At 46.4% G+C, this 57,671-nt stretch carries 52 protein-coding genes and 1 other annotated feature (1 of these 53 cut by a window edge); of the genes, 40 read left to right on the top strand and 12 right to left on the bottom strand.

The genetic code is table 11. The features are described from left to right. Positions 1 to 280, bottom strand: partial view of an LCP family protein gene (locus ACFO5U_RS07520; RefSeq protein ID WP_377278057.1) — the start only. 767 nt of this gene lie to the left of the window's left edge; only the first 280 of its 1,047 coding nucleotides appear in the window; it begins with the start codon at positions 278 to 280; its stop codon lies beyond the left edge, outside the window. Positions 281 to 444: 164 nt separating this feature from the next. After that, positions 445 to 1,080, bottom strand: a complete 636-nt coding sequence (locus ACFO5U_RS07515; RefSeq protein ID WP_377278055.1) for a YigZ family protein — start codon at positions 1,078 to 1,080, stop codon at positions 445 to 447. Positions 1,081 to 1,235: 155 nt separating this feature from the next. Between ACFO5U_RS07515 and ACFO5U_RS07510 the strand changes: the two genes are divergently transcribed. Next, positions 1,236 to 2,381 (top strand): sensor histidine kinase, encoded by a 1,146-nt coding sequence (locus ACFO5U_RS07510; RefSeq protein ID WP_377278053.1) that lies wholly within the window; start codon positions 1,236 to 1,238, stop codon positions 2,379 to 2,381. A gap of 28 nt (positions 2,382 to 2,409) precedes the next feature. Next, positions 2,410 to 3,084, top strand: coding sequence for a response regulator (locus ACFO5U_RS07505; protein WP_377278052.1), 675 nt, complete (start codon positions 2,410 to 2,412; stop codon positions 3,082 to 3,084). 48 nt (positions 3,085 to 3,132) lie between these two features. Here the strand turns inward: ACFO5U_RS07505 and ACFO5U_RS07500 are convergent, their stop codons facing one another. Continuing rightward, complete coding sequence (locus tag ACFO5U_RS07500) at positions 3,133 to 3,741, bottom strand: 3'-5' exonuclease (RefSeq protein ID WP_377278050.1); 609 nt, start codon at positions 3,739 to 3,741, stop codon at positions 3,133 to 3,135. 133 nt (positions 3,742 to 3,874) lie between these two features. Here ACFO5U_RS07500 and ACFO5U_RS07495 point away from each other — a divergent pair, with 133 nt between their 5' ends. From ACFO5U_RS07495 to ACFO5U_RS07480, 4 genes are all read left to right on the top strand, one after another. After that, the gene (locus ACFO5U_RS07495; RefSeq protein ID WP_377278049.1) at positions 3,875 to 4,435 is read left to right on the top strand and encodes a DUF4440 domain-containing protein; all 561 of its coding nucleotides are present in this window, start codon (positions 3,875 to 3,877) and stop codon (positions 4,433 to 4,435) included. Between the two features lie 171 nt (positions 4,436 to 4,606). Beyond that, positions 4,607 to 5,437, top strand: coding sequence for a DegV family protein (locus ACFO5U_RS07490; RefSeq protein WP_377278047.1), 831 nt, complete (start codon positions 4,607 to 4,609; stop codon positions 5,435 to 5,437). 40 nt (positions 5,438 to 5,477) lie between these two features. After that, positions 5,478 to 6,806: an ATP-dependent helicase ComFA gene (locus ACFO5U_RS07485; RefSeq protein ID WP_377278045.1), complete on the top strand. Its 1,329-nt coding sequence runs from the start codon at positions 5,478 to 5,480 to the stop codon at positions 6,804 to 6,806. Continuing rightward, positions 6,803 to 7,462, top strand: a complete 660-nt coding sequence (locus tag ACFO5U_RS07480; protein ID WP_377278043.1) for a ComF family protein — start codon at positions 6,803 to 6,805, stop codon at positions 7,460 to 7,462. Before ACFO5U_RS07485 ends, ACFO5U_RS07480 begins: the two co-directional genes overlap by 4 nt. Positions 7,463 to 7,506: 44 nt before the next feature. On the opposite strand, the gene ACFO5U_RS07475 is transcribed toward ACFO5U_RS07480, so the two are convergent. Beyond that, the gene (locus ACFO5U_RS07475; protein ID WP_377278041.1) at positions 7,507 to 8,214 is read right to left on the bottom strand and encodes an SDR family NAD(P)-dependent oxidoreductase; all 708 of its coding nucleotides are present in this window, start codon (positions 8,212 to 8,214) and stop codon (positions 7,507 to 7,509) included. Positions 8,215 to 8,340: 126 nt separating this feature from the next. On the opposite strand from ACFO5U_RS07475, the gene hpf reads away from it, so the two are divergent. The 12 genes from hpf (at position 8,341) to ACFO5U_RS07415 (ending at position 21,283) form a co-directional block, all read left to right on the top strand. After that, the gene (hpf, locus tag ACFO5U_RS07470) at positions 8,341 to 8,907 is read left to right on the top strand and encodes a ribosome hibernation-promoting factor, HPF/YfiA family (protein ID WP_377278039.1); all 567 of its coding nucleotides are present in this window, start codon (positions 8,341 to 8,343) and stop codon (positions 8,905 to 8,907) included. 302 nt (positions 8,908 to 9,209) lie between these two features. Further along, the gene (gene secA / locus ACFO5U_RS07465; protein WP_377278037.1) at positions 9,210 to 11,726 is read left to right on the top strand and encodes a preprotein translocase subunit SecA; all 2,517 of its coding nucleotides are present in this window, start codon (positions 9,210 to 9,212) and stop codon (positions 11,724 to 11,726) included. Between the two features lie 62 nt (positions 11,727 to 11,788). Next, positions 11,789 to 12,890 (top strand): peptide chain release factor 2 gene (gene prfB, locus ACFO5U_RS07460; RefSeq protein ID WP_377279474.1). Its coding sequence is split into 2 segments (ribosomal slippage): positions 11,789 to 11,860 and positions 11,862 to 12,890, totalling 1,101 coding nucleotides; the frame shifts between segments, so codons are not numbered across the junction. Between the two features lie 190 nt (positions 12,891 to 13,080). Then, positions 13,081 to 13,896 carry a YitT family protein gene (locus ACFO5U_RS07455; RefSeq protein WP_377279473.1) on the top strand — a complete coding sequence of 272 codons (816 nt, stop codon included), beginning with the start codon at positions 13,081 to 13,083 and terminating at the stop codon, positions 13,894 to 13,896. A 55-nt stretch (positions 13,897 to 13,951) separates the two neighbouring features. Beyond that, a complete protein-coding gene (cccB, locus tag ACFO5U_RS07450) occupies positions 13,952 to 14,287 on the top strand; it encodes a cytochrome c551 (protein ID WP_377278035.1) in 336 nt (111 codons plus the stop codon). A 267-nt stretch (positions 14,288 to 14,554) separates the two neighbouring features. Next, the gene (gene ftsE / locus ACFO5U_RS07445) at positions 14,555 to 15,241 is read left to right on the top strand and encodes a cell division ATP-binding protein FtsE (RefSeq protein WP_377278033.1); all 687 of its coding nucleotides are present in this window, start codon (positions 14,555 to 14,557) and stop codon (positions 15,239 to 15,241) included. After that, positions 15,231 to 16,115, top strand: a complete 885-nt coding sequence (ftsX, locus tag ACFO5U_RS07440) for a permease-like cell division protein FtsX (RefSeq protein ID WP_377278032.1) — start codon at positions 15,231 to 15,233, stop codon at positions 16,113 to 16,115. Before ftsE ends, ftsX begins: the two co-directional genes overlap by 11 nt. A 110-nt stretch (positions 16,116 to 16,225) precedes the next feature. Further along, positions 16,226 to 17,773, top strand: coding sequence for a murein hydrolase activator EnvC family protein (locus tag ACFO5U_RS07435; protein ID WP_377278030.1), 1,548 nt, complete (start codon positions 16,226 to 16,228; stop codon positions 17,771 to 17,773). A 169-nt stretch (positions 17,774 to 17,942) separates the two neighbouring features. Next, positions 17,943 to 18,530: a peroxiredoxin family protein gene (locus ACFO5U_RS07430; RefSeq protein WP_377278028.1), complete on the top strand. Its 588-nt coding sequence runs from the start codon at positions 17,943 to 17,945 to the stop codon at positions 18,528 to 18,530. Further along, positions 18,530 to 19,636, top strand: a complete 1,107-nt coding sequence (locus ACFO5U_RS07425) for a trans-sulfuration enzyme family protein (RefSeq protein WP_377278026.1) — start codon at positions 18,530 to 18,532, stop codon at positions 19,634 to 19,636. The genes ACFO5U_RS07430 and ACFO5U_RS07425 overlap by 1 nt, the downstream gene beginning before the upstream one ends. Before the next feature lie 219 nt (positions 19,637 to 19,855). Further along, positions 19,856 to 21,013, top strand: coding sequence for a PDZ domain-containing protein (locus ACFO5U_RS07420; protein WP_377278024.1), 1,158 nt, complete (start codon positions 19,856 to 19,858; stop codon positions 21,011 to 21,013). A gap of 12 nt (positions 21,014 to 21,025) precedes the next feature. Then, on the top strand, positions 21,026 to 21,283 hold the full coding sequence (locus tag ACFO5U_RS07415) for a CsbA family protein (RefSeq protein ID WP_377278022.1): 258 nt from the start codon (positions 21,026 to 21,028) through the stop codon (positions 21,281 to 21,283). A 12-nt stretch (positions 21,284 to 21,295) separates the two neighbouring features. Here ACFO5U_RS07415 and ACFO5U_RS07410 read toward each other — a convergent pair whose 3' ends face one another. After that, on the bottom strand, positions 21,296 to 21,604 hold the full coding sequence (locus ACFO5U_RS07410) for an AzlD domain-containing protein (RefSeq protein WP_377278021.1): 309 nt from the start codon (positions 21,602 to 21,604) through the stop codon (positions 21,296 to 21,298). Next, the gene (locus tag ACFO5U_RS07405) at positions 21,604 to 22,296 is read right to left on the bottom strand and encodes an AzlC family ABC transporter permease (protein ID WP_377278020.1); all 693 of its coding nucleotides are present in this window, start codon (positions 22,294 to 22,296) and stop codon (positions 21,604 to 21,606) included. Before ACFO5U_RS07405 ends, ACFO5U_RS07410 begins: the two co-directional genes overlap by 1 nt. Positions 22,297 to 22,457: 161 nt before the next feature. On the opposite strand from ACFO5U_RS07405, the gene ACFO5U_RS07400 reads away from it, so the two are divergent. The 7 genes from ACFO5U_RS07400 to ACFO5U_RS07370 all read left to right on the top strand — a co-directional run bounded on the left by ACFO5U_RS07400 (position 22,458) and on the right by ACFO5U_RS07370 (position 34,481). Further along, positions 22,458 to 23,072, top strand: a complete 615-nt coding sequence (locus ACFO5U_RS07400; RefSeq protein WP_377278018.1) for a TVP38/TMEM64 family protein — start codon at positions 22,458 to 22,460, stop codon at positions 23,070 to 23,072. A 69-nt stretch (positions 23,073 to 23,141) separates the two neighbouring features. Then, positions 23,142 to 26,618 (top strand): helicase-exonuclease AddAB subunit AddB, encoded by a 3,477-nt coding sequence (addB, locus tag ACFO5U_RS07395; protein ID WP_377278016.1) that lies wholly within the window; start codon positions 23,142 to 23,144, stop codon positions 26,616 to 26,618. Then, entirely contained in the window at positions 26,596 to 30,204 is a 3,609-nt protein-coding gene (gene addA / locus ACFO5U_RS07390; RefSeq protein WP_377278014.1) for a helicase-exonuclease AddAB subunit AddA, read from the top strand. Before addB ends, addA begins: the two co-directional genes overlap by 23 nt. 10 nt (positions 30,205 to 30,214) lie before the next feature. Beyond that, a complete protein-coding gene (locus ACFO5U_RS07385; RefSeq protein WP_377278013.1) occupies positions 30,215 to 31,393 on the top strand; it encodes a DUF418 domain-containing protein in 1,179 nt (392 codons plus the stop codon). Between the two features lie 43 nt (positions 31,394 to 31,436). After that, positions 31,437 to 32,336: a fumarylacetoacetate hydrolase family protein gene (locus tag ACFO5U_RS07380; protein ID WP_377278011.1), complete on the top strand. Its 900-nt coding sequence runs from the start codon at positions 31,437 to 31,439 to the stop codon at positions 32,334 to 32,336. 68 nt (positions 32,337 to 32,404) lie between these two features. Next, positions 32,405 to 32,779 carry a YisL family protein gene (locus ACFO5U_RS07375; protein WP_377278009.1) on the top strand — a complete coding sequence of 125 codons (375 nt, stop codon included), beginning with the start codon at positions 32,405 to 32,407 and terminating at the stop codon, positions 32,777 to 32,779. A 235-nt stretch (positions 32,780 to 33,014) separates the two neighbouring features. Continuing rightward, the gene (locus tag ACFO5U_RS07370; protein ID WP_377278007.1) at positions 33,015 to 34,481 is read left to right on the top strand and encodes an alpha-amylase family glycosyl hydrolase; all 1,467 of its coding nucleotides are present in this window, start codon (positions 33,015 to 33,017) and stop codon (positions 34,479 to 34,481) included. A 54-nt stretch (positions 34,482 to 34,535) separates the two neighbouring features. Here ACFO5U_RS07370 and ACFO5U_RS07365 read toward each other — a convergent pair whose 3' ends face one another. The 3 genes from ACFO5U_RS07365 to ACFO5U_RS07355 are packed head-to-tail and all read right to left on the bottom strand — an operon-like array spanning position 34,536 to position 37,557. After that, positions 34,536 to 35,864, bottom strand: coding sequence for a CoA-disulfide reductase (locus ACFO5U_RS07365; RefSeq protein WP_377278005.1), 1,329 nt, complete (start codon positions 35,862 to 35,864; stop codon positions 34,536 to 34,538). A 13-nt stretch (positions 35,865 to 35,877) separates the two neighbouring features. Beyond that, a complete protein-coding gene (locus tag ACFO5U_RS07360; protein WP_377278003.1) occupies positions 35,878 to 36,729 on the bottom strand; it encodes a DegV family protein in 852 nt (283 codons plus the stop codon). Positions 36,730 to 36,744: 15 nt separating this feature from the next. Then, positions 36,745 to 37,557, bottom strand: coding sequence for a Cof-type HAD-IIB family hydrolase (locus ACFO5U_RS07355; protein WP_377278002.1), 813 nt, complete (start codon positions 37,555 to 37,557; stop codon positions 36,745 to 36,747). Positions 37,558 to 37,690: 133 nt separating this feature from the next. On the opposite strand from ACFO5U_RS07355, the gene ACFO5U_RS07350 reads away from it, so the two are divergent. The 3 genes from ACFO5U_RS07350 (at position 37,691) to ACFO5U_RS07340 (ending at position 41,103) form a co-directional block, all read left to right on the top strand. Then, on the top strand, positions 37,691 to 38,458 hold the full coding sequence (locus ACFO5U_RS07350; protein WP_377278000.1) for an alpha/beta fold hydrolase: 768 nt from the start codon (positions 37,691 to 37,693) through the stop codon (positions 38,456 to 38,458). A gap of 68 nt (positions 38,459 to 38,526) precedes the next feature. Further along, a complete protein-coding gene (locus ACFO5U_RS07345) occupies positions 38,527 to 38,835 on the top strand; it encodes a metal-sulfur cluster assembly factor (RefSeq protein WP_377277999.1) in 309 nt (102 codons plus the stop codon). 132 nt (positions 38,836 to 38,967) lie between these two features. Then, positions 38,968 to 41,103 carry an ATP-dependent Clp protease ATP-binding subunit gene (locus tag ACFO5U_RS07340; RefSeq protein ID WP_377277997.1) on the top strand — a complete coding sequence of 712 codons (2,136 nt, stop codon included), beginning with the start codon at positions 38,968 to 38,970 and terminating at the stop codon, positions 41,101 to 41,103. 93 nt (positions 41,104 to 41,196) lie between these two features. Here ACFO5U_RS07340 and ACFO5U_RS07335 read toward each other — a convergent pair whose 3' ends face one another. After that, complete coding sequence (locus ACFO5U_RS07335) at positions 41,197 to 41,379, bottom strand: DUF2929 family protein (RefSeq protein ID WP_377277996.1); 183 nt, start codon at positions 41,377 to 41,379, stop codon at positions 41,197 to 41,199. 187 nt (positions 41,380 to 41,566) lie between these two features. On the opposite strand from ACFO5U_RS07335, the gene ACFO5U_RS07330 reads away from it, so the two are divergent. The 7 genes from ACFO5U_RS07330 to opp4C all read left to right on the top strand — a co-directional run bounded on the left by ACFO5U_RS07330 (position 41,567) and on the right by opp4C (position 49,875). Further along, positions 41,567 to 42,499, top strand: coding sequence for a beta-ketoacyl-ACP synthase III (locus ACFO5U_RS07330; protein ID WP_377277994.1), 933 nt, complete (start codon positions 41,567 to 41,569; stop codon positions 42,497 to 42,499). Between the two features lie 27 nt (positions 42,500 to 42,526). Beyond that, positions 42,527 to 43,762 (top strand): beta-ketoacyl-ACP synthase II, encoded by a 1,236-nt coding sequence (gene fabF / locus ACFO5U_RS07325; RefSeq protein WP_377277992.1) that lies wholly within the window; start codon positions 42,527 to 42,529, stop codon positions 43,760 to 43,762. 246 nt (positions 43,763 to 44,008) lie between these two features. After that, complete coding sequence (locus ACFO5U_RS07320) at positions 44,009 to 45,061, top strand: ABC transporter ATP-binding protein (RefSeq protein ID WP_377277990.1); 1,053 nt, start codon at positions 44,009 to 44,011, stop codon at positions 45,059 to 45,061. Further along, positions 45,058 to 46,068: an ABC transporter ATP-binding protein gene (locus ACFO5U_RS07315; RefSeq protein ID WP_377277988.1), complete on the top strand. Its 1,011-nt coding sequence runs from the start codon at positions 45,058 to 45,060 to the stop codon at positions 46,066 to 46,068. Before ACFO5U_RS07320 ends, ACFO5U_RS07315 begins: the two co-directional genes overlap by 4 nt. A 28-nt stretch (positions 46,069 to 46,096) precedes the next feature. Then, positions 46,097 to 47,827, top strand: coding sequence for an oligopeptide ABC transporter substrate-binding protein (gene opp4A / locus ACFO5U_RS07310; RefSeq protein WP_377277987.1), 1,731 nt, complete (start codon positions 46,097 to 46,099; stop codon positions 47,825 to 47,827). Between the two features lie 150 nt (positions 47,828 to 47,977). Beyond that, the gene (gene opp4B, locus ACFO5U_RS07305) at positions 47,978 to 48,943 is read left to right on the top strand and encodes an oligopeptide ABC transporter permease (protein ID WP_377277985.1); all 966 of its coding nucleotides are present in this window, start codon (positions 47,978 to 47,980) and stop codon (positions 48,941 to 48,943) included. 14 nt (positions 48,944 to 48,957) lie between these two features. Further along, positions 48,958 to 49,875 (top strand): oligopeptide ABC transporter permease, encoded by a 918-nt coding sequence (opp4C, locus tag ACFO5U_RS07300; RefSeq protein WP_377277984.1) that lies wholly within the window; start codon positions 48,958 to 48,960, stop codon positions 49,873 to 49,875. Positions 49,876 to 49,943: 68 nt separating this feature from the next. On the opposite strand, the gene trpS is transcribed toward opp4C, so the two are convergent. Next, positions 49,944 to 50,936 (bottom strand): tryptophan--tRNA ligase, encoded by a 993-nt coding sequence (gene trpS / locus ACFO5U_RS07295; RefSeq protein WP_377277982.1) that lies wholly within the window; start codon positions 50,934 to 50,936, stop codon positions 49,944 to 49,946. A gap of 76 nt (positions 50,937 to 51,012) precedes the next feature. Further along, positions 51,013 to 51,227 (bottom strand) — a binding site (T-box leader). A 50-nt stretch (positions 51,228 to 51,277) separates the two neighbouring features. Next, positions 51,278 to 51,619 carry a DUF3899 domain-containing protein gene (locus ACFO5U_RS07290; protein ID WP_377277980.1) on the bottom strand — a complete coding sequence of 114 codons (342 nt, stop codon included), beginning with the start codon at positions 51,617 to 51,619 and terminating at the stop codon, positions 51,278 to 51,280. A 241-nt stretch (positions 51,620 to 51,860) separates the two neighbouring features. On the opposite strand from ACFO5U_RS07290, the gene ACFO5U_RS07285 reads away from it, so the two are divergent. From ACFO5U_RS07285 to ACFO5U_RS07265, 5 genes are all read left to right on the top strand, one after another. Further along, positions 51,861 to 53,573, top strand: a complete 1,713-nt coding sequence (locus ACFO5U_RS07285) for a peptide ABC transporter substrate-binding protein (protein WP_377277979.1) — start codon at positions 51,861 to 51,863, stop codon at positions 53,571 to 53,573. 183 nt (positions 53,574 to 53,756) lie between these two features. Next, on the top strand, positions 53,757 to 54,692 hold the full coding sequence (gene opp3b / locus ACFO5U_RS07280; RefSeq protein ID WP_377277977.1) for an oligopeptide ABC transporter permease: 936 nt from the start codon (positions 53,757 to 53,759) through the stop codon (positions 54,690 to 54,692). Next, positions 54,692 to 55,711, top strand: coding sequence for an oligopeptide ABC transporter permease (gene opp3C / locus ACFO5U_RS07275; RefSeq protein ID WP_377277976.1), 1,020 nt, complete (start codon positions 54,692 to 54,694; stop codon positions 55,709 to 55,711). The genes opp3b and opp3C overlap by 1 nt, the downstream gene beginning before the upstream one ends. A gap of 15 nt (positions 55,712 to 55,726) precedes the next feature. Continuing rightward, complete coding sequence (locus ACFO5U_RS07270; RefSeq protein WP_377277975.1) at positions 55,727 to 56,782, top strand: ABC transporter ATP-binding protein; 1,056 nt, start codon at positions 55,727 to 55,729, stop codon at positions 56,780 to 56,782. Further along, a partial coding sequence (locus ACFO5U_RS07265; protein WP_377277973.1) for an ABC transporter ATP-binding protein occupies positions 56,782 to 57,671 on the top strand: 890 nt, incomplete at its 3' end. The genes ACFO5U_RS07270 and ACFO5U_RS07265, both read left to right, overlap by 1 nt.

Below are 57,671 nucleotides of genomic sequence, written 5' to 3'. Positions count from 1 at the left end.
GTATATTGTCACTGCTCTGATTTCTTGCTGCGCTGTCGTCAATTCCGATGAAGAGGATGGAAATATTGTCATTAAGAGGTTCCACCTGTTCTTCACGCAAATCGGATTTATCACGACCGTCTGCAGTGTAAGCATTATTGGCAGCAAACTCAGCTTTTTTTACAAGCCAAATGCCAAATACAGATAAACAGATTAAAAGGGAGACTGACAAGATCGCGGTGATTTTCAATATTGTTCGCCGGCGGCTCGACTGTTCTTTCTTATGCAATTTACGGTTCATTTTTAATAGCTCCTCTAGATGGGATAATGTGGGGCTTTTGGAACCGTCCCGCACATGTCCATGCCCTAAGTGTAAGAAAATGGACATAGTTAATTTACGAATTTTCATTTTTTTGTGCTGTTGATATTATACAGTGATTTAAGCCTCACGTAAATGAAAAGAAACTAGGAAGTCGGAAATTCAAGAAATTCGGTTTTTTCTGAACTAATATTGGCTTGCCCATTAGTCATCTCGTTCACCCAAGAAATGAAAGCTTGTTCTTTTTCGATTGGCACATAGATGGATAATTCGACTAAATCCGAATAATCGATACCGGCTAACGGATATTCGGACTGCCGGATTTCGTTTTCCATTTTACCGAGCCACGTGTAGTCGATCGACACGCGCATCAAGTGATGAAGTCTCCGCTCAATGACTCCAGTAGCTGAGATGGCTTCCGTGGCGGATTTACCATAAGCGCGAATCAAACCGCCACCACCTAATTTAATGCCGCCATAATAGCGTGTGACGACGAGTACCGTATCTTTCAACCCTTGTTTCTTCAATACTTCGAGCATAGGGACGCCGGCAGTGCCGCTTGGTTCCCCGTCATCGTTGGCTTTTTGAATCGAATCATGTTCGCCGATAATATATGCAGAACAATTATGGGTAGCTTGCCGATGCTGCTGCTTGATCGAATCGATAAAAGCGATGGCTTGCTGTTCGGTTTCAGCGCGCGCTGCGTGGCCGATGAACCGGGATTTATTGATGAGTATTTCCGCACTGGCAGAAGCACCTACTGTTATGTAATTTTCTCGCAATTTAACTCCTCCTGTTGTAAAATAAAATCAGATAATTTGTAATGTATTCTTAATATGTGTTTGCACATATAGTGGTATACTTGGTAAAGCCCGTAAGCCAAAAGAAGCAAGTAATTGAAGGGCTCTTTATAAGTATAGCGTAAGGCGGTTTTAGAATGGCAAAGAAAAGCGATGGAACTTCATTGGATTCCATCTTTGATGAATTGGTCGCAAAGATGGACCAATCAAAAAAAGATATTTTCGCCATCAGCGAAGAAAGTCGCCAAAGCTATGAAGAAATGAAAGATGAGCTCGAGACTGTCAGGACAAATATCGGCCGTATCATAACGGAAGGTGACTCTTTGGAAGACAAGACGCGGGCAGCACGCCGGCGTCTCGCTGAATTGTCCCGTTCTTTTAATAAATTCACCGAAAGCCAAGTTCGCGAAGCATATGAAACCGCAAACCAGCTGCAAGTGCAATTATCCTTAAATCGTGCCGAAGAAAAGAAATATCGCCAAAAACGTGACCGTCTCCAGAAAAAGCTTCAAAAACTTTTGCAGACGATTGAACGTGCAGAGCGTTTGGTCAACCAGATGAACGTAGCAACTAATTATTTGTCGTCCGATCTGGAAGACTTCGGTGAAGTGGTAGGCAAGTCGAAAACAAAACAGGACTTTAGTTTACGCATCATCGAAGCGCAAGAAGAAGAGCGCAAACGCTTGTCGAGGGAAATCCATGATGGCCCTGCTCAAATGATGGCGAATGTACTGTTGCGTTCAGACTTGATTGAGAAAACGTTCCGTGAAAAAGGACCGGAGAAAGCTTTCAAAGAAATTACTTCATTGAAGGACATGGTGAGGCAAGCCTTGACGGAAGTCAGGCGCATCATCTATGATTTACGTCCGATGGCATTGGATGATCTCGGGCTCGTTCCCACCTTGAAAAAATATCTCGAAACGATCGAAGAATATAATCAAGGTGTCCGTCTCGATTTTCAATCGAACGGTAATGAAACCCGTCTTCCGAATAATTTTGAAACTTCTATTTTCAGGCTAGTGCAAGAAGCGGTTTCCAATGCCATCCGCCACGGTAAATCGACGGAAATTGAAGTGAAGATGGAATGGCTGCCGGAACAAGTTTCCATTATCATCAAAGATGATGGCTCAGGCTTTGACCAGCAGATTGTCAAAGACCAATCATTTGGATTAACCGGCATGAAAGAGCGGATCGAACTGATCGGTGGAGAATTTTTCATCAACTCAACGCTCGGAGAAGGAACAGTATTGATGTTTCATATTCCGCTTAAGGCGGGTATGTAAGATATGGTATTTCTAGGAGGACGACATAATGACAAAAATTATTATTATTGATGACCACCAATTGTTTCGTGAAGGGGTTAAGCGCATCCTGGATTTCGAAGATTCTTTTGAAGTGGTTGCAGAAGGCGGAGATGGCGAAGAAGTCGTAAAGCTCTACGAAGAACATCATCCGGACGTCGTGCTGATGGATATCAACATGCCGCAGAAAAATGGCGTTGAAGCCACAGGGGAATTGATCGAGAAATTCCCGGATGCCAAAGTCATTATGCTGTCTATTCACGATGACGAATCATACGTGACCCATGCTTTAAAAACTGGAGCACTCGGCTATATGTTGAAAGAAATGGACGCAGATGCAATCATCCAGGCAATCAAAGTTGTCGCAAAGGGCGGATCTTATTTGCATCCGAAAGTTACACGCAATCTAGTGATGGAATTCCGCCGCTTGAGCGAGCGTGAAAACAAAGGCTCTTTCCATCAGACGGAAATCCGCCGCCCTTATCATTTGCTGACGAAGCGCGAAAGTGAAGTTTTGCAATTGTTGACGGATGGCCAAAGCAACCGTGTCATCGGAGAAACATTATTCATCTCTGAGAAAACGGTGAAAAACCACGTTTCAAGCATTCTTCAAAAAATGCAGGTCAATGACCGTACGCAGGCCGTTGTTACTGCAATCAAAAATGGCTGGGTAGAAGTGCGCTAAAACGCATCCATAATATAAGCGCCGGGAGCAATTGCTTCCGGCGCTTTTTTACATGCGGCCAATACAGAATTGATAGATAGATGCGGTGACAAGGCAATCTCCGAGCGCATCATGTGCATTGTGCTCGAGTTCTAGGTAGGCGGATAAAGTTGTCAGTTTATGATTCGGTGTTTCCGTGATCCATTTGCGTGCGAGCCTGACAGTATCGATCACTTGGTAAGGCGGTACTGGCGTATATTGTTCGAGTGCATAAAGAAAACCCATATCAAATGGCGCATTGTGCGCAACAATCGGAAAATCCCCGATGAATTCAATTAGTTGAGGTGCGATTTGTTCAATAACGGGAGCATTTTCGACATCCCGATTGCGAATTCCGGTAATGCGCGTAATCGTGCTCGAAATCGCCCGTTGTGGATTGATCATTAAATACATGGTCTCCTGTTGCTTGTGGCCAATATATTTAACTGCTCCGATTTGGATAATTTTATCATCCCCGGCACGCAATCCGGTCGTCTCGAAATCAAGAACGACATAATCTTCAACGGCTGCCATCGACAAAGTATATTTTTTCGCGCGATTCGCGGTTTTTCGTTTTGGATAAGTCCGGGTATCGTGCAGTTTTTGGTCTAGCAAACGTTCGGCTTCCCATTTTTCCACGTAGATTTCCTCCTCTATAGCTTTTTTCCATTGTAACGTATGGCACGATGAACTGTCCTGTTCGACAATGACACCGTTTCTTCATTGTATTCCGCAGAAAGCTGTGGCAAAATGAGCGCAGGAGGAATGCATCATGAAAAAATGGATACTAGCAACAGGACTGGCGCTTACACTCGCAGGGTGTTCAGGCGAAGACGAGTCGGCGGTCAACAATAATAGCGTAGAAGATGGCAATGCTGCCAGTGAAAATAATGCTGTCGAACATGGCATCAAAGACCAAGAAGTCGGCTTCACCTTGGACGATGATGGCGAAATCATTGCAGCGGAAGTTCCGGATGAGGAGAGAACGGCAATTCTTGAAGCTTACGGCGAGTATATCGCGGCATTCAACGAGGAAGATATCGAGCGCTATATGGATGTCATCGCAGAAAATCCGGATGGCTTTGACCGGGAAGCTGATAAAGAAGCGTTAACAGAAGCATTTGAAACTTATGACACGACTTATACTACGAGCGATGAAACGATTGTGAAGTATGAGGAGGGCCGTGCTGAAGTTTTTGCAACGATTAACGTTCGAATGAATGAATCCGGCTCTGAACAAGGCATGGATCAATCCGGCCGCCAAGTTGTCGTTTTCAAGCAAGAACAAGGGAGCTGGAAAGTGACCAGCTTGCATTTCATCGGCAACCAATAAGGTGCTTTTGCATTTCGCTTTCCTGAGTCGAGCTGTTCCGCAGCTGCTCGGGAAAGCATTTTTAATTAACGGATGATGCACCGCATATTGTGCATCCTCATCGAGGAAACTTATTTTTTCTGCCAATTGGCAAGCCAGGTTTGGTAAGATAGCAGTGGAGGCTGATTAGAAATGAAAACAGCAATTGTAACGGATAGTACAGCGTATATTCCTCCGCAACAGGCTAAGGACAAAGGCATCCACGTTGTCCCTTTGCAGATTACATTCGGCAACAAAGCCTACCCTGAAACTGAATTGGCTGTTGAGGAATTTTACGAAAAAGCGCGGGAAGAACTACCGAAAACATCTCAGCCGCCGATCGGTGAATTTATTGCTCTTTATGAAAAACTGGCAGAGCAATATGATGAAGTAGTCGCGATTCACTTATCGAGTGGCATCAGCGGAACTTTTGCAGGTTCTGTTCAAGCGGGGGATCTGGTAGATGGCTTGGACGTCCAAGTATTCGATTCAGAGATCGCTTGTGCGGTTCAAGGGTTTTATGCGTTGAAAGCCGCTGATTTGGCAGCACAAGGAATGGATGCAAAAGGAATTCTTGCCGCACTTGCCGAAATGAAACAGTCACTGCGTGCGTATTTCATGGTGGAAGATTTGCGCCATCTGCAGCGCGGAGGCCGCTTGTCCGGGGCACAGGCACTCGTCGGAAGCGTGCTCCAAATCAAGCCGCTTCTGCACTTTCAAGATAAATTGATTGTGCCGTATGAAAAAATTCGCACGCGCAAAAAAGCGATGAACCGCATCGCAGAAGAATTGAAGAAAGATTACGGCATAGCGCCATTGCAAGCGACCGTTATCCATGCGAACCGCCTGGATGAAGCGAAGAAATGGAAAGCACAGCTGGAATCCTCTTTTCCAGACGTGGAATTCACCATTTCCCATTTCGGCCCGGTTATCGGAACACATTTAGGAGAAGGCGCAATGGGCCTTGGCTGGGCAAAGAAATGACCTGCTAAGGCCTTTTGGCTACCCAAAAAGGAGGACATTCATGAAACCATTGGAAGCATTTTTATCCGGTCGTGTGTGGATCAGGCAAGCCATGCCTTTTACGGAACAGGAATTGCAGCAAGCAATTCAGCAAAATCAAGTGCTGGTGATGCGAGGTATTTCGGATGACGGCGAATGCCGCAGATGTCTCGAGCGGTCACCGTCATCCATCATTGCCTATGAATGCGCGACATGCAATAAAGTATGCAGTTATTGCCGAACATGCCTTAAAATGGGACGCATCAGCAGTTGCACGGAACTGGTATTATGGTCATCGGCAAAGATCAAAAAGGAACGACCAAGAGCTTTCGAGTGGCAAGGTTCGCTCACTTACCTACAAGACAAGGCGTCACTAGCCATTTCTGCGAGCATTGAAAAGGGCAATGACCACTTATTATATGCAGTATGCGGAGCAGGCAAAACGGAAATCCTCTTTTCACCGATCCATGAAGCATTGCAAAAGGGATTGCGCATTTGCGTTGCAGCCCCGCGCACCGATGTTATCCTTGAACTCGCTCCGAGATTCCATCAGGCATTTCCAGACGCCGCCATTCACACCCTCTATGGCAATAGTCCTGAACAAAACGGCTACGGAGAAATCATCCTCGCTACGACACATCAATTATACCGGTTTCAAGACGCTTTCGATTTGTTGTTCGTTGATGAGGCGGATGCCTTTCCATATTCACTTGATCCATCGCTCGAACGCGCGGTAAAAAAAGCAGCCAAACAAAACGCCCCAATCATTTACATCTCTGCGACCCCATCAAAAACACTCCAAAAGAACATCACTGACCATTCCACTATCTTTAGCCGCTATCACGGCGCCCCTTTGCCCGTACCTAGATATCAGTCGCTATGGAACTACGAACGGCACATCCAACGCGGGCGGATTCCGGTTGCCTTGAAACAATGGATCGAAGACAAACTTCGAAAAAAGCAGCCGTTCTTATTGTTCTTGCCCTCTATCGAATTGATTGATCGGGCGGGGCCGTTATTGAAAAATATTGATCCATCCATCGAAGCGGTTCACTCAAAAGACCCCGACCGTAAAGATAAAGTCATGCAGTTGAGGAATGGCGATCTTCCAGGTCTTGTGACATCCACGATTTTAGAGCGGGGCATCACCATTGCGAATCTACATGTAGCGGTCATTGGCGCCGATCACCGTATTTTCGATGCGGCTGCGCTTATTCAGATTGCCGGACGTGTCGGCAGAAGCGCTGCCGAGCCGACAGGGGATGTGTTGTTTTTCCACGACGGCATCACACTTCAAATGGATAAAGCTCGCGACACCATCCTTTCATATAATAAGGAGGCGATTACGTGAACTGCTATTTATGCGATCAAGCACTGCGTTATGTGCCGTCTTGGCGTGGGATTTTTTTATATGAACCCCCGGAAGTGTTATGCCGGGACTGCAGAAGCGGCTTTTTAAGACTGGACGCTACAGGCTGCAGGTTATGCAGCAAGCCGGGAGAGGGTATGTGCCGTGATTGCCTGTATTGGGAAGCTCATGGCTATCAAGGGTTGATCGAATCAGGCACCAGTTTATACAGCTATAATGAAGCGATGAAAAATTGGTTTCATCAATACAAGTTTTTGAAAGATGTCGTGCTGGCAGAAGTGTTTGCCCGCGACTTGATGGTTGTTCTCGCTAATGAGCAGGCAAGTGTTATGCCGATTCCGCTTCATTCCGGAAAACTTAAGGAGCGCAGTTTTTCGCAAGTGGATCAATTGCTTAAGGCCTCCAAAATTCCATACGTCCAGTTGCTGGAGAAATGCGGCGACACTTTAGGGGAGAAAACACGGCAGCAACGGATTGAAACACAGGAGCTATTCCGCTTAAATGGAAACCCGGTCCCGAACAGCATTTTATTGGTGGACGATTTGTATACAACAGGGACGACGATGCGCCATGCAGCTAAAACCTTGAAGGCAGGCGGCGCACAACAAATCCGTATACTGACCTTGATACGCGCTTAAACAACTCACAGCCATAAAAAAGCAGCTGCTGGGCAGCTGCTTGATTAATGTTCGTAAATCATTTTGCGTGTCATCCCGCCGTCGATTGTCAAACACTCACCTGTAATGAAGGAATTTTCGGGATTCGATAGAAATAAACATGCCCTTGCGATATCGTCAGTCGTCCCGGCGCGTCCGCTCCAGTGCTGGTTATGGTCCACATCCCGCAATTCAGATGCGTCGCCTGTGTGAATCCAGCCCGGTGCGATCGAATTGACGCGGATTCCTTTTGTGTGAAGGCTCGCGGCAAGTGAATGGCTCAATGCATAAATGCCGCCTTTAGAAGCCGAATAGGTTTCCGTGCCTTCCTCCGACATAAAGGCTCTTGTCGAGGACATGTTGACGATCGAGCGGATGTCGTCGTCCATATACCGTGCAGCTTCTCGGCTGCAGATAAAGACACTTTTTAAATTCGTATCTAGCACGTGATCCCAATCCTGCTCGGTAATGTCCCAAAGCGATTTGAATTCTGAAATGCCGGCATTATTGACCAGCACATGGATGCTGCCATAAGTTTCGTGTATACTGCGGAATACTTTCTCCACTTCGGAAAAATTCCCTACATCACATTGACGGTATTCAATTCCCTCGCTCGTTAGCGGCGTGATATCGAGTCCGACTACTTTCGCTCCTTGCTTTTGGAAAGATTCTGCTACGGTTTTGCCGATTCCTTGGGCGGCTCCGGTGACGACAACTACTTTATTTGTAAACATGGGCTTCATCTCCTTGTCTCATAGTTTACCTTTTCTCCATACCCGTGAAACTTTTTACGTTTTAAGAAGGAGTCTTCAGGGAACAAGTAGAAATAGATAGATAGCAAAACAGAAGGAGGAGTTCACATGTTGCAATTCAACATCAGAGGCGAAAATATTGAGGTAACTCCCGCTATACGTGAACACATTGAAAAGAAAGTTGAAAAAATTGAACGCTACTTCACCGACGGAGCGAACGCTACCGCGATGGTGAACCTAAAAACGTACAACCATAACCAAACAAAAGTGGAAGTCACGATCCCAATGAAAAACTTAACATTGCGTGCTGAAGAGCGGCACGACGATTTATATGCGGCAATCGACTTGATCGTTGCAAAACTTGAACGTCAAATCCGCAAATATAAAACGAAAGTAAACCGCAAATTCCGTGACCGAGAAGGCATGGGGCTAGCGTTTGCAATAGCCGAGAATGAAGCACAGACGAACGGTTCTACTGATTCTGAAGAAGAAGATTTGAAAATCGTCCGTACAAAACAGTTTGACCTGAAACCAATGGACGAGGAAGAGGCAGTGCTTCAGATGAATATGCTGGGCCATAGTTTCTTCGTCTTTACCGATGCCGAGTCTAACGGGACAAACATCGTGTACAAACGTAAAGACGGTTCATACGGTTTGATCGAAACAACTTCATAAATAGAAAGCCTCCTGTAACGGGAGGCTTTTTTTATTGCTCAAATTCTTTTGCCATTTAGCGAAAGGGAAGACTGTCTCGTAAACTATTGATAGAAATCAGTTGTTTTAGTAATCTATTGCGAGAGTCTTGCTGCTGCATTGTTTGCACGCTTTATAGTGCAGTGTTAAAATGAATGGTGAGATTTTTATTGGAAATGCTGCATTAGATGAAGACAAACTTACAGAACAAAAGGCAATGAAAATACGAGCAATAGCGGTCTGCCGGTTAATAAACCGGAATCGCCATGCAGGGAGCGGTTAACATGCTTGGAGTATTGAATAAAGTATTCGACCCGAATAAACGGGATTTAAAACGATTGGAAAAAGTTGCAGATCAGGTAGAAGCACTAGCGGATGAATATGGTGCGCTGCCGGATGAGGCCTTAAAAGCAAAAACAAATGAATTCACGGAGCGTTTCCAAAAAGGCGAAACGCTGGACGATATGTTGCCGGAAGCTTTTGCGACAGTTCGCGAAGCCTCTAAGCGCGTACTTGGGATGTATCCATTCCGCGTACAGATCATGGGGGCGGCGTCGCTTCACCAAGGGAATATCTCCGAAATGAAGACCGGTGAAGGTAAAACTTTAACTTCGACGATGGCTGTTTATTTAAACGCCATTACGAAAAAAGGCGTCCATGTAGTTACGGTTAACGAATACCTGGCGAGCCGTGATGCAGAAGAAATGGGCAAATTGTATAATTGGCTTGGTTTGACGGTCGGTTTGAACATCAACAGCTTGACCAAAGACGAAAAGCGCGAAGCATATGAAGCCGATATTACGTACAGTACAAACAATGAACTTGGTTTTGATTATTTGCGCGATAATATGGTGCTTTATAAAGAAGATATGGTGCAACGTCCGCTGCATTTTGCGGTCATTGATGAAGTTGACTCCATTTTAGTCGATGAAGCACGTACACCATTGATCATTTCAGGGCAAGCTGCAAAATCCGCACAGATGTATATGCAGGCAAATGCATTTGCACGTCTGTTAACGAAAGATACTGATTATGCTTATGATGAAACGACAAAAGGTGTCGTATTGACAGAAGACGGCATTGAAAAAGTGGAGAAAGCTTTCGGCATCGACAATTTGTTCGACTTGACGCATGTTCGCTTAAACCATGCGATCAACCAATCGCTAAAAGCACATGTCACGATGCAAAAAGATGTCGATTACGTCGTACAAGATGGCGAAGTGGTCATCGTTGACCAGTTTACCGGCCGACTGATGAAAGGCCGCCGCTATTCAGACGGGCTGCACCAAGCGATTGAAGCAAAAGAAGGCCTCGAAGTGCAAAACGAGTCGATGACAATGGCGACCATCACATTCCAGAACTATTTCCGGAAATATGAAAAATTGTCCGGGATGACCGGTACGGCAAAAACAGAGGAAGAAGAGTTTCGCAATATCTACAATATGAACGTGATTTCAATTCCGACAAACAAGCCGATCATCCGCGATGACCGTGTCGATTTGATTTATGCGACGACTGAAGGCAAATACAAAGCCGTCGCAGAAGATATTATCGAACGCCATGAAAAAGGGCAGCCGGTACTAGTCGGAACCGTAGCGATTGAAACTTCGGAAATCATTTCCGCTTATTTATCGAAACGGGGCATTAAGCACTCGGTCTTGAATGCGAAGAACCACGCCCACGAAGCCGAGATCATCTTGGATGCCGGCCGAAAAGGCGCCGTGACCATTGCCACAAACATGGCAGGACGCGGTACCGATATCAAACTTGGCGAAGGTGTCATCGAAGCTGGCGGGCTGGCTGTTCTCGGTACGGAACGCCATGAATCACGCCGAATCGATAACCAGTTGCGCGGCCGTTCGGGACGCCAAGGAGATCCGGGTGTGACCCAATTCTATCTATCTTTGGAAGATGACTTGATGCGCCGTTTCGGATCGGATTCGATGCGCAGCATGATGGGGAAACTCGGTATGGATGATACCCAGCCGCTTCAGTCGCGCATGGTGACACGCTCTGTAGAATCTGCCCAAAAACGGGTGGAGGGTAATAACTTCGATGCACGGAAACGCTTGCTGCAGTATGATGATGTCTTGCGTGAACAACGTGAAATCATTTACAAAGAGCGATTGGAAGTTCTGGAGACCGAGAACATGCGTGCACTTGTCGAGAATATGATCGACGGTTCAGTAGGACGCACGGTTGCGAGCTATACAACGGGTGAAACACCGGAAGAATGGAATTTAAAGTCTCTGACGGAAGTGATTTCAGCCAATCTTCTGCCGGAAGACGCTATCACGGAAGCAGATCTTGAAGGCAAAACACAAGAACAGATCATTGAGCTTATCCGCAGTGAAGTGACGAAGCATTATAATGAAAAAGAAGCGGAAATGACGCCGGATCGCATGCGCGAATTCGAAAAAGTTGTCCTGCTGCGTTCGATCGACACGAAATGGATCGACCACATCGATGCGATGGATCAATTGCGCCAAGGAATCCACTTGCGTGCATACGGCCAGACCGATCCATTACGTGAATATCAAAATGAAGGCTTTGCAATGTTTGAATCGATGATTGCAGCGATCGAAGACGATGTCGCGAAATATTCGATGAAAGCAGAAATCAAAAACAACCTTCAGCGTGAGGAAGTAGCTAAAGGGCAGGCAGTCAACCCAAAAGAAGGCGGAGAAGCAAAGCGCACGAAGAAAGAACCTGCGCGCCGTGAAATGGAAGTCGGCCGCAACGACCTATGTCCATGCGGCAGCGGCAAAAAGTTTAAGAACTGCCACGGGGCAGTTTCGTAAATGAGTGACATGGCCGAAGAGCATAAGCTCTTCGGCATTATTATGAGGAGGAAATTATGATGATGGAATTATCCGATATTCGCAACGAGCTTGACAAAACAGCCGAGAAACTGGCCGACTTTAGGGGGTCTCTTTGACTTAGAAAACAAAGAGGCGCGCATACAGGAATTGGACGAGCGCATGCTTGATCCGAATTTCTGGAACAGCCAGGAAGAAGCACAAACCGTTATTGCTGAAATGAATATCTTAAAAGATACGGTCAACCGTTATCGCAAGTTCGAAGATGAGCAAGAAAATATGGAAATGACGCTTGAACTGTTGCGCGAAGAGCCGGACGAGGAACTTCACGAAGAAGTGAGCGGAGAACTAAAACAGTTTCTATCTGAACTGAGCAGCTTTGAACTGGAGCTATTGTTGAGCGAACCTTACGATAAAAACAGCGCCATTTTGGAACTGCATCCAGGAGCAGGCGGAACCGAATCACAAGACTGGTGTTCCATGCTTTTGCGCATGTACACGCGCTGGGCTGAAAAACGGGGCTTCAAAGTAGAAACTTTAGATTATTTGGCAGGAGACGAAGCGGGTGTCAAATCTGTCACGCTCGGCATTAAAGGCCATAACGCATACGGTTACTTGAAAGCGGAAAAAGGCGTTCACCGCCTTGTCCGCATTTCACCGTTCGACTCATCGGGCCGACGCCATACGTCTTTTGTATCGTGTGAAGTCATGCCGGAGTTTACTGGTGAGATAGAGATCGATATCCGGACGGAAGATTTAAAAATCGATACGTACCGGGCAAGCGGCGCCGGTGGCCAGCACATCAACACGACAGATTCCGCTGTCCGCATTACGCATCTTCCGACCAACTCTGTCGTTACGTGCCAACAGGAGCGCTCGCAGATCAAAAACCGTGAGAAAGCGATGCAAATGCTAAAAGCAAAACTGTATGCGCTGAAGATCGAAGAACAGCAGCAAGAATTACTGGAAATCCGCGGCGAACAAAAAGAAATCGGCTGGGGAAGCCAGATCCGTTCTTATGTGTTCCACCCGTATTCCATGGTGAAAGACCATCGCACCAACTATGAAACCGGCAATCTTCAAGCGGTCATGGATGGCGATTTGGATGGCTTTATCCACGCGATGCTGCGTTCGAAAATGCAATAAAAACATACAAAGGCACAAAGCGCTTAGCTTTGTGCCTTTTTGCTTTATTTGGATGAAGTTCACAAAAATCAGGGCGTCTGCTATACTCTGACAGGGTTCAAACGAATTATAGTAGAAAGAGGAATTATATCTGATGAGTAAACGTAATTTACGCAAACAAAAACATCCGCATCCGATCTTGGCCACCGTGATGGATTATCTCGCCGTTTTAGCAGGCGCTGCGATAGTGGCGATCTCCTTTAACGTCTTCTTATTGCCGAACGAAGTGGCGTCCGGTGGCGTCAGCGGAATCAGTACCATTCTTTTTGGGCTTTTTGAATGGAAACCGGCCTTTGTCCAATGGGCGATGAACATCCCTTTATTCATTGCAGGGCTGATTTTGCTCGGTAAGAATTTCGGCATTAAAACAGCAGTCGGAACCGTATTTTTGCCGTTGGTCGTCTTTTTGACGGAAAGCTGGGAACCGTGGACATTAGATCCACTTCTCGGTTCTTTGTTCGGGGGTATCATGGTGGGGCTCGGGCTCGGCATCGTGTTTCGCGGCAAGGCTTCTACGGGAGGAACGGATCTTGCTGCACAAATCATCACGAAATATACCGGGTTGACGCTTGGCACGAGTGTGGCTATCATCGATGGAATGATCGTATTGGCGGCTGCCATTGTTTTTGATATCGAAAAAGGTTTATACGCGTTGATCGGCCTGTACTTGACGACGAAAACAATCGACTTGGTTCAAGTTGGGTTCGGACGGTCAAAAATGGTTTACATCATTACAAACAAACAAGTGGAAATCCGTGAAGCAATATACGAGGAAGTCGATCGGGGCGTCACGGAGTTGACAGCTACCGGTGGTTATTCCGGTACGGAAAAGCCTATTCTTATGGTGGTCATTCCACAAACGGATTTCACAAGGTTGAAACAATTGGTCAAATTGATCGATCCACAAGCCTTCGTCATCGTATCAGATGCTTCAGAAGTGCTAGGGGAAGGTTTCAAACGCGCCTAACTTTGGTATACTCGTAATGAGTGTATAAATAGCAAGTCATAGAGGAGGACGTTCCATGAAAAAGCAATTAATGACGATTTTATTCGGTACTGTATTGGTTCTAGGAGCTTGTGGCGGCGGAGATGATGCGGCACCAGAAGAACCAGTGGATACAGGCGGCGAAACGGCAGTGGTCGATGCTGAACAAGTTATTCAGCAAAACTGTATTTCTTGCCACGGTGAAAACCTCGAAGGCGCTGGCAACTTCCCGGCATTGAATGATGTAGGTTCACGCTTGTCAGAAGAAGAAATTTTGGACATTATTGAAAATGGCAAAGGTGCAATGCCAGCAAACATTATCCAGGGTGAAGAAGCACAAGCAGTAGCAGAATATTTAGCAAACCAACAATAAACCGGCATTTAGCCCGGTTTATTTTTTTTGGTAAAAAACAGAGCGATTCAGCATGCTAATGGTAAATTAATTCCAAATAAAAGTGAGTAATTACCTTATAAAATTAAAATTTCAGATAACTAGTTGTATTGAGACTGAGTCCGAAATGAAATGTAACTGTAACAAAAAAGAGGTTTACGGATGTTATAATAATCGTGCTGCAAATTTTACTATGCATACCGGAAATCTAATTTCAGCATCGACTGAAATAATATAGGTGGTCTATAAATGATACAAATGAAGAATGTCTACAAAAAATATCCGAACGGCATTGTGGCTCTCAACGGATTGAATGTTGAGATCGAACAGGGCGAATTTGTTTATATCGTCGGGCCGAGTGGAGCTGGGAAATCGACTTTCATTAAAATGATGTACCGTGAAGAACGTCCGTCTTCCGGACAAATGTTGGTTGACGGTACTGATATTGCGAAACTGAAAAGCCGAAAAGTACCGCTTTTGCGCCGTGATATCGGCGTAGTCTTCCAGGATTTCAAACTATTGCCACGGTTAAATGTTTATGAAAATGTTGCATTCGCCTTGGAAGTAATCGAAGAAAAGCCGAAAGTGATTAAAGAGCGAGTCATGGAAGTACTGGACATGGTCGGGCTGAAGCACAAAGCGAAAATGTTTCCGCGTGAATTATCAGGCGGCGAACAACAACGCGTATCGATTGCACGGTCAATTGTCAATACGCCGAAAGTGATGATCGCCGACGAACCGACAGGGAACCTTGATCCTGAAACTTCGTGGGACATCATGAACTTGTTTGAACAAATTAATTCGACAGGAACTACTATTATTATGGCGACACATAACCGGGAAATCGTCAATAAGCTTAGACATCGCGTCATCGCCATTGAAGGCGGACTAATTGTACGGGATGCAGCCGGAGGTGACTACGGCTATGAAGATTAGAACGTTCGGCCGCCACATCAAGGAAAGTTTAAAGAGTCTCGGCAGAAACGGCTGGATGACATTCGCATCAGTCAGTGCTGTAACCGTCACTTTGTTATTAGTAGGTGTATTCGTCATGATCATGATGAACTTAAACAAAGTGGCAGATGATTTGGAAAACGATGTAGAAATCAAAGTCTTTGTTTCGCTTGATGCAGACGAAGAAGCGATAGAAGAATTGGAAACCGAAATAAACGAATTATCTGGAGTCGAGACAGCAGACTTTTCTACGAAAGAACAAGAGCTGACAGATTTGGTGCTCGACTTCGGCGAAGAATTGAGCTTATTCGAACAAAGCAATCCACTATTCGATGTGTTTTATGTCAAAGCAGTGGAGCCTCAACAAACAGAAACGGTAGCATTAGAAATTGAGACATTGGACTACATTGAAAATGTAGAATATGGCGAAGGAAAAATCGAAAAACTATTCGATTTCTTAAATGCAGGACGCAACGTCGGTTTGATCCTCATTTTGGCGCTGTTGTTCACAGCCATGTTCTTGATTTCCAATACGATCCGCATTACTATTGTCGCGCGGCGCACTGAAATCGAAATCATGAAGCTCGTTGGTGCTACCAACTGGTTCGTGCGCATTCCTTTCATCTTGGAAGGCATGTGGTTAGGGATTCTCGGTTCGATTATACCGATTGGCCTAATTATTGTGCTCTATCAACGAGTCACGGAATTTGCGCAACCGCGATTAAGCGGAGAGCTATTCCAGCTGCTTGAATTCTCACCATTTATTTACCAAGTCAGTGCATTGATACTGGCAATGGGAATCTTCATCGGCATCTGGGGAAGTTTTATGTCCATTCGCAAGTTCTTACGTGTATAATCAATCAAAGGCCTATGGTCGCGTGATAACCATAGGCCTTAAACTTACATAAAATAGGAAAAATAATACAGACATAGAAAAAGATCGTAAAACGAAAGGGGAAAGAGAACTTGAAATTGAAGTCTAAATGGATGGTCACTGGCGTTTCTTCGGTTTTAGCATTGTCTCTACTCGTACCAGGAGCACATGCAAGTGAAAAGTTAAATAAATTGGAACAGCAACAAGAAGAAGTTCAGAAAGAACAGCGTAAATTGCAGAAGGAACAAAAAGAGCTCGAACAGAAAGAAGAAAAACTAAATTCCGGAATTCAAGAAAAGCAAGGTGAAATTAAAGAAACGTCATCAAAACTGGATAGCATCGTTTCCGAAATCCAGCAATTGGATGAAAAAATGCAAGAAACGCAAGGGAAGATCAATACTTTGCAAGCAGAAATCGATCAAACAAAAGAGGAAATCGATGAACTGAAAAAAGCGATCAAAGAGTTGGAGCGAAAAATTGATGAACGTACCGAATTGCTTAAAGAGCGGGCACGTGCGATTCAACTTAGCGGGGGTTCAGTCGAGTACATAGATGTCCTTTTAGGCGCCAACAGCTTTATAGATTTCATCGACCGTTTCTCAGCAGTCAACACCTTAATGGAAGCTGACCGTGACATTATGCGCGAACAAGCAGCAGATAAAAAAGACTTAGCAGCTAAAAAAGAAGCGGTTGAAACGATTTTGGCTTCTCAAGAAGAACGCCGTGTGGAATTGGAGAGCTTGAAAGCTTCTTTAGACGGACAGAAGAAAGAACAAGCTGGATTGAAAAAGAATATGGAAGCTGAACAAGCCCGTTTAGCTAATGAAAAATCCGATTTAGAAGCGCAGCATGAAGAAGCGCTCGAAGTAAGTGCAGCTGTGGAGAAACAAATCATGGGCCAGCAATCACGCATGGCAGAGCTTGCGAAGCAAGCAGAGGCTGAACATGCACGTATTGCTGAAGCAGAACGAAAAGCGGCAGCTGAAAAAGCCGCTGCAGAGAAAGCGGCAGCTGAACGTGCAGCTGCAGAAAAAGCAGCAGCCGAGCGTGCAGCAGCCGAACAAGCAGCAGCCGACAAGGCAGCAGCCGATAAGGCAGCAGCCGATAAGGCAGCAGCGGCGGCAAGTGTGAAAGCTGCTGCTCCAAAAGCAGCGGCAACACCGGCTCCGACACCAACACCGGCACCAGCCGCAGCACCTGCTTCAACTCCTGCGCCTGTCGTGCAAACGACAGCAAATTTTGTTATGCCGGCAGCAGGACGCCATACATCTGGATTTGGCGGACGCGATATCGGGGATGGCCATGAATCACACCTAGGCTATGATATTGCGAATAGCCCAGGTACGCCAATCGTTGCATCCGCTGGCGGATTTGTATCATTTGCAGGCTCGATGGGCGGTTATGGCAATGTCATCATCATCAACCACTCGATCAATGGCCAGGCATATGCGACAGTATATGCGCATTTGAATTCCATTGCGGTATCAGTCGGTCAAAAAGTGGATCAACGCCAGTATATCGGCGGAATGGGCAACACGGGCCGTTCGACGGGGCCGCATTTGCATTTTGAAATCCATGTAGGAACTTGGAACGGTTCACGCAGCAATGCAGTGAATCCAGCCAATTATTTGTCTTATTAATTGCCATAAAGCCGCCAAGGCGTTGTCGCGTAGTTTCAGCTTACTGGAACTGCGGGAGCGTCCTTGACGGCTTTTTGTTTACCTGCAGTTTCCATAGATGAGCTGTGCGAATTTACTGGCTAGAAACAACTGGTTTATCGTATGATGGAGTTTGAATGGAGTGAAATAAATGTCGAAGAAAATGATTGTGCTTCTGACAGTAGCTATTGTTATTATCGCTCTTGCTGTCTGGGCGGTCATCGATAACCAGCGGGAAGAACGGGCATTGAATAATATGGCGCTTGGCAGCAATGTTGATTTCCTGCCGACAGATGAAGGCTTAGCGAGAGGTGAAGCGGCTCCTGATTTTGAATTGACGACTCTTACAGGAGAACAGATGCGTTTATCGGATTACCGGGGAAAAGCGGTCATCCTTAACTTTTGGGCCACCTGGTGCCCGCCATGCCGTGCAGAAATGCCTCATATGCAAGACTTTTATGAGAATCAGCAAGATAATGATGTGGAAGTGGTGGCCGTCAATCTGACGACAGAAGACCGAGGATTATCGACGATTGAGAATTTTGTCGAAGAGTATGCTTTGAGCTTTCCGATTCCCATGGATGTAGATGGCGAAATCGGCGCACTGTATCAAGCGTTTTCGATTCCGACTTCTTACGTCATCGACCGCGAAGGCATAGTCCGGCACAAGATTGTCGGGCCGATGAATGAGGAAATGATGAATGGATTTATAGAAGAAATAGATAAGGGGGAATTTTAATGTCAACAATCGAAACAAAATCAGTTCATACAGCTACGATGGAAGAGCGGATCATTCGACCGAAAGTCATGCCGGTTTACCAAAGCTCTGCGTTTTCTTTTTCATCACTGGAGGAGTTGGAAGGCTATTATGAAGGAAACGGAACATATTTGTATACCCGGACAGCGAATCCGAACACCGATGCGCTTGGCCAAACGGTGGCCGTGTTAGAAGGTGCTCCGAGAGGTGTTGCGGCATCTTCGGGGATGTCGGCGATACTTGCTGGAATCTTAGCTGTCGTGCGCTCAGGAGACCATGTGTTGGCTGCTGAAGATGTGTACGGCGGAACCTTCCATCTATTGAAAGAAGAATTGGAGCGTCTTGGAATTACCGTGCATTTTGCCGATTTTGCGCAACTCAGCAATGTGGAACAAATTTTGATCGATTATCCCGAAGTGAAACTCATCGTCAGTGAGTCGATCACCAATCCGTTTTTACGCATTGAAGACATAGATGTATTGGCGCAACTGAAAAAACATTACGGCGTCAAAGTGATGATCGATAATACTTTTGCTACACCTTACACGTTTACGCCATATGGCCAAGGGGCGGATTTGGTCGTACATAGTGCAACAAAATACCTCGGCGGCCATAGTGACGTCACTTCCGGTGTCTTGGTGGGTGATGAGGCCTTGATCGATGAGGCGACCAAACGCGTCGTCAACCTCGGCATGAACTTGAGCCCTTTCGAAGCATGGCTGACAATACGCGGCATAAAAACTTTGGCGCTGCGCATGGAGAAACAAACAGCAAATGCACAGGCTATCGCAGATTTCTTGCAGGATAAAGCACGGGTCTGGTATCCAGGAAAAGGCGCAATCGTCTCGTTCGAATTGCCGGAGTCAGCAGATGTCTCTAAATTCTTCTCTTCACTCGGATGGATTAAAATCGTCCCGACGCTAGCCGGTGTTGAAACGACGGTTTCCTATCCGTTCGGCACATCTCACCGTGCGCTGTCCGCCGAAGAAAAACAAAAAATTGGCGTCAACGAGCGCATCGTCCGGTTGTCTGCGGGCATCGAAGGGATAGAAGATATCCTGGAACAGCTGGCGCTTGCGTTCGATTGATTGAAAAAGGTGTAGGGCTATCCTTATATCTTTGGTACAATGAAAGATAAGTTTGTTTATGGTTGTTGATGAATGGGTCTTCTTTTATTCCTATTTCCATTAGTGGGGGAGCCAGAAGTTTAAAAAGGTTCGCAAAGATAAGCTATATGTCGAAACGCCATATATGACGACAAGGAATTACTTGCTTTATACATTTAGCTTAAGGATGGTGTCAGTAGAGTGTTAACGGATTTGTTGATGGCAATCGCCATGTTTTTTCTTAACCCTGTTTTTTACGTCGCATTATTTGCTGCGACGATGCTTGGATATTTCCGCGTGAAAAAGGAGCGTCGTATTTTCCGGACCCGGATTGTTTACGGCGGAACTGAATTCAAGCGCTTGTTAAAAGATGGATTGCTGGCAGCCATCATTTTGTCAGCCATTATCCTCGCAGCCGGTTTGGTCGTGCCGTTGGAATGGCTGATTGCGCTCAGCATCATCAGCGTCGTTGTCATGTTGACCGGCTTCTATCATGCCGCTTCATTCGTTTATTTGGCAGGAGCAGCCGCTGTTATCGTTTGGCTGTTTCAATCCAACGGTTGGAATGTCAACCTTGGTTTGGTTGAAATGACAGGCCGTGAATTATCGACCGGCTGGCTCGTTCCGGTCGCCTTGATCACCGGTGTGGTTTTGTTTATAGAGAGCCGCATGGTGGAAAAAGCTGCAGCCGCCGCCGCTTCGCCACGCTTGCATAAATCTTCGCGAGGTTTGCGCGCTGCTGCTTATATTTCACGCCGCCTTTGGCTGCTTCCGGTAATCCTGATCGTGCCGGGTGAAATGGTTTCTGACTACGCACCATATTGGCCGCAATTGCCGATTGGCGAAACGGCATTTTCATTTATTTTATTCCCGTTTGTCTTCGGCTTCCAAGGTCGCAGCCACCGCACATTGCCCGTGTATTTATATCCGAAAATCGCCAAGTCTATTGCTTGGGTGTCCGTCTTGACGGTTGTTCTGGCGTTGATTGGTTTAGTGTGGCTTCCAATGGCGGCTATCGCATTAGCTTTAGGCGCAGTTAGCCGTTTGATCGTTTCATTGTATTATGCTCAAAAAGAACGCAGTGGCAACTACGCAGTGACGCCGCAAGCGCAAGGAGTGATGATCATCGACGTGCTTCCTGGATCTCCAGCGCAAAAGATGGGACTTGTACGCGGGGAAATCATCCGCAAAGTAAATGGCACAATCGTCACGAACGAAACCGAACTGTACGAAGCGATTCAACTGAACGCAGCTCATTGCCGCCTTGAAGTGATCGACCATAACCTGGAAGTTCGTTTGCGCCAGCATGTTGTGTTCCGCCATGACCACCACCGCCTGGGACTATTGATTGTCGAGTAGGGGGAGAAATATATGGAGTCGATGGTAACTAAATTTTTTCTTTCACTGTTTGTGCCTGCATTGCTGGTAGTGTTGTTCACGCGAGTGACCTATAACCACATCGTTGCATTGATTTTGACAGTAGCGCTCATTGCAGCAGCAGTTTATGCAGGATTTACCCATACTTGGCTGTTATTCGCCGTCAATGCGGCTTCTTTAACAGCCGGATTCTGGTATGCGAGCAATATGTATCATAAACGAAAAAAAGCCGAAGCTCATGAGAATGAGTGACGGCTTTTTTTGTTATCCTATCCAAAGTCCATATACGGATAAAATGGCAATTGTCCCGAGCACGACTAGAATGACATTGGCTCCGGTAAAAGCGATGGCAAATGCAGAGATTGCACCGATTATGCCGAACCAAATATTGTCCTGGACAAACAGCACCGCTGGGAAGATTAATGCACCCAAAACGGCGTAAGGGATATTTCTCAATACATTCTGTACAGGTTCCGGCAATTCACGGCCTTCCAAAAAGGTTAACGGAATCGCGCGTGGAATATAAGTAACAAGGGCCATGCCGATTATCATCCACCAAAACCATGCGCCCATTAGGCAGACACTCCTTTCCGTGAAATCAATTCAATGAGGATAGCTGAAGCGAGTGTAGACACCATGATCGCCCAGCCGGTCGACAGCCAGCCCGTAAAATAAAATAATGAATTGAATAAAGCGGCAATCAAAGCTAAGCTAACGACTTTTCGGTTGCCTTTCATGGACGGCACAAGCAAGCCGACAAACATCGCATAAAGCGCAATCGACATGGAGGCTTGCAAGAATGGCGGCAGGCTGGCACCGATCAAATGGCCGACTGCCGTAAAGCTGACCCAGCTGCCATAGGCAATGATGATGACTCCAGCAGCAAAAGAAGTGCGGATATTCTCTCCCTTTTGCGTGGCGAGCACGGTGAAGGTTTCATCGGTAATGCCGAACGCATAAAGCGCTTTTTTCCAGCGTGCATCGGGCTGCATCTTTTCATTCAATGCTGCGGTCATCAAAAAGTGCCGGATATTGACGATGAACGTATTGACCACGATAAGCGCGGGAAGAACCCCTGCTGTAATGAGGGATAGAGATATGTACTGGGCAGCACCGGCAAAAACGAATATGCTCATAGCTGTCGCTTCGATAAGCGATAGCCCGGTTGTTTTTGCCAGCAAGCCAAACGTCAACGCTACCGGGAAATAACCGATGGCGATGCTGGCACCGGCTTTCAGCCCAGATGTAAATCCGTGTTCCTGCAATTTTTCTCGCTCCTTTTGATGAAAGTATTTCTCTTTTCCAAACTGGGAGAAAGAGTGTAAAGTAATTATAATAGCATAGCATATATTTTCCTTATTTTATGAATACATTTTTGAAAAATCGCGCTATTAAAGGGAATGAGACTATGATGGATTTTTTTACTATGGAAAACATTGTTGAATTGACAAAATCGTACCGCGCATTCGGCCCGTTTATCGGCTTTTTGCTGCCGTTCATTGAGTCCTTTTTGCCGTTTTTGCCGCTGTTCGTTTTCGTTTTTGCTAACGCGACAGCTTACGGTTTATGGCTTGGTTTCTTGCTGTCATGGGCAGGGGCAGTCGCAGGATCGTATACGGTTTTCTTATTGATCCGCAAATACGGGCAAGCGCGTTTCATGAACTTCATGACTCGCCACCAAAAAGTAGAGAGGCTCATTCATTGGGTCGAGCGCAACGGCTTCGGGCCGCTATTTTTGTTGCTGTGTTTCCCCTTTACACCATCGGCCTTGGTAAACTTGGTGGCAGGATTATCGAATATTAGCCGCCAGTATTATTTGCTGACCTTGATGGCTGGAAAGTTTGTCATGGTGTTCACCATTTCCTATGTCGGCTATGATATTCGTGCATTATTCACGCAGCCTGTCCGCACGGGAATCGTCATTGCCGTAATCGTGCTATTGTATGTGGTCGGCAAAATCCTTGAGAAGCGCCTCAACAAAAGAGTGGAAGCCGATTTCCGGCGGGCAAAAGAAGAGCGAGAAAAAGAAACATTATCCTAATTGGATTTTCGCCATTTAGCGGAAAATGAGATACAATAAGAACAAATGTTCCGTATGAGGAGGGGTTGGATGTCTTTACGAATTGTATACGGGCGAGCAGGCACTGGGAAAACCCGTTTTGTTCAAGAGGAAATTGTTGAGAGTTTGAAAGATCATGCAGTTGGAGATCCGATTTTTCTGATCGTACCGGATCAAATGTCGTTTTCCACAGAATACAGTTTGTCTGCAGGGTTCGGCATGAATGGCATGATCCGCGCCCAAGCGGTGACGTTTAAGCGTCTTGCTTGGCGTGTATTGCAGGAAGTTGGGGGCATTAGCCGCAAAGAAATTGATAGTTTCGGATACCGCATGCTGATTCGCAGTCTGCTGGAAGAACATAAAGCAGACTTCCAATTATTTAAAAGAGCTGCCGGGAAACGGGGATTTACAGACCAGATCGAACAATTGATTAAAGAATTCTCCCGTTATTGCATCGATTGCGAAGAACTCGGCAGCATCCGCTCGTCGCTTGAACAAGCAGGTGCGCCGAGAACACTGCAAGACAAAGCAGCAGATTTGGAGCTGATTTTGCTTGAAATCGACCGCCGCTTAGGCAAAGTGTTCGTCGATTCCGAAGGTCATCTCGGTTTGTTGAGCGAAAAAATCCGCCACTCCGACATGATGAAAAAGTCTGCCATTTACATTGATGGCTTCACTAGCTTCACGGCGCGTGAATTCCAAATCATTGTGGAGCTAATGAAATACAGCAAATCGGTGTCCATCATCTTGCCGATGGATGCACACAGCAACCCACAGGACGAACAGTCGCTGTTTCATCAATCAGCAGTGACTGCACAGCGCTTGACGGAAATGGCAGCAGCCGAAGGAATTGAATTGGAGCCTGACGTTTATTTGCAGCAGCCCAAGCGTTTCGCCAATCCGGAACTGATGCACCTAGAACGCCATTTCGAGTCGTTTCCTGCGCCATCTACAAAAGGACAAGGGGCAGTCGTTTTAGTCGAAGCGTCCAACCGGCGTGCGGAAGTCCATGCACTTGCGCGGTCTATCCGAGCGCAGTTGATGGCCGGATACCGCTATAAGGACATTGCTGTGCTTTATAGACAGCCGGAAGTCTATGATGAACTGATCAACACGATTTTCCCGCAGTATGATATTCCTTATTTCATCAGCCAGAAAAAATCAATGCTACACCATCCGCTTATCGAATTTACACGCTCGGCACTCGAGTCGGTTCTCGCCAACTATTCATATGAACCGGTGTTCCGCGCGCTGAAAACGGATTTGTTTTTTCCGGAGGGCAATATCGCCAGGTGGCGGGAACGCGGCGATCAACTTGAAAACTTCGTGCTCGCCAATGGCATTTACGGAGAGCGTTGGTTTGATGAGAAGCGCTGGATTTACAAAAAATACCGAGGACTGGAATTCCATTCCGGGATTCAGACGGACGAAGAATTGGCGCTGCAAATGGAGCTGCAGACAGTAAGGGATGTAGTAAGGGAGCCCCTTGTCCGCTTGAAATCCCATCTAGATGAATGTGTGAATGGCCGTGATTTCGCGACAGCGCTGTTCCAATTTGTCGAAGAGTTGGATGTCTATGCGAAAATTCAAACATTGAAAGATCGTGAAGAAGCGAATCACCAGTTGCTCGCAGCGACGGAACATGAACAAGCCTGGAACCAATGGATCGGTGTACTCGATCAGTTCGTCTTGATGTTCGGCGACAAGGAAATGAAACTTCAAACCGCTGCGCGCATATTGGACGAAGGATTCGAAACGCTGGAATTCTCACGCATTCCGCCATCGTTGGACCAAGTGACAGTAGCAAAAATGGACCTTGCAAGACTGATGGATATCCGATCGGTTTTTGTGATCGGCACGAATGACGGCGTTTTGCCGCAGCGCATCGAACACGAAGGGCTGTTGACCGACGCGGAGCGGGACTGGTTCCAAAAAATCGGCATTGAACTTGCTCCAAGTTCCAGGATGCGCCTGATGGACGAAACATATATGGCCTATCGGTCGTTTTCATCTGCATCGGATGTGCTGACCATTTCGTACCCGATTGCAGATGAAGAAGGCAAGGCATTATTGCCGTCTTTGTATATAAAGAAAATCGCGGATTTGTTTCAAATTGAACCGAAGCTTGCAGCGATAGGTCCCGAAGAACTGCATGAAGCCGATGCATTGGAATATATCTCCCATCCGAGAGCGACCTTGGCACATCTGGCGGCACAAATCAGAGGCGGCGAGTTGACGGAACAATGGCGGGCAGTGCTCGATTATTACCGGGAAGACCCGTTATGGTCGTCGATCATCGACCAAATCTTCAAGCCGTTAAAGCCGAACCGCGCAGAACAGCTAAACGAACCGACAGCAGAGTCTTTGTACGGTGCGCCGATTGCTTCGAGCGTATCGCGCATCGAAACGTATCATAGCTGTGAGTTTGCTCATTATGCGGCGTATGGATTGAAATTGGAAGAACGCAGCCAATACCGTTTGGCTGCACCGGCGATGGGCGATTTATTCCATGCCGCTATTAAATGGATTTCAGATGAAGTAATGCGTCTCGGAGTTTCGTGGTCATCATTGAGCAAAGAACAATGCACGGATTTGGCGAAACAGGCAATCGAGCAATTATCGCCTTATTTCGTCAATCAAATTCTGCTAAGTTCGCATCGCTATCGCTATATCCAGTACAAGCTCGAAGGCATCATCCGGCAGACCGCCTTCATGCTAAGCAAACATGCGCAGGTTTCGGGATTTGTGCCGATTGCGCTAGAAGTTGGATTCGGTACGAAAGAAGCCATCCCACCACTCAGCATCGCATTGAAGAAAGGCCGGAAAATGGATGTGCGCGGGCGCATCGACCGCATCGATTCGACGGATATCGGCGGAAAGCCTTATTTGCGCATTGTCGATTACAAATCATCGAAACAAGGCCTGGATTTAGGTGAAGTGTATCACGGGCTGGCGCTTCAGACCTTCACCTATCTGGACGTGGCGCTCACCCACTCCCAGCGCTGGTTGGGGCAACAGGCGGAGCCAGCGGGCGTGCTGTATTTCCATATGCACAACCCGATGCTGAAGCTGACCAAGCTGTTGACTGCTGAAGAACTGGAAGAAGAACTGTCCAAATCATTCAAGATGAACGGCCTTGTCGTGGAAGATCCGGAAATCATCCAGGCGATGGACAGTGGAATCGATGGCTACTCAAATGTCATTCCCGTTCGACTCAATAAAAACGGATCGGTGTCAAAAGGCTCGTCGAAAACCGTTGACAAAGATGATATGGAAATCATCCGCAAATATGTCCGCAAGCAGCATGAATCTGCGGGGAATGGTATCCTCGACGGCAATACTGCGGTCAAGCCATATCGCTTGAAAGACCATACACCGTGTCAGTTTTGCAATTTCCGTGCTGTGTGTCAGTTTGACCCAAGTGATCCGGATCAAACTTACCGTAAACTACCGGTATTGAGTTCCGAACAGGCAGTGGAGAAAATTCGCAAGGAGTTGAGTGCTGATGATTCCGCAAAAACCGAATAATGTGACATGGACTGATGAGCAATGGCAGGCAATTTGGGCAAAGGGCCAAGACATGCTAGTATCTGCGGCAGCGGGTTCAGGAAAAACTGCGGTGCTGATCAACCGAATGATCGAAAAAGTACTCGATGAACAAGATCCTGTTTCAGTCGACGAATTGCTCGTCGTTACATTCACCAACGCTTCTGCTGCTGAAATGCGTCACCGGATGTCCGCTGCTTTGGAAGAAGCGGTCCTAGCGCAGCCCGCATCTGCACATTTAAAAAAGCAATTGCGCTTGATCAACAAAGCGCAAATTTCCACTTTGCATTCTTTTTGCCTGCAGGTGGTCAAGCAATACGCCTACTTGCTTGAAATCGATCCAGGCTTCCGTATTGCAGGAGATACCGAAGCCGCATTGTTGCGTGACGATGTCATGGAGGCGGTGCTTGAAGATGCATATGAAGGATCGGACCGTGAAAGTGTATACCGTTTGGCGGATAGCTTTACTTCCGACCGCAGCGATCAGGCGATGGAAATTTTATTGAGCAAGCTTTACGATTATTCGCGTGTCCATCCAGACCCTGACCTTTGGCTCGAACAGCTGCCGAAGCTTTACGATGTGCCAGAGGGGGCATCAATTGATGACTTGCCATTCATGGCAGATTTAAAAATGACGATACGACATAGTTTTGAAGCGGCGCTCGATTTGCTGGATGAAGGATGGGAGTTGGCGACTCAGCCGGATGGCCCTGCTATCTTGGAAGAAAATCTCCGCATGGATGCCACTTTGATCCGTGCGGCAATCGATGCATTGGATGAGTCCTGGTCTTCGCTTCATAGTTATGCGCGCAATGTTCAATGGGAGCGGCTTGCTGCAGTTAAAAAAGATTCTTGCGATCCCCAACTGGCAGAACAAGCGAAAGCACGCAGAAATGAAGCAAAAAAACTCTTCAATGATGTAAAGGATGGCTATTTTACCCGTGCACCGCATCGGTTATTGGAGGAAATGCGAGATATGGCGCCTCTTATGAGGACTTTGGTCGATTTAACAAAGAAGTTTGCACAAGATTACCATGCATTGAAAATAGAGCGTGGCTTGGTGGATTTCTCGGATCTGGAGCATTATGCGCTGGAAGTATTGAGCGACAACGGCCAACCATCTGCAATCGCCATGGATTACCGGACACGTTTTAAGGAAGTGTTGGTCGATGAATACCAGGACACGAACATGCTCCAAGAAACAATATTGAATCTCGTCAAATCGGGTTCGGAACAAGACGGCAATTTATTCATGGTGGGCGACGTCAAACAGTCGATCTATCGTTTTCGGCTGGCGGAGCCGATGTTATTTCTCGGCAAGTACGCCCGTTTTAGCCGCCAAGCGGAAGGAACGGGGTTACGCATCGATTTGAATGCCAACTTCCGGAGCCGCAAAGAAGTACTAGATGGCACCAATTATTTATTTTCACAAATCATGGGCGAACGTGTCGGCGAGATTGATTACGATGAAGACGCGGCATTAAAGCCGAAAGCCCCTTATCCGGACCAGGATGTGCCGATCGGTTTGACGCTCATCCACGAACCGGAAACAGATGAAGAGCAGTCAGAGGCGGATATTGAGATGGATAAATCCCAATGGGAAGCCCGTTGGATTGCCAAAAAAATCAGGCATCTTATGGATTCGGGAGCCACTGTGCATGATCCATGGAACGGACAGGAACGGTTGCTTGAATACCGCGACATTGTCGTATTGATGCGATCGATGACCTGGTCGGGAGATTTTTCCGATGAATTCAAAATGGCTGGAATCCCGCTGTATGCCGAACTGAATGGCGGATATTTCGATGCGTTAGAAGTTATGATCATTCTCAACACATTGCGCGTCATCGATAATCCATATCAGGATATCCCTCTTGCGGCCGTGCTCCGTGCTCCGTTTTTCGGTTTGCAGGAGAATGAACTTGCTGCGATCCGGCTTGCCGATCCGAAAGGGACATTTTATGATGCGCTAAAGGCTTTTATCCGCATCGGTTCGATGGATGAAGCCACACGCATTAAGCTTCGCCGCTTCACAAACAATTTAGAGCAATGGCGGAACTTGGCACGCCGCGGTTCGCTATCTGAATTAGTCTGGAAAGTTTATATGGATACGAATTATTACGAAATGGTCGGTGCCATGTCGAATGGCAAACAACGGCAGGCGAATTTGCGTGCACTCCATGACCGGTCGCTGGAATACGAAAAAACAGCGTTCCGCGGTTTGTTCCGCTTTCTGCGTTTTATCGACCGCATGCGTGAGCGCGGAGATGATTTAGGAACGGCGAAATCCTTAAGTGAAAAAGAAAACGTGGTCCGGCTCATGACGGTCCACAAATCCAAAGGGCTCGAGTTTCCCATCGTCTTTTTTGCTGGAACGGGACGTCAATTCAATGAAATGGACTTCCATAAACCATATTTGTTCGATCAGCACTATGGGCTCGCAGTGAAAGCGGTGAATCCCGATACACGTCTCGAATATACCTCACTGCCTTATCTTGCGGTCAAAGAAATGAAGCAATTGCAGATGAGGGCCGAAGAAATGCGCGTCTTGTACGTGGCAATGACCCGTGCAAAAGAAAAATTGTATTTGACGGCATCGGTTAAAGAAATCGACCGCTTGTTCGAAAAATGGAAAACCGCCACAGGCGAGCTCTTGCTGCCTGATTTCAAGCGTTCTCGTGCCAAATCCTATTTGGACTGGATCGGTCCTGCTATAGCCAGGCATCCGGATGCAAGCGAACTGCACACCGGTGGCGATGTTATGGATCATCATTCCCGCTTCCAGATCGACATTGTGGAAACTCGCTCTTTAGAAGAGCCACCGCTGCTGCTCGATGCTCATCAGGATCATCCAGAGTCGAGTGAAGAGAGTGCATCTGTTCACGAACGTTTTGACTTCCTCTATCCTCATCAGCGTGCTGTCGACAAGCGTTCTAAGCAGTCCGTTACCGAAATGAAGCGCCTGCAACTATTGCAGCGCTTGGATGAACCCGAGTCGTTCCTCCAGAATTTCCAGCCGAAAGCGCAAAAAGCAACGCCTCACCGACCTGACTTTTTGATGGACCGCAAACTATCGGCAGCAGACGTCGGTACTGCCGTCCATACAGTCATGCAGCATTTGCCGCTTGAGCGGCGCCTTACATTGGATGAAATCCGGCTTTTCCTTGATGAATTGGTTGGCCGTGAAATCCTTACGCCAGAAGAAGCGCAGGCGGTCCGAGCAGAAGAAGTCGAAGCGTTCTTCCACAGCAAAACGGCACAACGCCTGTTGAATGCGGAGGAGATTAAAAGGGAAGTTCCTTTCACCTATGCGCGAGCCGATGAGGACGGGGACCATCAAATTGTTCAAGGGATCGTCGATTGCTTGTTCTTGGAAAATGGGGAATGGGTTCTGCTGGACTATAAAACTGATCAGACGCGCCAAATGGGTGACATTCCAGCCACGATGAAAGAGCGCTATAGCATTCAACTTTCGGTTTATCAGGAAGCTGTCGAAGCGATTTTGCGCATACCGGTTAAACAACGTATTTTGTATTTGTTCTCCACCAGCGATGAAGTGGAAGTTTAGGGGGATTATTTTGAGATTACAGCCAATATCTTTACATGAACGGGTGGAAGCCATCGACTTGATGAGAGGATTTTCACTTCTCGGTATCTTGCTCATCAATATGTTGGCATTTCATACCCCGTTGTCTTATATCGATCCGTACAAATGGTTCAGCGGCAACACGGATCAAGCGATCTTTACGGGCTTAGATATATTCGTCCAAGCGAGTTTTTATCCGCTGTTTGCCATGCTCTTCGGCTATGGCCTGATGATGCAGTTTTTGAAGGCCGAGAAAATCGGACAGCCCTTTATGCCCGTCGCTGTTAAACGCCTATTGGTGCTCCTGGCATTCGGTATTGTCCATGCGTTCTTGATTTGGTACGGGGATATTTTGATTACTTACGCCATTATGGGCCTGCTGCTCATTGGCATGTTGCGCTTGCCAGCAGGATGGCTGCTGGGGCTTGGCGTACTGCTCTATGCACTGCCACATTTATTGTTTACCGCGATCATGTTTATGGCAGTCATGGTGGACCCGAATATTTACATCGGCTACCAAGAGGCAGAGCGGTCGATTACGGCTTATCAATCCGGCAGCTTCGTTGAAATTTTCAGCCGCCGGCTAACGGATTGGTACTATGTCAATAATCCGTTCAGTTTTATCGTTTTGGTCATCACTATTTTGCCATTGATGATGGTCGGTGCAGCGGCGGCTAAATGGCGCCTGATTGAAATGGCCGCTGACAAGAGAAAAACATGGATGGTGCTTGCAATCAGCACATTATCAGTCGGCCTGCTGCTGAAATCCTTTCCTTATTTGTTTGATAAAAACTATGCCTTTCAATACGTCCAGGAAATATTCGGCGGGCCGCTCGTCGCAATCGGCTATGCAGCCGTTATCGCCTTAATGTCGCAGGCAGCTGGCTTTAGAAAAGCAATGTCGCCGTTGATCAAGGTCGGCAGAATGTCGATGACGACATATATCACCCAATCGATTCTTGCGACAATGATCTTTTATTCATTCGGCTTTGGATTATATGGCCAAGTTGATTTGTTGACCGGAACTTTAATCGCACTCGGCATCTTTGCCATCCAATTGATTTTTGCAGAATTATGGTTCGCTAAATTCCAACGGGGCCCCCTCGAAATGCTGTGGCGCCGATGGACTTACGGAAATAATTTTGAAAAAAGCAACAATTCAAAACGATGAATGTGTATAATGAATGCAATCATAGAAAAGGAGTGTTTGATGAATGAAACTTCTATCGTTCCGCTTTCAAGGTGAAGAACGTTTTGGACCAAAAGTAAAAAAAGAAGAAGCCGTGTGGGATGTCCTCGCTATCCAAGAGCAGCTGAATGTGTTGCCGGAGTTTCCGGAAAAGCTGATTGACGGAGTGTCGCAAGGGATGGAGTTTGTGGAACAGATCCGCAAATTGACGGAAGCGGCTGTCCAATCGGAAAGCCCTGAGCAATTCAAACACTCTTATTCAGAAATCGAATGGCTTGCACCGATTCCGAAACCGCCGAAAAATGTTATTTGCATCGGTAAAAACTATGCGGACCATGCTGAAGAAATGGGCGGACAGGCTCCTGTTGAAATGGTCGTTTTCACAAAAGCGGCCAATAGCATTGCAGCTGACGAAGAGACGGTTTCAGCACACGCAGATGTGACAGATTCGTATGACTACGAAGGCGAGCTCGCTGTAGTCATCGGAAAGGCTGGATACAAGATTCCAAAACAGATGGCTTACGATTATGTGTTTGGCTACACGATTGCCATCGATCTGACAGCGCGCGACTTGCAGGAGAAGCATCAGCAATACTTCCTAGGCAAAAGTTTGCCGGGGTCCTGCCCGATGGGACCTTACCTCGTCACGAAAGATGAAATTCCACAATCGCAGAATTTATCGATTGTCACAAAAGTGAATGACGAAGTCCGCCAAAATGGCAATACTGAAAACATGATCCGCCGCGTCGATGATTTAATCGCGGAAGTTTCACGTTCTGTAAAGCTCGAGCCAGGTGATGTACTCTTGACCGGCACTCCTGCAGGTGTAGGAAAAGGCTTTACACCGCCAAAATTTTTGAAAGCCGGCGACACGATCAAAGTGTCGATTCAATCAATCGGGACACTCGTCACACATTTGTCATAAGGATGAATCCCTTTTCACCGTCCTGCTTGTGGTAAACTTGAGGGGACTATATTAAATGAGGTGAGCTTTTGGGATTTCTAACTGATACAACACATTTACACATTACCGTTTGGGTGCTGGGCGTCATCCTTTTCCTCGTTGCAGCATTTATGCAGCGCGAGAGCAAAGGGCGCAAAATTCTCCACATGGTCACAAGATTGCTTTACGTCTTGATCATCATTACAGGCTTGACTTTATTCATTGCGCATTCTTCATACGATGCAATGCTTTACGGCCTGAAATTCCTATTCGGCCTATTGACCATCGGCATGATGGAAATGGTGCTCGTCCGCGGTAAAAAACAAAAACCGGTCACTTTGTTCTGGGCCTTGTTTGTAGTGTTCTTGCTCGCAACGATGTTCCTGGGCTTTAAATTGCCGATCGGTTTCAATTTCTTTGCATAATGTGTAAACCAAACTCTCTTTTCATCATCGGCATCAGCAGATGGTGGGAGGGGAGTTTTTTGATAGGATTTTGTATGTGTATATGGATAAGGCCGTTAACCGTACTTCACAGTTTAGACGAAACTCCCAACGAACTAACTTGCTGTCACGAACTAGACATAGCGGCGGCCAAGGGAGTTTGATAAAATAGACCGGGTGACTAGCAACTTGACCTCATTGAAGGAGGAAGACCGACTTGAAAAGAAAAAGTATGATTGTGGCAATAGCAGCGGCCTTATTGTGGCCATCTTTTGGCGCAGTGTCGGCTGAAGAGGCCCGCACGATTGAAGATGAAAGCATTTACGATGCTTTAGTGGACCGCTATTTTAATAAACTGATTGACAATGATTATGAAGTGGATGCGACGGATCCGTCAACATTCAGCGGCGGAGACTTTGCGGGAATGGAAAGTGAGATCGGCCATGTGCGTGATATGGGCTTCACTGTGCTATCGATCGGCGGTGTATTCCAGACAGCGAGTTACGATGGCAAGCAAGTGATTGACTACGCTAATTTAGAACGCCATTTTGGTACATCCGACGAATTCCAGTCGCTAATCGAGACTGCCCATTCTGACGACTTGAAAATCATTGTCGATTTGCCGACACAAACTTTAAGCGAAGAGCATAATTGGGCATCATCCAACCCGGAATGGTTTTCGGAAAATGGCGATGGAACAATCGCACTTGATACAGGCAATGGCGAAGTGCAGCAAGCATTGATTGAAATGTTCCAGCAGTTCCGTACAGACTATCCGATTGATGGGGTGCGTTTGCGCCAGTCAGAAGAATTGAGTCCGGCATTTGTTGAACAGTTTTCCGCTGCCGTTAAACAAGACGGCGATTTTTATGTATTGGCCGATGCGGAAATGGAGGCATTGCCAGGCTTTGATGCTGTCGTGCAGCCAGGAATAGAAGAAGAGTTGCGCAATAGCTACCGCGTCTTTGATCAACCGTTGAGTGCCTTGCCGGACTTGTTGGAGCAGTCCGCCGGCAACTTGATCCAGACGGATTCCATCGACGGCGCGCGTTTTACTGCGGACATTGTGGAATCACGAGGCTATCCGCCGACACGCTGGCGTATGTTGTTTGCCCAATTGTTGACGATGCCGGGAATTCCAGTCGTCCAATATGGTTCGGAAACTGCGATGAACGGGCAAGCAGTACCGGAATCGCACCAAATTTTGGACAAAGCGGTAGAAAAAGAGTTGATCGATTACATCGCGAATTTGAATTCATTGCGCAATTCCTCTGAAGCCTTGCGCACTGGAGAGCTTGAAATGCTTCATGAAGAAGACGGCTGGATGGTTTATAAACGCTCGAACGAAGAAGAGGGATGGATTATTGCCATCAACAACTCTTCGGTTACAAAAAATTTGACACTCGATCAAGACATAATCGGGGAAGGCATGGAGCTTCGTGGTTTGTTCGAAAATGATATAGTGCGCCCGAACGATCAAGGACAATACCGCTTAACCTTGGACCGTGAACTTGTGGAAACTTACCATATCACTGAAAAAAGAGGATTGAATATGGCCTATGTCGCCACTCTTGCAGTGATGTATCTGGTCTTTATGGGCTTCCTTTGGTTTGTCTGGAGAAAAGGCAAGCAGCGGAAAGCTGATGAAGCAGCGAAAAAGCAGCAAGCGAACAAAGTCCAATAACAAAAGCCGCGTACAAGGAGATCTCCTTGTACGCGGCTTTTAGGTTTCTGGAATTTACTCTATCGCTTTATAACCGATCATATTAACGGGGTCTTTCGGTGAGGAGAATGGCGGCGCATAACATAGTTCGAGTGCCTGCAGATCATCGATTGTCAGTCCTCCGTATATGGCAGTCGCCAATACGTCGATGCGTTTGTCGACGCCTTTGCCGCCAATGCATTGAGCGCCAAGCAGTTGCCTCGTCTCCGGATTGTAATGGACTTTCAAGGTCAATTTGCTGTGATCAGGATAATAGCCTGCATTGGAATTTCCGATATGGACGACTGTTTTTGCCAAAAGTCCTTTTTCTTTGATTTGCGTTTCAGTCAAGCCGGTCATCGCAGCATCCAAATCAAACACTTTCAAGATCGATGTACCGAGCAAGCCTTTTTTCGCTATCGGATTGCCGGTAATGTGCCGTGCGGCTATAAAAGCTTGTCGGTGTGCAGGCACTGCGAGGGGTACGCGCTTCGGGTCTCCTGTGATAAAGTCGTCATTTTCCGTGGCATCCCCAATCGCATAAATGAATGGGTCGTCCGTCTGCATAAAGTCATTGGTCTGGATGCCCCCTGTCACGCCGATACTGAGGCCAGCTTGTTCAGCAAGGGAAGTGTTCGGTTTCAAGCCGATGCTCATGATGACTAAATCGCTTTCAAGTTTCTTGCCATTCGAAAGATGGAGCGTGTTGCCATTAATTTTATCGATCACCGCATCGGTGTAAACATCGATTCCGTGGCTCAAGAGTTCTTTTTGCAATATCTTGGATAAATCCTCATCCAAAATAGACAATATGGAAGCAGACTTATGGACAATAGCGACTTCAAGCCCCAAATGACTGAGGTTTTCAGCCATTTCCAAACCGATGAATCCAGCACCGGAAACAACGCAATGGGAAGGTTTTTCGCGAGCGATAAACGATTGTATCGCTTGCATATCCGCATAGCTGCGCAAGGAGAAGACATGTCCGTCCATCCCGTCAATTTCGGGCATTATGGCGCTGCCGCCTGGTGACAGGATCAATGCATCGTATGAATCAGTAAATTCTTTTCCCGTTGCGAGATTGCGGACGAGCACTTGTTTTTGGGAGCGGCGGATTTCGATGATTTCATGTTCCAGCAATACATCAATATTTCGCTTGTCTTGAAATTGCTCGGGCGTTGCCATGATAATCGAGCTTTCCTCTTCAATGACGCCGCCGATCACATAAGGCGTTCCGCATGCAGCATACGACATCGTTGTATCCCTGTCGTACACGGTGATCTCCATTTCTTTATCATAATAGCGCAGCTGCGAAGCGGCAGTCGCTCCTCCGCCTACTGCACCGACGATGATCACTTTTTTCATGCGAGTCCACTCCTCAATCGATTTGGTTAAAGAAGAATAATGCAAGCGTGCCCGGCCCTGTATGGGCGCCAATGACAGATCCGACCATATGGATCTCGATGTGTTTCGGCTGGTATGCGGATTCGATTTCTTTTTTCAGTGCATTGGCAAATTCCACATCATCCGCATGGCTGATGGCCATCGTTTGCTGGTCCAGGTCCTGTCCGCGTTCTTTCATCAACTCGATCATGCGCTTAATGACTTTTTTCCGGCCGCGCAATTTCTCGATCGGCACCAGTTTGCCTTGTTCGACATGGAGCAATGGCTTGATGTTCAGCAAGCCGCCGACAAACGCGCTGCCTTTGGAGATGCGCCCGCCTTTGGCCATATAGTCCAAATCTTCTACGGTGAACAGACTTTCGAGGTGGTCTGCCTTGAAGCGGACTTTTTCTATGATTGTTTCCAAGCTTTCGCCATCATTGCGCAGTTTTGTTGCTTCTTTGACAAGCAAGCCGTAGCCGAGTGAAGCGGCTTTGGAATCAAGAATGGTCAGCTTTAGGTCCGGATGTTCTTCCCGCACTTGATCCGCCACCATCACTGCTGTTGCATATGTGCCGGATAGTTCAGATGAAAATGCGATGTAAAATCCTTCTTCGCCGTCTTTCGCCAATTGTTCGAACGCCTTGAGCATTTCTTCCGGCGATGCTTGAGATGTTTTCGGATGGACGCCAGAGCGGATGGCGTCATACACTTTCATCGAGTCGATGGTCCGGATATCCTCGTATTCTTCTTCGCCGATATGGACGCGCAGTGGAAACAACACGACTTGTTCTTGCTCAAAAAAATCTTTCGGTAAATCTGAAGCACTGTCAGCAAATAATCTCATCAAGTAATCCCCCTTTTATACTTTTAAATTCAAACGATCCATCAGCAGTTCTGCAATGCCGTCTTCGTTATTACTTAAGGTAATTTCGTTTGCGATGTTTTTTAATGGGGCAATGGCATTGCCCATCGCTACTCCGACTCCTGCATAATCAATCATTTCCAAGTCGTTGTCTTCGTCTCCGAAAGCAATGATATGTTCTTTTGAGATACCGAGTGATTTGGATACACGGTCAATGCCGACTGCCTTGTTCATGCCGGAACGAACAATCTCGATGACATGCCATGGCGCTCCCCAGCGGCGGTGGTCAATCACTTCTGCGTGCACGGCCGATAAATGCTCATGGATGGCGTGGACTTTTTCGAACGGCGCATGGATCAAAATGGAGGTCGGGTCGGTTTTCAAATAGCTCCGTAAATCGCCAGTCGTGATGCTCGGGTCGCCAAAGCTGAAAATATCCATCAATTTCTCGTCATGATGATGGACGTATACATCATCGAGTACTTCGGCAACGATATTATGGAAGTCGAAATCATGCATAGATTCGACCACTTCATGAACCACGTCCAAGCCGATCGGCGTATGGTGAAGGCCCCACAGGTCATCATTCGGGTGATGGACGAATGCCCCATTAAAATTGACGATGGGAGTAGTCAATCCAAGTTCGCGGTAGTATATTTCACTAGCACGATAAGGACGTCCAGTAGCGATCATAATTTGATGCCCTGCTAGTTTGGCTTTGTTTAAAATGTGTTTGGTTTTTGTCGAAATGTCTTTTTGATCTGTCAGTAAAGTTCCGTCCAGATCCAATACGATTAAATGTTGCTTCATGTAATCCGGCTCCTTTCTATCTCTCCTCAGTTTAGCGATAATCTTGCCCATCCGTCAAAAAAACCTGATCGGCAGCCGATGGTTTGCACGTGCCGAAAAAAATTGGTAGCATTTAGGGGAAGGAGTGAAGTGCATGAATGTTGAGAAAGAATTGTGGGGCCATATCCCTGTTTTACATATTACACCAGAAGGTCATCTAGGCGGAACATTGCCGACTGTTATTTTTCTCCATGGCCACACGAGTGCTAAGGAACATAATCTTCATTACGCTTGGCAATTGGCCCAAAAAGGAATTCGTGTCATTTTGCCAGATGCCCTGCTTCACGGAGAACGGGATGAAGCGCAAGATGAGGTGCAAATCAGCTTGCGCTTTTGGGAAATTGTCTTGACCTCGATTGAAGAACTTGGGTTTTTGCATGAGGAGCTGCATAAGCGCGGTCTGACAGCAGGAGAACCGGCAGTCGGCGGCACATCAATGGGCGGCATTACAACGCTTGGCGCATTGACGACTCATCCTTGGATCAAAGCAGCTGCTGTCATGATGGGTTCTGGCAATTACGTGGAACTTGCGAAAGCACAAATGAGGCAGTACGAGTCGCGCGGTTTTGAATTGCCGCTCACCGAAGAAGAACGGTCAGGGATGCTGAGCGCTTTATCGCGTTTTGATATTAGCATGAACCGGCAGGCATTAGCGGGGCGCCCTGTTTTTTTCTGGCACGGCGTAAAAGATCCAACCGTTCCGTTCGAACCGACGAATCGCCTGTATCATGCACTGCAGCAGGATTATCAGGAATACCCGGAGCGCTTGGTTTTCTTGAAAGAGACCGAAGCTGCCCATGCAGTCAGCCGCAAGGGAATGCTAGCTGCTACCGATTGGCTAGCAGTGCAGGTGAAGGCTTAAGCAAGTGGATGTCAATTCTCATCGATGTTTGGTAAGATAGCTAGTAACAGTAAAAGGAGGGATTCTTAATGGACCAAGAAACAAAAGACTATCTATTAGGCGCACTTGAAAACGTCATCGACCCGGAACTTGGAGTGGATATCGTAAACTTGGGCCTAGTATATGATGTCGTATTGTCAGAGGACGGCTTCTGCGTCGTAACAATGACGTTGACTTCTATGGGATGCCCAATGGGACCGCAAATCGTCCAAATGGTTAAAACAGCTTTGTATGAACTTCCGGAAGTGGAAGAAGTCGACGTGAAAATCGTCTGGACACCTGTCTGGAGCAAAGATCATATGTCACGCTACGCCAAAATGGCACTCGGCGTCAGATAAAGAATTCAAAAGCCTATCCGGTTGACTCCGGATAGGCTTTTTTCATCGAGCGTTTACGTTGCAAAAAACGCCGTGATTTCATATAATCAAATTAGTCAAAGATGGTCAAACAATTAAAGGAGCGTGATTCGATTGGTTCAATTTCAAAATCCGAACGAAGATCAAAAGTCGCCTCTCGAACAATTCGGGCGCAATTTAGTAGAGCAAGCACAATCCGGCAAGATGGACCCCGTCATCGGCCGCGACCAGGAAATCCGCAACGTCATCCGGATCCTGTCACGAAAAACAAAAAACAATCCGGTGCTGATCGGAGAACCCGGAGTCGGGAAAACCGCCATCGTGGAAGGCCTCGCACAGCGCATCGTCCGCAATGACGTGCCGGAAGGGTTAAAAGACCGCGTTATTTACGAGTTGGATATGAGCGCATTGATCGCGGGCGCAAAATATCGCGGTGAATTTGAAGAGCGCTTGAAAAGCGTGTTGAAACAAGTCAAAGATAGCGCCGGGCAAATCATCTTGTTCATCGATGAATTGCACACAATTGTCGGCGCAGGCAAAACAGAGGGCGCAATGGATGCGGGCAATATGCTTAAGCCGATGCTTGCGCGAGGGGAATTGTACTGCATCGGGGCAACGACTTTAGATGAGTACCGCATGCATATCGAAAAAGACGCCGCGCTCGAACGCCGTTTCCAACAAGTCATGGTCCGCGAGCCTTCTGTAGAAGATGCAGTGTCAATTCTTCGGGGATTGAAAGAACGTTTCGAGCTGCATCACGGCGTACGCATTCATGACCGTGCGATTGTGGCGGCAGCGACGATGTCCGACCGCTATATTACGGAACGTTTTTTGCCGGATAAAGCAATCGATTTGATTGATGAAGCATGTGCCATGATCCGCACGGAGATCGACTCGATGCCGCAAGAACTTGATGAAGTCACAAGACGGCTTATGCAATTGGAAATCGAAGAACAAGCGCTTCGAAAAGAAAAAGACGAAGCGAGCAAGACCCGCTTAGCCGCGCTACGTGAGGAAATTCGCGAGCTGAAGTCCTCGAATGAAGGCATGGAAAAGCAATGGAATGAAGAAAAAGAATCCTTGAAAAAAATTCAAGACAAGCGCGAACAGCTCGATCAGTACCGCCGACAACTAGAAGAAGCGGAAAACAAATACGATCTGAATACCGCGGCGATGCTCCAGCACGGGAAAATTCCCGAGCTTGAAAAAGAACTGGCATCTCTTGAACAAGAGCTGGCGCATGAGGGTGGCGAACGTTTGCTGCGCGAAGAGGTGACAGAAGAAGAAATTGCTGGTATCGTAGCACGCTGGACCGGCATCCCTGTAACCAAACTGGTCGAAGGTGAACGTGAAAAATTACTGCGCCTCGGCGATACATTGAAAGAGCGGGTCATCGGCCAAGACAGAGCCGTCGAACTTGTCACAGAGGCGGTATGGAGAGCCCGTGCCGGCATAAAAGATGAACAAAAACCAATCGGATCGTTCATTTTCCTCGGACCGACCGGCGTCGGGAAAACAGAGCTGGCCAAATCATTGGCCGCAAATTTATTTGACTCGGAAGATCATTTCATCCGCATCGATATGTCTGAGTACATGGAAAAGCATAGTGTTTCGCGTCTTGTCGGTGCGCCTCCAGGCTATATCGGCTATGAAGAGGGCGGACAATTGACCGAAGCGGTAAGACGCAACCCTTATTCGGTCGTCTTGCTGGATGAAATTGAAAAAGCCCATCCGGACGTCGCCAATATTCTCCTGCAAATTTTGGATGACGGGCGAATTACGGACAGCCAAGGGCGGCTCGTGAACTTTTCCAACACGGTCGTCATCATGACATCGAATATCGGTTCCCAGCATATTAGCAACACGAGCGATGAACATGATATGGAAGATATCGTCATGATGGAACTGCGCAAGCATTTCCGTCCGGAGCTATTGAACCGGATCGATGATATCGTCATCTTCCACGCGTTATCCAATGAGCATTTCTATGGTATCGCCAAGAAGATGATCGGGGAACTCGCAAAACGCATGAGCAAGCAGCAAATTACGCTGGAGGTTACGGATTCCGTCATCGACTATATTGTTGAAGCGGGAACTGACCCGGTCTTCGGAGCGCGACCGTTGAAGCGGTTTATCCAGCGTGAAATCGAAACGCGCATCGCAAAAGAATTGATCAAAGGAGATATTCCACCAGGGTCACATTTGAAGTTAACAATGGATGACCAGCATCAATTGCTTATCGAAGTATAAGAAAAACGCCGCATTCTTGAAAATGCGGCGTTTTTTAAGTTTGTTGCTATGAAAAAAGCGGAATCCGTTTAAGGATTCCGCTTTTCTTATTCATTAAAATTCTTTTGCTGCTTCTTTCGGGATAATCATATCCAAAACGAAAATCAGTACAGCGACTGCAATGGCAAAGTAAATGCCGATCATGAAGTCGAATGGCACGTTTTGTACAGCACTTACTACGTAATTCAATGTTGAAATAATTAGGACAGACCAAATCAGCGTTCCAATGTAATGCATCTGTTTTCACCTCTATATAAGAATATCTTGTTTTATCATAGCATATGCACGCCGCGACAGAAAGAAAGTTTCTCTTGAATCCTAAGTTTTTGTCAGAAATATGTCGGCAACTTGAAATCCCAGTTGAATTATCGTATTATTGATACCAGGTACTAACAATTGATGTTAATCGAAATGAGGGACATATATGAATGCTGGAATCATCGGCACTGGCAGATGCCTGCCGGAAGAAAAGTTGACGAATTTTGACCTCGAGCAGCGGATGGATACATCTGATGAATGGATTCGGACCATGACAGGAATTGAAGAACGCCGGATAGCACATAGCGGACAAGACACTTCCGATATGGCGAGAGAAGCGGCGCAGCAAGCAATCGAGAATGCTGGCATTGATCCTGCAGATATCGGGTTGATATTAGTGGCCACGGTGACACCTGACCGCCCATTCCCGTCAGTAGCTTGTGATATCCAGCAGCAGATCGGCGCCGTCAATGCGGCAGCGATGGATATTTCTGCAGCGTGTGCCGGATTTATGTATGGCGTCATCACTGCAAAACAATTTATCGAATCGGATACGTATCAATATGTCTTAGTTGTAGGTGTAGAGAAACTATCGAAAATAACCAACTGGGAAGACCGCAATACGGCCGTTCTGTTCGGGGATGGAGCGGGAGCGGCGGTCATCGGAAAAGTTTCTGAAGGGCGCGGCATCTTGGCCTTCGAACTGGGAGCTGACGGCTCAGGCGGGGAACACCTGTATCAAGACAAGCATCTCATCATGAACGGACGCGAAGTGTTCAAGTTTGCCGTTCGCCAAATGGGAGAGTCTGCTTTGAATGTCATCGAAAAAGCGGGGCTTGCAAAAGAAGATGTAGATTTTCTAATTCCACACCAAGCGAATATCCGAATCATGGAATCCGCGCGGACGCGTTTGGATTTGCCTGTTGAAAAAATGTCGAAGACCATTCAGAAATACGGCAATACATCTGCCGCTTCCATTCCTATCTCCCTTGTCGAGGATTTGGAAGAAGGCCGCATCAAAGACGATGATATCGTCGTCATGGTCGGCTTTGGCGGCGGCCTGACATGGGGCGCCATTGCTATGAAGTGGGGGAAATAAACGGATATGCGAAAGGAAGATAATGAAATGGATAATCGTCGTGTAGTCATTACTGGTATAGGTGCTGTGACGCCACTTGGAAATAATATCGAAACAACTTGGGAAGCGGTCAAAGCAGGGAAATCGGGAGTCGGCCCATTAACCCGTTTAGACGCAGACCAATATCCGGCAAAAGTTGCCGCAGAAATTAAAGACTTTTCCATTGAAGATTATATTGAGCGCAAGGAAGCTCGCAAGATGGACCGTTTTACCCACTATGCACTCGCTTCATCCATTATGGCGATGAAAGATGCCCAACTTGAATTGGATGAGAAAACGGCGTTGCGTACGGGTGTTTGGATCGGTTCAGGAATCGGCGGGATGGAAACGATTGAAAACCAAATGGACGTGCTGAACTCGCGTGGCGTCCGCCGCATCAGCCCGTTCTTCGTGCCGATGATTATTCCGGATATGGCATCTGGACAAGTGTCGATTCACTTCGGGGCAAAAGCAATCAACTCATGTTCGGTAACGGCATGTGCATCCGGCACGAATTCAATTGGAGATGCATTTAAAGTCATCCAACGCGGCGATGCCGATGTCATGATCTCCGGCGGAGCAGAGGCGCCGATTACGCGCCTATCAGTTGCCGGTTTTACAGCTAATACGGCGTTGACAACCAATGCAGACGCAGCAACAGCTTCGCGCCCGTTTGATAAAAACCGCGATGGTTTTGTTATCGGTGAAGGCGCTGGAATTGTTATTTTGGAAGAATACGAACACGCAAAAGCTCGCGGTGCAAAAATTTATGCAGAACTTGTCGGATACGGATCTACTGGGGATGCGCATCATATTACGGCGCCAGCTCCGGGTGGAGAAGGTGCAGCGCGTGCGATGAAACAGGCGATTGATGATGCAGATATCCAAATCGAAGATATCGGCTATATCAATGCACACGGCACAAGCACGCCATACAACGATTTGTATGAAACGATGGCCGTTAAAACGGTCTTTGGCGAACACGCCTATAAACTTGGAATGAGCTCTACAAAATCGATGACTGGCCATTTGCTTGGCGCAGCTGGAGGCATTGAAGCGATTTTCACTGCCTTGGCTTTAAAAGAAGGCATCATGCCACCGACAATGAACTACGGCACACCAGATGAGGAATGCGATCTGGACTATGTGGCAAATGAAGCGCGGACGGCAGACTTGTCATATGCAATGAGCAACTCACTTGGATTTGGCGGTCATAATGCGTCTCTCGTATTGAAAAAATACTAATATATTATTAAGACTCCCGTATCCGGGAGTTTTTTTTATTATCCATTTAATATTTTGATAAAAAATATGCAATGCTTGCATAGTTGCCGGAAGCTTAGAGCCCCTAAGGATTAAAGGCAAAAAGCCATCGTTCTATATGGTAATCTTTTCTTGAAATACAAAAATTATATTGCGCCTGTAATTCTTTTGTAATAGACTTAAACCAAGAGTAAATTAACAGAAAAAAAAGAATTTTGAGGTGTTATGATGCCAGCTAAGTTTGTTTCCACCGAGAATAGACCACTCTTGCAAGTCAAAAACCTTCAAACCGGATTTAAAATTGAAGGTGATTATTATAACGCAGTCGAGCGCGTGAGTTTTGATGTGAAACGCAAGCAGATCGTCGGGGTTGTCGGCGAGTCGGGATGCGGAAAAAGTGTCATGTCTTTATCCATCATGCAGCTATTGCCAGAAGGCATCGGAAAAATCAGAGGTGGCGAAATCGAGTTCGAAGGAGAAGACATTTCAAAGCTCTCCGATAAACGGATGAACGACATCCGCGGAAAAGACATCTCGATGATTTTCCAAGAACCGATGACGTCACTTAACCCAGTATTCACAATCGGCTATCAAATAGAAGAAGTAATCCTCAATCATGAAAACCTAACGAAAAAAGAAGCGCGTCTCCGCTCGGTTTCACTGTTGAAACAAGTGGGCATCCCACGTGCTGAGAAAATTGTTACAGAATACCCTCACCAATTATCGGGCGGCATGCGCCAACGCGTAATGATCGCCATGGCAATTGCTTGCCAGCCAAAGCTATTGATCGCCGATGAGCCGACAACTGCGCTTGACGTAACGGTACAAGCCCAAATTTTGGAGTTGCTAAAAGGTATTCAAGAAGCAAACGATATGTCAATTATCCTAATTACACACGATTTGGGAGTGGTCGCGGAAATCTGCGATGAAGTACTCGTCATGTATGCCGGGAAAATTGTAGAGCGTGCGCCGGTGGAGGAATTGTTTGCGGCACCGAAACATCCGTATACGGAATTGCTGATGAAAGCCATACCGAAAATGGATGAAGAAATCGAAACCTTGGCGACGATTGAAGGTTTAGTGCCGTCGGTCATCAATATGCCGCAAGTCGGATGCCGATTTGCCAACCGCTGTCCGAAAGCGATGCCGGAGTGTACAACAGTCACGCCACAGCTTGGCGATGTCGGACATGAACATGAAGTCGCCTGCCTATTGTTTGATGAAAGTTGGCCATCAGACAAAAAAAAAGTTCGAGATAGAGAAGGAGTCGCCACATTATGACAACAAGAGATTTCAAACAAGAGCGAATCGATCATCTGGATAAGCGTGAGAACCTGTTGGAAATCCACAACTTGAAGAAGTATTATCCGGTAACAGGAGGATTTTTCAAGCGGACGATCGGCAATGTGAAAGCTGTCGACGACGTGTCGTTTTCACTTCGTAGAGGCGAGACTCTTGGGCTTGTGGGGGAGTCGGGCTGTGGCAAATCGACAGCCGGCCGGACGATTCTTCGTTTGATGAAGCCGACAGAAGGCAAAATCATTTTCGAAGGAAAAGACATCACCCGATTATCCGGAGCTAAATTACAGCGTGCGCGCCGAGATTTTCAAATGGTCTTTCAAGATCCGTATGCATCGCTGAATCCGATGCAGATGGTCGGTGACATTATCGCTGAGCCGATCTTGAACTATGAAAAACGCAATAAAAGAGAGCTGGAAACAGAAATCAAAGCGCTCCTCAAACGAGTTGGTTTGCCTGAAGAGGCTTATTATAAGTACGCCCATGAATTTTCGGGAGGACAAAGGCAGCGCATTGGAATCGCCCGTGCGCTGGCTTTGCACCCGAAGCTGATAGTAGCGGATGAACCTGTATCCGCACTTGATGTATCCGTGCAATCGCAAGTGTTGAACTTGCTGAAAGAATTGCAAATCGAATTCGATCTAACGTACCTCTTTATTGCCCACGACCTTAGTGTCGTGAAGCATATGAGTGATCGAATCGGAGTTATGTATTTGGGCAATCTCGTTGAGCTTGCTTCAAATAAAGATTTATACAAAGAACCGCTGCATCCCTACACGCAAGCGCTCATTTCAGCGATACCGGAGCCAAATCCGGCGAAGCGAAAAGAGCGGATTGTACTGAAGGGCGATGTGCCAAGCCCGCAAAATCCACCTACCGGTTGCCCGTTCCATACGCGCTGCCCGGTAGCTATGGAAGTCTGCTCACAAGAGAAACCAGCGTTGGTAGAAGTGCGTCCAGGCCATCAAGTCGCGTGCCATTTGTATTAAATCAAACTAATTTTTAGGGGGAAAACAGATGAAGAAGAAATCCTTACTCTGGCTTTTCGCGCTAGTACTCATCTTGTCCGCGTTTTTGGCGGCATGTGGCGGCAGCGACGATACAACCAGTGAGTCAGGCTCAGAAGGCGAAGGCTCTTCTGAAGAAGGCGCAGCAGAAGGCGAACCACAGCAAGGCGGTACCCTCGTTTATGGACTTGATGCTCCACCGGAAGGTCTATTCTCTTCTGCATTTTATGGCATCGCAACTGACGCTGAAGTCATCGATTTGTTCGATGAAGCATTGATCAGCTATAACGAAAACTTGGAGCCGGAGCCGAACGTCGCTTCTTGGGAAACTGAAGATAATAAAGTCTTCAACTTCACATTCGAAGAAGGCGTTAAATGGCACAATGGCGAAGAATTGACAGTAAATGACTGGGTTTTTGCACTAGAAACTCTTGCAGATCCTGATTATGACGGTCCCCGTTACTCGAATGTACAAACAATTGAAGGAGCAGAAGCTTACCGCAGCGGTGATGCTGACTCCATCTCCGGTATCGAAGTCGTCAGCGACTACGAAATCAATATTACATTTGATCAAGCACGCGTTAACAACTTGACTAACTTGTGGGCATATCCGCTTCCAGAATCTGTTCTTGGCGATGTGCCAGTTGCAGACATGTCTGCATCTGAATGGGTTCGTTCAACTCCAATTGGAATTGGGCCATTCAAAGTCGACAATATCGTCCCTGGTGAATCTGTCGAATTCTCAAAATTCGATGAATACTGGAATGGCGATGTTAACTTGGACAAAATCGTCCTTCGTGTAATCGATAACTCTTCTGTTGTCGGAGCATTGCAAAACAATGATATCGACATGATTTCCCTTCAGCCAGTATCTGGCCCGGAAGTGGAGCCGCTAGAGAACGTTGAAATTACAACTTACCCAGGGTTGACTTATTACTATGTAGGATTCAAACTCGGTAAATTTGATAACGAATCACAAACGATCACAGAAGAACTTCCAAAGTACCAAAGCAAAGAATTGCGTCAGGCTATGATGTATGCACTAAACCGCCAGGAATGGGTAGATGCATTCTTCTTCGGCTATGCTGACGTTGTTAACAAGCCGGTACCGACTTCACACTGGAACGCAGCTGATGACAGCGATTTGATCCAATATGAATACGATCCAGAAAAATCAATGGAAATGCTGGATGCAGCAGGATACGTTGATACGAACGATGACGGTTTCCGTGAAGATCCAGAAGGCGAAGAGTTCGTCGTGAAATTCTCTCACTATGCAACAGGAAACCCAACATTCGAATCCCGTGCCCAAGCAATCGCACAATATTTCGAAGAAGTAGGATTACGCACTGAAGTAGAAATGGTGGAAGTTAACCTTTACTACGATATGGTAGAAAAAGATGACGCTTCTATCGAAACATTCTTCGGCGGCTGGGGAACAGGAACAGACCCGGATCCAACTGCTACTTGGAAGTCTGATCAAATTTGGAACTACCCGCGCTACAACAATCCTGAAGCTGATCAATTGCTAGACGATGCTCTTGATATCGAAATCGTCGGTACGGATCAGGAAAAACGCAAAGAGTTGTATGTAGAATGGCAAAAAATTGTCAACGAAGAGCTGCCGATGCTTTACATTGCAGAACTTGAAGAAATTGTCGCTCTTAACAACCGCGTTGGCGGAGTTGAATATGACGTTTCTGGTCAAAACAGCCCTGCTGAATGGTTCGTTACAGAATAATATCAGCACTAAACCTTCAACGATGGGCGAGTTCGCCCATCGTTGAATCTTTCTATAAGGCTCTTATGCACGGTAAGGGCTGTTTACTCAAAACAATTCTTACCGTGCCGAAGAGCACAACCGAGAATTTATCAGACAAGGAGAGTACCTATGCTTAAATATTCGATTAGAAGATTGCTTGGAATGATTCCGATGTTGATCTTGATTTCCATCGTTGTCTTCAGTCTCGCTAAATTGATGCCGGGAGATTCCCTCAGCGGAGAAATTGATCCGTTGAACACCAACCCGGAATACATAGCAGAAATGCGTGAAAAGCTCGGGTACAACGATCCATTGCCGGTCCAGTATTTCAATTGGATCACAGGATTCGTGCAAGGGGATTTCGGTAAATCCACACGATTCAAAATTCCGGTGTTCGACCTTATTATGGAAAAAATTCCGAACACTTTATTTTTAGGGATTACCGCATTGGTCATCACATATATTATGGCCTTTATCATGGGCATGTATTCCGGCAGGCGGCCTTATACATTAGGGGATAACGCCATTGCAGGATTCAACTACATCATGTTGGCGATTCCCTCATTTGTTGCAGCTGTTTTTGCCATCTACTTTTTTGCATTCCAGCTGAATTGGTTTCCGTTTGCGGGATCTGTCGACATTTTAGCGGAGCAAGGTTCTTTTGAGTATTATTTGAGCCGCATGCACCACGTATTGTTGCCGGCACTGGTTCTTGGTGCCATGAGCACTGCCAGCTATACGCAATTTTTGCGCAATGACATTATCGAAAATTCACGTAAGGACTTTGTCCGTACAGCACGTGCAAAAGGAACGCCAATCAAGAAAATCTATAATGTTCACATTTTGCGCAATTCGATTATTCCATTGGTCACATTCCTTGGATTCGACTTTGCCGCGTTGATCGGCGGAGCGATCATTACAGAAACGATCTTCACTTATCCAGGCATCGGTCAATTGTTCCTACAATCCGTGACGACACGAGATTATCCGACTTTGATGGCACTTACCATGTTATTATCGTTTCTGACATTGCTTGGTAACTTGATAGCAGATATTCTATATGGCGTCGTGGATCCACGAATTCGCCTGGATTGAGGAGGAAGCAGTAAATGGCATCATCAACAACTATCACTCAGCAAAAGAAGCCGGAAAGAAGCTTGTCTCCGTGGCAAATTGCACGCAAAAAGTACTTAAAAAATAAATTGGCCATGATCAGCACGTTCTTTATCATTTTAGTGACTTTGATGTCTTTCTCGGCTCCATTTATCGCTTCATTTTTGTCGCCTCTACCGGATGTATCAAAAGTAAACATCGGGGCCATGAACATTCAGCCCAATAGTGAACACCTTCTCGGTACAGATAAAAGTGGACGGGACGTGTTAACACGGTTGTTCTATGGCGGCCGCATCTCTTTATTGGTCGGATTTAGCGCTACTTTAATTGTTATCACATTCGGGACAATTGTCGGTGCACTGGCCGGATTCTTCGGCGGATTTATCGACAGCATCCTCATGCGTTTCACGGATTTCGTCTTGAACTTTCCGTTTCTTGTTTTCGTCATTGTCTTGAATACCATTCTTTATGGCATTGTTGATGGACTATGGGTATTGATCATGGTTATCGGCGCACTTAGCTGGGGCGGAGTTGCCCGTTTGGTGCGAAGCAAAGTGTTGGCCGAAAAAGAAAACGAGTACATCATGGCAGCTTTATCGATCGGTTGCTCACCGTTCAAGGTCATTACCAAACACTTGCTTCCAAACGTCGTTTCCACCATTATCGTACAAGGTACATTGATCTTTGCGACAATGATTGTCATCGAATCGGCGCTCAGCTATCTGGGCTTCGGTGTTCCACAAGCAACACCAAGTTGGGGCAATATGCTATCATCCGCAAATGAGCCGGATGTGCTGCAAGGCAAGCCGTGGATCTGGATGCCGCCGGCAATCATCATCACTTTGACAATTCTGTCAATCAACTTTATCGGGGAAGGCTTGAAAGATGCCTTGAACCCAAAATCACTTCGTTAAAATGCAAGTCAAACAAAAAAGATGGGCCAGAAGAATTTCTTCTGCCCATCTTTTTTATTTGGTCTTTTTCAGCGTTTGCGTTTACGTCCAAGACCCATTGCATTCTCCATCTTTTTCAATGTTTTATTGGCGATGTCGTTAGCTTTTTCTGCACCTTCGTCAAGAATCATATCTAACTCATCTGAATCAAGCAATTTGTAATAGCGTTCTTGGATTGGCGCTAAATGTTCAGTAATTGCAATAGCGACACCGGCTTTAAAGTCGCCATAGCCCGAACCTTCATATTTAGCAACCAACTCTTCAATCGAAGCGCCGGTGAGTGCGGCTTCAATGGACAATAGGTTCGAAACGCCAGGTTTGTTTTCAGGATCATAGCGGACAATTCCTTCTGAATCGGTGACAGCGCTCTTGACTTTCTTTTCGATCGTTTTTAAATCATCCAGCAAAGTGATGATGGATTTTTTATTGGTATCTGACTTGCTCATCTTCTTGGTCGGATCTTGCAATGACATGACACGGGCGCCGTGCTTCGGTATCCGGATGTCCGGCATGGTGAAGATATCATTGTACTTTCTGTTAAAGCGCTCAGCTAAATCGCGAGTCAATTCGATATGCTGCTTCTGGTCGTCGCCGACAGGTACGATATCCGTTTGATACAGCAGAATGTCTGCAGCCATCAATGGTGGATAAGTCAGCAGGCCGGCAGAGATCGAAGCGGCCTTGGCAGATTTGTCTTTGAACTGCGTCATGCGCTCGAGTTCACCGATCGTTGCTACGCATTGCAACATCCAACCGGCTTGCGCGTGTGCAGGAACTTCAGATTGAATGAATAATGTCGCTTTTTCCGGATCGATGCCGGCAGCCAAATAAAGTGCTGCGAGTGATTTGATGTTCTTTCTTAATTCGAGCCGGTCCTGGGGCATGGTGATGGCATGTTGGTCAACGATGCAAAAGATGCAGTCATAATCGTGCTGCAACTCTGTGAACTGCTTGAATGCACCGATGTAATTGCCAAGTGTCACTGTGCCTGTAGGCTGGACGCCTGAAAAAATCTTCTTCATTAAATTTCCTCCTTCGGATAGGTGTTAGAGAACAAGAAATTGAAAACAAAAAAACACATCACCCGTCCCTTATAAAAAAAGGGACGAATGATGTGCGGTTCCGCGGTACCACCCTGGTTGCCGCAAATGCGGCCTCTTTTTTCCGTAACGTGGAAAAAACGAAAGCGGCTACTTTTTTTCACCACTCCAGCTCGGAAGTCCATTCGATGCAGCCTTCTGCTTGTTTTCACCAGCCACAAGCTCTCTTATATAGAAGGAACTGCATTTACTACTCTTCGTCGACGCTCGTTTCTTATTGAATTCATTATAATACAAAAGGGATTGGGCCTGCAATAGTCACCTTAGGATTGGTACAGGAGCAGTGAAATAACCATGAGAAGCAGTGTAAATGCGCCAACCATCAAAAAAGGTGAACTTGAGAATGACAATGTTTCGGATGGCAAACGCATATCATCATCTTCGAGCGTAGACTTACTCTTGAATACTTTGCGCATGCTCATGGTGAAAATGTCGAAAACTCCTGTGCGCACGACAAACACCCATGCGCCGAAGAATACGAGAATGCCCCCGTATATAAAGGAGTTATTAATGTATGACAGTAAAGAAAACGGATCGCTTCGGAGTAACATCGTCACAATAACCATTAATTGAACGACGGTAATACCGATGATAATTTTTTTCATTCCAGCACCTCTATTCATCTTAATTGTAGAAGAAACAACAAAATAAATCAAAATTTTATTCAGACGCTAATTGAGAAGAAAACGCTTACATGACACGCTTTTCAGGCTATTTGATAATAAACGGCAATCTATAAAAAGCTGAAAGTGTAAAATATTCCAAATAAAACGCTGTACATCAAAAAATATTTATGTATAATAAATCTTGTACCAATTTTTCAGAAAATTTAAGGGGGCAACATCAGTGAAAAACAGCAAGATTTTATGGCTTTTTGGCTTGGTTTTAGTACTTAGTGCTTTCTTGGCTGCTTGTGGCGGCGGAGATGACACAGATACAGGAACTGAAACAACCGAAACAGAAGAGACAGAAGGCGCAGAAGGCAACGGCGGAGAGCCGGATTCTGTACAAGAACTTAACTTGATTGAAAGTGCTGAAATCCCTTCGATGGATTCTTCAATTGCAGAGGATGCTGTAGCATTTAACATCCTTAACAACGTTAACGAAGGTTTGTTCCGCTTGAACGAAGATAACATTGCTGAGCCTGCTCTTGCTGATGGAGAGCCTGAAGTCAGCGAAGATGGTCTTACTTATACATTTACATTGCGCGACGCTAACTGGTCGGACGGTACACCGATTACAGCTAACGATTTCGTATATGCTTGGCAGCGTGCGATTGATCCAGACACAGGTTCACCTTATGGACCATATATGATGGCTGGCACAATCAAAAACGCAACTGAAGTTTCTGAAGGATCAATGGAAGTTTCTGAACTTGGAATTACTGCTGAAGACGACAAAACTCTTGTTGTAGAACTTGAGCGTCCAACTCCTTACTTCATGTCATTGATGGCTTTCGGTACGTTCTATCCTTTAAATGAGGAATTCGTAACGGAGCAAGGCGACAACTACGCTTCTAACTCTGAAACAATCCTTTACAACGGACCCTTTACTCTAACGAACTGGGATGGCACTGGCCTGACTTGGTCAATGGAGAAAAACCCTGAGTACTGGGATGCCGAAACTGTTCAACTTGAAACAATCAATGTTGATGTAGTTAAAGAAACTTCAACTGCTGTAAACCTTTACCAATCAGGTGATAAAGATCGCGTTGGTCTTGCCGGCGAATTCGCTTTGCAATATGCTGACGATGAAGAAGCTCTACGCGAGCAAGAGCCTGTATTGTTCTACTTGAAATTCAACCAAGAACGCAACGGTGAAGAAACTCCACTAGCAAATGAAAATATCCGTAAAGCGATTGCTACTGCTTTCAACAAGCAAGACCTTACGGATGTAGTACTTGCAAACGGTTCACTTCCAGCGAACTACTTGGTTCCAACTGAATTCGCTTTCAACGAAGCTGAAGAAGATTTCCGTGATATCAACGGAGACATGATGGAATTCAACGCTGACGAAGCGAAAACTTATTGGGAGCAAGGCCTAGAAGAAATCGGTGAAACAGAAGTGACACTAGAACTTCTTGGCGGCGATACTGAAACTGCAGGTAAAATGGATGCTTACTTGAAAGAACAACTTGAAACGAACCTTGAAGGTTTGACAGTTAACTTGAAAGCTGTACCATTCGGCGTACGCCTTGAGCTTGATGAAGCACAAGACTACGATATCCAGAACTCTGGATGGGGCCCTGACTTCCAGGATCCGATGACATTCCTTGACCTTTTCGTAACAGGCAGCTCACATAACTTGATGTCTTACTCTAGCGAAGAGTTCGACAACTTGATCGAGCAAGCTAAAGGCGACTTGGCACAGGATGCTGAAGGACGCTGGGATGCAATGGCTCAAGCAGAAAAAATCTTGATCGAAGAAGACGCAGCTATCGCACCGATCTATCAACGCGGTATCATGTCCCTTCAAAAGCCTTATGTGAACAACATTGTTAAACATCCATTCGGCGGAGATTATAGCTACAAATGGGCTTATATTTCCGGTAAGGAATAATAACTCCCAACTGAATGTACTTTATGAAAACATAATAGAAAGAGAGTATATCAAGGGATTGATATACTCTCTTTTCTACTGTAAATAAATTCACCGAAAATTAGCGGTATTCAGCTTTATCAGTAAAAATAAGTTAATTTCAGTAAGTTTATGCAGTATAGTGATTTTATTTGGAGGTGCACCATGGCACGCTATATAGGAAAAAGACTCATCTACATGTTTATCACGTTAGCGCTTATTGCCACTTTTACATTTTTCTTGATGAAAGTATTACCAGGTTCCCCAATTGCTTCCGCAGATAAATTATCTCCTGAACAACGGGCAGTCGTAGAGGCACGTTACGGACTGGACCAACCCCTTCCTGTTCAATACTTCAATTATATGTTCGGTTTGCTGCGAGGAGATTTGGGTATTTCCATTAACCAATTCAAAGGCGCAGACGTAACGGATGTTATTTTAAGCCGCATGGGGCCGTCAGCTCAGATCGGATTCCAAGGGATGCTTCTTGGAACGTTCCTCGGAATACTGTTCGGTATGGTAGCGGCGCTCAGGCAAAACACATGGGTGGATTACACGAGCACCGTAGTGGCGATTATCGGGATATCCATCCCTTCATTTGTTTTTGCATCCATGCTTCAATACTGGTTCGGTTTAAAATGGGATCTGTTTCCGGTGGCATTATGGAAAGATGGTTTCATGTCGAGCGTCTTGCCATCGATTGCTTTGGCGATGTTCCCGCTCGCCACAGCTGCACGCTTTATCCGTACGGAAATGATTGAAGTGCTTGGTTCAGACTACATTACTTTGGCGAAGGCCAAGGGAGCTAGTGGTTCTGAAATTGCTTTCAAACATGCTTTCCGTAATGCTTTGATTCCTTTGATTACTGTTCTTGGGCCGATGGCAGTCAGCATCTTGACAGGTTCGCTTGTCGTCGAACAAATTTTCGCGATCCCTGGAATCGGTGAGCAATTCGTTAAATCCATTATGGTCAACGATTTCTCTATTATCATGGGTACAACGATGTTCTTCTCTGTCTTTTTGATTGCGATCATATTAATAGTAGATATTTTGTATGGAGTCATCGATCCTCGTATTCGTCTTTCAGGAGGTAAGAGTTAATGACACAAAACTATGAAAAGCTTCCGCAAGATGCTTTTGAGCGTATTCCGAGAGATACTAGCCAAGCCGAAAGAATCTCAAAGCCGAGCGTCAGTTTTTGGCAGGACGCATGGCGCAGCTTAAAGAAAAACAAAGGGGCTATCGTCAGCCTGGTTTTGTTTGCAGTGATTGTTATCATGTCGCTCGTCGGCCCGATCATGAGCCCGTATGAGCCGAATGCGCAAACCATCACCCATGCGAACTTGCCACCAAAAATTCCGGTTGTGGAAAATCTAGGAATCTTCAACGGCGAAGGCCAATTGGGCGGGCAGACCATCGATCTATACGAAATGAAAAACGTCGACCAGTATTATTGGTTCGGCACTGATGGCCTTGGACGCGATATGTTTTCACGTGTTTGGAAAGGTACTCAAGTATCCTTATTCATCGCATTCGTAGCAGCAGCGATCGATATGGTGATTGGTGTCATTTATGGCGGAGTTTCCGGTTATTTTGGCGGGCGCATTGATGATGTCATGCAGCGTATCGTTGAGATTCTGACCGGTATTCCGAACTTGGTTGTCGTCATACTGTTTATCCTCATCATGGATCCGGGGATACTCGCGATCATCATAGCTCTGACAATAACCGGGTGGACCGGAATGTCGCGGGTGGTCCGCGGCCAAGTTCTTAAATACAAAAACCAGGAATTCGTCTTGGCTGCACGCACGCTAGGTGCGAGCGACAGCCGCATCATCTGGAAGCATTTGATGCCGAACGTTCTCGGTGTCATCATCATCAACACGATGTTCACGATTCCAGGCGCTATTTTCTTTGAAGCTTTCTTGAGCTTTATCGGACTCGGGCTTCAGGCTCCGGATGCGTCTCTTGGGACATTGATCAATGATGGCTATAAACTGATCCAGTATCAGCCTCATATTCTGTTGTTCCCGGCTGTAGTGTTAAGTTTAATCATGATTGCATTTAACTTGATTGGTGACGGCTTGCGTGATGCGCTTGATCCGAAGATGAAAGATTAAGGAGGAAAGCCTTAGATGGAAAAAATACTTCAAGTAAAAGACCTCGAACTTTCCTTCAACACATATGGTGGCGAAGTAAAGGCAATCCGAGGCGTTAACTTTGATCTATATAAAGGTGAAACATTGGCAATTGTAGGAGAATCCGGTTCCGGTAAATCCGTTACCACCAAATCGATTATGCGTTTATTGCCGGAAGAGAGTGCTGAATTTAAAAGTGGGGAAATCCTTTTCGGCGGGCGTGACTTGACGAAATTGAGCGATAAGGAAATGCAGAAAATCCGAGGAAAAGATATTTCGATGATTTTCCAAGATCCGATGACTTCCTTGAATCCGACAATGCCAATTGGCCGCCAAATTACAGAACCGATTTTGAAGCACCAGAAAATCGGCAAAGAAGAAGCGAAGAAAGTAGCAATTGATTTGCTGCGTCTTGTCGGCATGCCGAAACCTGAACAGCGCATGAAGCAATATCCGCACCAATTTTCAGGCGGACAGCGCCAGCGGATCGTTATTGCAATTGCGCTTGCCTGCAATCCACAAATTCTGATAGCCGACGAACCGACAACGGCGCTTGATGTAACCATTCAAGCTCAAATTCTTGAATTAATGAAAGATTTACAGAAAAAAATTGATACTTCCATCATATTCATTACGCATGATCTCGGTGTAGTGGCGAATGTTGCAGACCGTGTAGCGGTCATGTACGGTGGCAAGATTGTTGAAATCGGTACTGTTGATGAGATTTTCTACAACCCGCAACATCCGTATACATGGGGGCTGCTTAGCTCTATGCCATCGATGGATGCAGAAGATGCAAAGCTGTATGCGATCCCAGGCACCCCGCCAGACTTATTGCATCCACCGAAAGGAGATGCATTCGCCCTGCGCAGCGAGTATGCATTGAAGATCGATATGGAACAGCCGCCACCGTTTTTTAAAGTTTCAGATACGCATATGGCAGCGACATGGCTTTTACATCCGGATGCTCCTCAAGTCGAGCCGCCGGAAATGGTTATCGAACGGATGAAAAAGTTCCCTGGAAGCCGCTATTATGAAGGGAGCGTTTATTGATGGCTGAGAAATTGCTGGAGATACACAATTTAAAGCAACATTTTAATGTAGGAAAAGCGAATGAAGTGAAGGCCGTAGATGGCATTTCCTTTGATATATACAAAGGTGAAACCCTTGGATTGGTAGGAGAGTCCGGTTGTGGAAAATCCACAACGGGACGTTCCATCATCCGTCTTTACGATGCAACAGACGGAGAAGTGCTTTATGAAGGGGAAAGTGTACACGGCAAGAAATCAAAAAAAGACCTGAAAAAATTCAACCGCAAAATGCAGATGATTTTTCAAGATCCATATGCTTCATTAAATCAACGGATGAAAGTTATGGACATCATCGCCGAAGGAATCGATATTCACGGATTGGCGAAGGATGCAACAGACCGAAAAAAAATGGTCTTCGATTTATTGGAAACTGTAGGCTTGAACAAAGAGCACGCTAACCGTTATCCGCATGAGTTTTCAGGCGGCCAGCGCCAGCGTCTCGGGATTGCCCGCGCTCTTGCCGTTGATCCGGATTTTATCATTGCAGATGAACCGATTTCGGCACTGGATGTCTCCATTCAAGCGCAAGTCGTCAACTTATTGAAAGAATTGCAGAAAGAAAAAGGCTTGACGTATTTATTCATCGCCCACGATTTGTCGATGGTCAAATACATTTCGGACCGCATCGGCGTGATGTACTTCGGTAAGTTGGTGGAACTGGCTCCCGCGGATGATTTGTACGAAAACCCGATGCATCCGTATACGCAATCATTGCTCTCGGCCATTCCGCTTCCAGATCCGAACTATGAACGTAACCGTACGCGCAAAGCATATGATCCAGCAATCCATAACTACTTGGACACTGATGATGTGAAAATGCGCGAGATAACGCCAAACCATTTCGTTCAATG

Origin of the sequence: Planococcus dechangensis (genome assembly GCF_042654465.1) — a bacterium.
GTDB lineage: Bacteria > Bacillota > Bacilli > Bacillales_A > Planococcaceae > Planococcus > Planococcus dechangensis.
The sequence above is the reverse complement of the archived record's forward strand: the minus strand, read 5'-3'. Positions and strand labels throughout refer to the sequence as shown.

Bases quoted from the DNA above. Each gene is read 5' to 3' on its own strand.
- ACFO5U_RS07510 (WP_377278053.1), top strand. From the start codon at position 1,236: ATGGCAAAGAAAAGCGATGGAACTTCATTGGATTCCATCTTTGATGAA.
- ACFO5U_RS07505 (WP_377278052.1), top strand. From the start codon at position 2,410: ATGACAAAAATTATTATTATTGATGACCACCAATTGTTTCGTGAAGGG.
- ACFO5U_RS07495 (WP_377278049.1), top strand. From the start codon at position 3,875: ATGAAAAAATGGATACTAGCAACAGGACTGGCGCTTACACTCGCAGGG.
- ACFO5U_RS07490 (WP_377278047.1), top strand. From the start codon at position 4,607: ATGAAAACAGCAATTGTAACGGATAGTACAGCGTATATTCCTCCGCAA.
- ACFO5U_RS07485 (WP_377278045.1), top strand. From the start codon at position 5,478: ATGAAACCATTGGAAGCATTTTTATCCGGTCGTGTGTGGATCAGGCAA.
- ACFO5U_RS07475 (WP_377278041.1), bottom strand. From the start codon at position 8,214: ATGTTTACAAATAAAGTAGTTGTCGTCACCGGAGCCGCCCAAGGAATC.
- hpf (WP_377278039.1), top strand. From the start codon at position 8,341: ATGTTGCAATTCAACATCAGAGGCGAAAATATTGAGGTAACTCCCGCT.
- secA (WP_377278037.1), top strand. From the start codon at position 9,210: ATGCTTGGAGTATTGAATAAAGTATTCGACCCGAATAAACGGGATTTA.
- ACFO5U_RS07455 (WP_377279473.1), top strand. From the start codon at position 13,081: ATGGATTATCTCGCCGTTTTAGCAGGCGCTGCGATAGTGGCGATCTCC.
- cccB (WP_377278035.1), top strand. From the start codon at position 13,952: ATGAAAAAGCAATTAATGACGATTTTATTCGGTACTGTATTGGTTCTA.
- ftsE (WP_377278033.1), top strand. From the start codon at position 14,555: ATGATACAAATGAAGAATGTCTACAAAAAATATCCGAACGGCATTGTG.
- ftsX (WP_377278032.1), top strand. From the start codon at position 15,231: ATGAAGATTAGAACGTTCGGCCGCCACATCAAGGAAAGTTTAAAGAGT.
- ACFO5U_RS07430 (WP_377278028.1), top strand. From the start codon at position 17,943: ATGTCGAAGAAAATGATTGTGCTTCTGACAGTAGCTATTGTTATTATC.
- ACFO5U_RS07425 (WP_377278026.1), top strand. From the start codon at position 18,530: ATGTCAACAATCGAAACAAAATCAGTTCATACAGCTACGATGGAAGAG.
- ACFO5U_RS07415 (WP_377278022.1), top strand. From the start codon at position 21,026: ATGGAGTCGATGGTAACTAAATTTTTTCTTTCACTGTTTGTGCCTGCA.
- ACFO5U_RS07410 (WP_377278021.1), bottom strand. From the start codon at position 21,604: ATGGGCGCATGGTTTTGGTGGATGATAATCGGCATGGCCCTTGTTACT.
- ACFO5U_RS07400 (WP_377278018.1), top strand. From the start codon at position 22,458: ATGGAAAACATTGTTGAATTGACAAAATCGTACCGCGCATTCGGCCCG.
- addB (WP_377278016.1), top strand. From the start codon at position 23,142: ATGTCTTTACGAATTGTATACGGGCGAGCAGGCACTGGGAAAACCCGT.
- addA (WP_377278014.1), top strand. From the start codon at position 26,596: ATGATTCCGCAAAAACCGAATAATGTGACATGGACTGATGAGCAATGG.
- ACFO5U_RS07380 (WP_377278011.1), top strand. From the start codon at position 31,437: ATGAAACTTCTATCGTTCCGCTTTCAAGGTGAAGAACGTTTTGGACCA.
- ACFO5U_RS07365 (WP_377278005.1), bottom strand. From the start codon at position 35,864: ATGAAAAAAGTGATCATCGTCGGTGCAGTAGGCGGAGGAGCGACTGCC.
- ACFO5U_RS07360 (WP_377278003.1), bottom strand. From the start codon at position 36,729: ATGAGATTATTTGCTGACAGTGCTTCAGATTTACCGAAAGATTTTTTT.
- ACFO5U_RS07355 (WP_377278002.1), bottom strand. From the start codon at position 37,557: ATGAAGCAACATTTAATCGTATTGGATCTGGACGGAACTTTACTGACA.
- ACFO5U_RS07350 (WP_377278000.1), top strand. From the start codon at position 37,691: ATGAATGTTGAGAAAGAATTGTGGGGCCATATCCCTGTTTTACATATT.
- ACFO5U_RS07345 (WP_377277999.1), top strand. From the start codon at position 38,527: ATGGACCAAGAAACAAAAGACTATCTATTAGGCGCACTTGAAAACGTC.
- ACFO5U_RS07335 (WP_377277996.1), bottom strand. From the start codon at position 41,379: ATGCATTACATTGGAACGCTGATTTGGTCTGTCCTAATTATTTCAACA.
- ACFO5U_RS07330 (WP_377277994.1), top strand. From the start codon at position 41,567: ATGAATGCTGGAATCATCGGCACTGGCAGATGCCTGCCGGAAGAAAAG.
- fabF (WP_377277992.1), top strand. From the start codon at position 42,527: ATGGATAATCGTCGTGTAGTCATTACTGGTATAGGTGCTGTGACGCCA.
- ACFO5U_RS07320 (WP_377277990.1), top strand. From the start codon at position 44,009: ATGCCAGCTAAGTTTGTTTCCACCGAGAATAGACCACTCTTGCAAGTC.
- ACFO5U_RS07315 (WP_377277988.1), top strand. From the start codon at position 45,058: ATGACAACAAGAGATTTCAAACAAGAGCGAATCGATCATCTGGATAAG.
- opp4A (WP_377277987.1), top strand. From the start codon at position 46,097: ATGAAGAAGAAATCCTTACTCTGGCTTTTCGCGCTAGTACTCATCTTG.
- opp4B (WP_377277985.1), top strand. From the start codon at position 47,978: ATGCTTAAATATTCGATTAGAAGATTGCTTGGAATGATTCCGATGTTG.
- opp4C (WP_377277984.1), top strand. From the start codon at position 48,958: ATGGCATCATCAACAACTATCACTCAGCAAAAGAAGCCGGAAAGAAGC.
- trpS (WP_377277982.1), bottom strand. From the start codon at position 50,936: ATGAAGAAGATTTTTTCAGGCGTCCAGCCTACAGGCACAGTGACACTT.
- ACFO5U_RS07290 (WP_377277980.1), bottom strand. From the start codon at position 51,619: ATGAAAAAAATTATCATCGGTATTACCGTCGTTCAATTAATGGTTATT.
- opp3b (WP_377277977.1), top strand. From the start codon at position 53,757: ATGGCACGCTATATAGGAAAAAGACTCATCTACATGTTTATCACGTTA.
- opp3C (WP_377277976.1), top strand. From the start codon at position 54,692: ATGACACAAAACTATGAAAAGCTTCCGCAAGATGCTTTTGAGCGTATT.
- ACFO5U_RS07270 (WP_377277975.1), top strand. From the start codon at position 55,727: ATGGAAAAAATACTTCAAGTAAAAGACCTCGAACTTTCCTTCAACACA.